Origin of the sequence: Pseudonocardia petroleophila (assembly GCF_014235185.1) — a bacterium.
Taxonomy (GTDB): domain Bacteria; phylum Actinomycetota; class Actinomycetes; order Mycobacteriales; family Pseudonocardiaceae; genus Pseudonocardia; species Pseudonocardia petroleophila.
Genome location: NZ_CP060131.1, coordinates 1,748,394 through 1,803,655 on the forward strand (window position 1 = coordinate 1,748,394; position 55,262 = coordinate 1,803,655).

Annotated in this window: 56 protein-coding genes, 1 tRNA gene and 3 pseudogenes (2 of these 60 cut by a window edge); 16 read left to right on the forward strand and 44 right to left on the reverse strand. The window is 75.1% G+C overall.

What is annotated here, in order from left to right:
* A protein-coding gene (leuS, locus tag H6H00_RS08795) for a leucine--tRNA ligase (protein ID WP_185720813.1) crosses the window boundary here: on the forward strand, positions 1–724 show its 3' end. Its footprint begins 2,105 nt before the window's first position; the window shows 724 of its 2,829 coding nt (coding positions 2,106–2,829); the start codon falls outside the window, past its left edge; the stop codon is at positions 722–724.
* A gap of 6 nt (positions 725–730) precedes the next feature.
* Here leuS and H6H00_RS08800 read toward each other — a convergent pair whose 3' ends face one another.
* From H6H00_RS08800 to ftsH, 12 genes and pseudogenes are all read right to left on the reverse strand, one after another.
* Positions 731–1,177 carry a hypothetical protein gene (locus H6H00_RS08800; protein ID WP_185720814.1) on the reverse strand — a complete coding sequence of 149 codons (447 nt, stop codon included), beginning with the start codon at positions 1,175–1,177 and terminating at the stop codon, positions 731–733.
* Positions 1,174–1,923 carry a UPF0158 family protein gene (locus H6H00_RS08805; protein WP_185720815.1) on the reverse strand — a complete coding sequence of 250 codons (750 nt, stop codon included), beginning with the start codon at positions 1,921–1,923 and terminating at the stop codon, positions 1,174–1,176. Before H6H00_RS08805 ends, H6H00_RS08800 begins: the two co-directional genes overlap by 4 nt.
* A gap of 24 nt (positions 1,924–1,947) precedes the next feature.
* Positions 1,948–2,367, reverse strand: coding sequence for a DUF1707 SHOCT-like domain-containing protein (locus H6H00_RS08810; protein WP_221775834.1), 420 nt, complete (start codon positions 2,365–2,367; stop codon positions 1,948–1,950).
* Positions 2,368–2,439: 72 nt separating this feature from the next.
* On the reverse strand, positions 2,440–3,126 hold the full coding sequence (locus H6H00_RS08815; protein WP_185720816.1) for an SDR family oxidoreductase: 687 nt from the start codon (positions 3,124–3,126) through the stop codon (positions 2,440–2,442).
* Between the two features lie 25 nt (positions 3,127–3,151).
* A pseudogene (locus tag H6H00_RS32210) lies at positions 3,152–3,505 on the reverse strand (NlpC/P60 family protein); the annotation flags it as partial.
* A gap of 742 nt (positions 3,506–4,247) precedes the next feature.
* Complete coding sequence (locus H6H00_RS08825; protein ID WP_185720817.1) at positions 4,248–5,582, reverse strand: PrsW family intramembrane metalloprotease; 1,335 nt, start codon at positions 5,580–5,582, stop codon at positions 4,248–4,250.
* Positions 5,583–5,604: 22 nt separating this feature from the next.
* Positions 5,605–6,063: a DUF3180 domain-containing protein gene (locus H6H00_RS08830; RefSeq protein WP_185720818.1), complete on the reverse strand. Its 459-nt coding sequence runs from the start codon at positions 6,061–6,063 to the stop codon at positions 5,605–5,607.
* A gap of 40 nt (positions 6,064–6,103) precedes the next feature.
* On the reverse strand, positions 6,104–6,601 hold the full coding sequence (gene folK / locus H6H00_RS08835; protein ID WP_185720819.1) for a 2-amino-4-hydroxy-6-hydroxymethyldihydropteridine diphosphokinase: 498 nt from the start codon (positions 6,599–6,601) through the stop codon (positions 6,104–6,106).
* Complete coding sequence (gene folB, locus H6H00_RS08840) at positions 6,598–6,972, reverse strand: dihydroneopterin aldolase (protein ID WP_185720820.1); 375 nt, start codon at positions 6,970–6,972, stop codon at positions 6,598–6,600. The genes folK and folB overlap by 4 nt, the downstream gene beginning before the upstream one ends.
* A complete protein-coding gene (gene folP, locus H6H00_RS08845; protein WP_185720821.1) occupies positions 6,969–7,841 on the reverse strand; it encodes a dihydropteroate synthase in 873 nt (290 codons plus the stop codon). The genes folB and folP overlap by 4 nt, the downstream gene beginning before the upstream one ends.
* Before the next feature lie 5 nt (positions 7,842–7,846).
* Positions 7,847–8,464: a GTP cyclohydrolase I FolE gene (folE, locus tag H6H00_RS08850; protein ID WP_185720822.1), complete on the reverse strand. Its 618-nt coding sequence runs from the start codon at positions 8,462–8,464 to the stop codon at positions 7,847–7,849.
* A gap of 23 nt (positions 8,465–8,487) precedes the next feature.
* The gene (ftsH, locus tag H6H00_RS08855) at positions 8,488–10,920 is read right to left on the reverse strand and encodes an ATP-dependent zinc metalloprotease FtsH (RefSeq protein ID WP_185720823.1); all 2,433 of its coding nucleotides are present in this window, start codon (positions 10,918–10,920) and stop codon (positions 8,488–8,490) included.
* Between the two features lie 299 nt (positions 10,921–11,219).
* Between ftsH and H6H00_RS08860 the strand changes: the two genes are divergently transcribed.
* A complete protein-coding gene (locus H6H00_RS08860; protein ID WP_255425651.1) occupies positions 11,220–12,155 on the forward strand; it encodes a serine protease in 936 nt (311 codons plus the stop codon).
* A gap of 25 nt (positions 12,156–12,180) precedes the next feature.
* On the opposite strand, the gene hpt is transcribed toward H6H00_RS08860, so the two are convergent.
* The 4 genes from hpt to dacB all read right to left on the reverse strand — a co-directional run bounded on the left by hpt (position 12,181) and on the right by dacB (position 16,362).
* Positions 12,181–12,744, reverse strand: coding sequence for a hypoxanthine phosphoribosyltransferase (gene hpt, locus H6H00_RS08865; protein ID WP_185720824.1), 564 nt, complete (start codon positions 12,742–12,744; stop codon positions 12,181–12,183).
* A gap of 24 nt (positions 12,745–12,768) precedes the next feature.
* Positions 12,769–13,725, reverse strand: coding sequence for a tRNA lysidine(34) synthetase TilS (tilS, locus tag H6H00_RS08870; protein ID WP_185720825.1), 957 nt, complete (start codon positions 13,723–13,725; stop codon positions 12,769–12,771).
* A gap of 139 nt (positions 13,726–13,864) precedes the next feature.
* Positions 13,865–14,923 (reverse strand): zinc-dependent metalloprotease, encoded by a 1,059-nt coding sequence (locus tag H6H00_RS08875; RefSeq protein WP_255425652.1) that lies wholly within the window; start codon positions 14,921–14,923, stop codon positions 13,865–13,867.
* 20 nt (positions 14,924–14,943) lie between these two features.
* The gene (dacB, locus tag H6H00_RS08880; protein ID WP_221775836.1) at positions 14,944–16,362 is read right to left on the reverse strand and encodes a D-alanyl-D-alanine carboxypeptidase/D-alanyl-D-alanine endopeptidase; all 1,419 of its coding nucleotides are present in this window, start codon (positions 16,360–16,362) and stop codon (positions 14,944–14,946) included.
* 137 nt (positions 16,363–16,499) lie between these two features.
* Between dacB and H6H00_RS08885 the strand changes: the two genes are divergently transcribed.
* On the forward strand, positions 16,500–17,018 hold the full coding sequence (locus tag H6H00_RS08885) for an inorganic diphosphatase (RefSeq protein WP_185720826.1): 519 nt from the start codon (positions 16,500–16,502) through the stop codon (positions 17,016–17,018).
* A gap of 96 nt (positions 17,019–17,114) precedes the next feature.
* Here the strand turns inward: H6H00_RS08885 and H6H00_RS08890 are convergent, their stop codons facing one another.
* The 5 genes from H6H00_RS08890 to H6H00_RS08910 form a co-directional block, all read right to left on the reverse strand.
* Entirely contained in the window at positions 17,115–19,292 is a 2,178-nt protein-coding gene (locus tag H6H00_RS08890; RefSeq protein ID WP_221775837.1) for an MDR family MFS transporter, read from the reverse strand.
* Between the two features lie 11 nt (positions 19,293–19,303).
* The gene (locus H6H00_RS08895) at positions 19,304–19,792 is read right to left on the reverse strand and encodes a MarR family winged helix-turn-helix transcriptional regulator (RefSeq protein ID WP_255425653.1); all 489 of its coding nucleotides are present in this window, start codon (positions 19,790–19,792) and stop codon (positions 19,304–19,306) included.
* A 96-nt stretch (positions 19,793–19,888) separates the two neighbouring features.
* Complete coding sequence (locus H6H00_RS08900) at positions 19,889–20,140, reverse strand: hypothetical protein (protein WP_185720828.1); 252 nt, start codon at positions 20,138–20,140, stop codon at positions 19,889–19,891.
* Between the two features lie 81 nt (positions 20,141–20,221).
* The gene (locus tag H6H00_RS08905) at positions 20,222–21,433 is read right to left on the reverse strand and encodes an acetyl-CoA C-acetyltransferase (protein ID WP_185720829.1); all 1,212 of its coding nucleotides are present in this window, start codon (positions 21,431–21,433) and stop codon (positions 20,222–20,224) included.
* Entirely contained in the window at positions 21,433–21,885 is a 453-nt protein-coding gene (locus H6H00_RS08910) for a MaoC family dehydratase (protein WP_185720830.1), read from the reverse strand. The genes H6H00_RS08905 and H6H00_RS08910 overlap by 1 nt, the downstream gene beginning before the upstream one ends.
* A gap of 113 nt (positions 21,886–21,998) precedes the next feature.
* Between H6H00_RS08910 and H6H00_RS08915 the strand changes: the two genes are divergently transcribed.
* Complete coding sequence (locus H6H00_RS08915) at positions 21,999–22,907, forward strand: ATP-binding protein (RefSeq protein WP_185720831.1); 909 nt, start codon at positions 21,999–22,001, stop codon at positions 22,905–22,907.
* Between the two features lie 2 nt (positions 22,908–22,909).
* On the opposite strand, the gene H6H00_RS08920 is transcribed toward H6H00_RS08915, so the two are convergent.
* Positions 22,910–23,917 carry an NADP-dependent oxidoreductase gene (locus tag H6H00_RS08920; RefSeq protein ID WP_185720832.1) on the reverse strand — a complete coding sequence of 336 codons (1,008 nt, stop codon included), beginning with the start codon at positions 23,915–23,917 and terminating at the stop codon, positions 22,910–22,912.
* A gap of 56 nt (positions 23,918–23,973) precedes the next feature.
* Here H6H00_RS08920 and H6H00_RS08925 point away from each other — a divergent pair, with 56 nt between their 5' ends.
* Positions 23,974–24,750: a transglutaminase family protein gene (locus H6H00_RS08925; protein WP_185720833.1), complete on the forward strand. Its 777-nt coding sequence runs from the start codon at positions 23,974–23,976 to the stop codon at positions 24,748–24,750.
* 27 nt (positions 24,751–24,777) lie between these two features.
* On the opposite strand, the gene H6H00_RS08930 is transcribed toward H6H00_RS08925, so the two are convergent.
* Together H6H00_RS08930 and H6H00_RS08935 are read right to left on the reverse strand one after the other, a co-directional pair.
* Entirely contained in the window at positions 24,778–25,353 is a 576-nt protein-coding gene (locus tag H6H00_RS08930; protein WP_185720834.1) for a DUF1353 domain-containing protein, read from the reverse strand.
* Positions 25,350–26,231: an aldose 1-epimerase family protein gene (locus H6H00_RS08935; RefSeq protein WP_185722273.1), complete on the reverse strand. Its 882-nt coding sequence runs from the start codon at positions 26,229–26,231 to the stop codon at positions 25,350–25,352. Before H6H00_RS08935 ends, H6H00_RS08930 begins: the two co-directional genes overlap by 4 nt.
* Before the next feature lie 99 nt (positions 26,232–26,330).
* Here H6H00_RS08935 and surE point away from each other — a divergent pair, with 99 nt between their 5' ends.
* On the forward strand, positions 26,331–27,131 hold the full coding sequence (gene surE, locus H6H00_RS08940; RefSeq protein ID WP_185720835.1) for a 5'/3'-nucleotidase SurE: 801 nt from the start codon (positions 26,331–26,333) through the stop codon (positions 27,129–27,131).
* A 47-nt stretch (positions 27,132–27,178) separates the two neighbouring features.
* Complete coding sequence (locus tag H6H00_RS08945) at positions 27,179–27,355, forward strand: hypothetical protein (RefSeq protein WP_185720836.1); 177 nt, start codon at positions 27,179–27,181, stop codon at positions 27,353–27,355.
* Between the two features lie 33 nt (positions 27,356–27,388).
* Here H6H00_RS08945 and H6H00_RS08950 read toward each other — a convergent pair whose 3' ends face one another.
* The 6 genes and pseudogenes from H6H00_RS08950 to H6H00_RS08975 form a co-directional block, all read right to left on the reverse strand.
* Positions 27,389–27,778, reverse strand: a complete 390-nt coding sequence (locus tag H6H00_RS08950) for a hypothetical protein (protein WP_185720837.1) — start codon at positions 27,776–27,778, stop codon at positions 27,389–27,391.
* Between the two features lie 19 nt (positions 27,779–27,797).
* Complete coding sequence (locus H6H00_RS08955; RefSeq protein ID WP_185720838.1) at positions 27,798–29,246, reverse strand: fused MFS/spermidine synthase; 1,449 nt, start codon at positions 29,244–29,246, stop codon at positions 27,798–27,800.
* 54 nt (positions 29,247–29,300) lie between these two features.
* The gene (locus H6H00_RS08960; RefSeq protein ID WP_185722274.1) at positions 29,301–30,449 is read right to left on the reverse strand and encodes an acyl-CoA dehydrogenase family protein; all 1,149 of its coding nucleotides are present in this window, start codon (positions 30,447–30,449) and stop codon (positions 29,301–29,303) included.
* A gap of 2 nt (positions 30,450–30,451) precedes the next feature.
* Positions 30,452–32,332: pseudogene (locus H6H00_RS08965) on the reverse strand (acetyl/propionyl/methylcrotonyl-CoA carboxylase subunit alpha); the annotation flags it as partial.
* Between the two features lie 379 nt (positions 32,333–32,711).
* Positions 32,712–33,014, reverse strand: a pseudogene (locus H6H00_RS32800) (alcohol dehydrogenase catalytic domain-containing protein); the annotation flags it as partial.
* Positions 33,011–34,177, reverse strand: coding sequence for a pyridoxal phosphate-dependent aminotransferase (locus H6H00_RS08975; RefSeq protein ID WP_185720839.1), 1,167 nt, complete (start codon positions 34,175–34,177; stop codon positions 33,011–33,013). The gene H6H00_RS08975 and the pseudogene H6H00_RS32800, both read right to left, overlap by 4 nt.
* 91 nt (positions 34,178–34,268) lie before the next feature.
* Here H6H00_RS08975 and H6H00_RS08980 point away from each other — a divergent pair, with 91 nt between their 5' ends.
* Positions 34,269–35,525 carry a multidrug effflux MFS transporter gene (locus H6H00_RS08980; RefSeq protein WP_185720840.1) on the forward strand — a complete coding sequence of 419 codons (1,257 nt, stop codon included), beginning with the start codon at positions 34,269–34,271 and terminating at the stop codon, positions 35,523–35,525.
* Here the strand turns inward: H6H00_RS08980 and yczE are convergent.
* A complete protein-coding gene (gene yczE / locus H6H00_RS08985) occupies positions 35,519–36,145 on the reverse strand; it encodes a membrane protein YczE (RefSeq protein WP_185720841.1) in 627 nt (208 codons plus the stop codon). The genes H6H00_RS08980 and yczE overlap by 7 nt on opposite strands.
* A 133-nt stretch (positions 36,146–36,278) precedes the next feature.
* Between yczE and H6H00_RS08990 the strand changes: the two genes are divergently transcribed.
* Positions 36,279–38,201 (forward strand): TPM domain-containing protein, encoded by a 1,923-nt coding sequence (locus tag H6H00_RS08990; RefSeq protein ID WP_221775838.1) that lies wholly within the window; start codon positions 36,279–36,281, stop codon positions 38,199–38,201.
* Positions 38,202–38,222: 21 nt separating this feature from the next.
* Here H6H00_RS08990 and H6H00_RS08995 read toward each other — a convergent pair whose 3' ends face one another.
* The 3 genes from H6H00_RS08995 to H6H00_RS09005 form a co-directional block, all read right to left on the reverse strand.
* Positions 38,223–38,711 (reverse strand): bifunctional nuclease family protein, encoded by a 489-nt coding sequence (locus H6H00_RS08995; protein WP_255425654.1) that lies wholly within the window; start codon positions 38,709–38,711, stop codon positions 38,223–38,225.
* A gap of 16 nt (positions 38,712–38,727) precedes the next feature.
* The gene (locus H6H00_RS09000; RefSeq protein WP_185720843.1) at positions 38,728–39,702 is read right to left on the reverse strand and encodes a helix-turn-helix transcriptional regulator; all 975 of its coding nucleotides are present in this window, start codon (positions 39,700–39,702) and stop codon (positions 38,728–38,730) included.
* Positions 39,703–39,954: 252 nt separating this feature from the next.
* Positions 39,955–40,944, reverse strand: a complete 990-nt coding sequence (locus H6H00_RS09005; RefSeq protein WP_185720844.1) for a Gfo/Idh/MocA family protein — start codon at positions 40,942–40,944, stop codon at positions 39,955–39,957.
* 49 nt (positions 40,945–40,993) lie between these two features.
* Here H6H00_RS09005 and H6H00_RS09010 point away from each other — a divergent pair, with 49 nt between their 5' ends.
* The gene (locus H6H00_RS09010) at positions 40,994–41,572 is read left to right on the forward strand and encodes a TerD family protein (protein WP_185720845.1); all 579 of its coding nucleotides are present in this window, start codon (positions 40,994–40,996) and stop codon (positions 41,570–41,572) included.
* On the opposite strand, the gene H6H00_RS09015 is transcribed toward H6H00_RS09010, so the two are convergent.
* Positions 41,569–41,952: a DUF1761 family protein gene (locus H6H00_RS09015; RefSeq protein ID WP_185720846.1), complete on the reverse strand. Its 384-nt coding sequence runs from the start codon at positions 41,950–41,952 to the stop codon at positions 41,569–41,571. The two genes, H6H00_RS09010 and H6H00_RS09015, sit on opposite strands and share 4 nt — an antisense overlap.
* Entirely contained in the window at positions 41,949–42,224 is a 276-nt protein-coding gene (locus H6H00_RS09020; RefSeq protein ID WP_185720847.1) for a DUF1905 domain-containing protein, read from the reverse strand. The genes H6H00_RS09015 and H6H00_RS09020 overlap by 4 nt, the downstream gene beginning before the upstream one ends.
* A 92-nt stretch (positions 42,225–42,316) precedes the next feature.
* Here H6H00_RS09020 and H6H00_RS09025 point away from each other — a divergent pair, with 92 nt between their 5' ends.
* Positions 42,317–42,685, forward strand: a complete 369-nt coding sequence (locus H6H00_RS09025; protein ID WP_185720848.1) for a YciI family protein — start codon at positions 42,317–42,319, stop codon at positions 42,683–42,685.
* A complete protein-coding gene (locus H6H00_RS09030; RefSeq protein ID WP_185720849.1) occupies positions 42,682–43,890 on the forward strand; it encodes an RNA polymerase sigma factor in 1,209 nt (402 codons plus the stop codon). Before H6H00_RS09025 ends, H6H00_RS09030 begins: the two co-directional genes overlap by 4 nt.
* A 19-nt stretch (positions 43,891–43,909) precedes the next feature.
* On the opposite strand, the gene H6H00_RS09035 is transcribed toward H6H00_RS09030, so the two are convergent.
* On the reverse strand, positions 43,910–44,452 hold the full coding sequence (locus H6H00_RS09035) for a TroA family protein (protein WP_185720850.1): 543 nt from the start codon (positions 44,450–44,452) through the stop codon (positions 43,910–43,912).
* Positions 44,453–44,580: 128 nt separating this feature from the next.
* Between H6H00_RS09035 and H6H00_RS09040 the strand changes: the two genes are divergently transcribed.
* Entirely contained in the window at positions 44,581–45,678 is a 1,098-nt protein-coding gene (locus H6H00_RS09040) for a winged helix DNA-binding domain-containing protein (protein ID WP_185720851.1), read from the forward strand.
* Here the strand turns inward: H6H00_RS09040 and H6H00_RS09045 are convergent.
* Positions 45,664–46,029, reverse strand: coding sequence for a hypothetical protein (locus tag H6H00_RS09045; protein WP_185720852.1), 366 nt, complete (start codon positions 46,027–46,029; stop codon positions 45,664–45,666). The two genes, H6H00_RS09040 and H6H00_RS09045, sit on opposite strands and share 15 nt — an antisense overlap.
* 75 nt (positions 46,030–46,104) lie before the next feature.
* Here H6H00_RS09045 and H6H00_RS09050 point away from each other — a divergent pair, with 75 nt between their 5' ends.
* Genes H6H00_RS09050 through H6H00_RS09060 form a run of 3 tightly spaced genes read left to right on the forward strand, consistent with a single transcriptional unit; the run spans position 46,105 to position 48,917 of the window.
* Positions 46,105–46,734 carry a dihydrofolate reductase family protein gene (locus H6H00_RS09050; RefSeq protein WP_185720853.1) on the forward strand — a complete coding sequence of 210 codons (630 nt, stop codon included), beginning with the start codon at positions 46,105–46,107 and terminating at the stop codon, positions 46,732–46,734.
* Positions 46,731–47,978 carry an FAD-dependent monooxygenase gene (locus H6H00_RS09055; RefSeq protein WP_185720854.1) on the forward strand — a complete coding sequence of 416 codons (1,248 nt, stop codon included), beginning with the start codon at positions 46,731–46,733 and terminating at the stop codon, positions 47,976–47,978. The genes H6H00_RS09050 and H6H00_RS09055 overlap by 4 nt, the downstream gene beginning before the upstream one ends.
* A 3-nt stretch (positions 47,979–47,981) precedes the next feature.
* Positions 47,982–48,917, forward strand: a complete 936-nt coding sequence (locus H6H00_RS09060) for a methylenetetrahydrofolate reductase (RefSeq protein WP_185720855.1) — start codon at positions 47,982–47,984, stop codon at positions 48,915–48,917.
* Between the two features lie 118 nt (positions 48,918–49,035).
* On the opposite strand, the gene H6H00_RS09065 is transcribed toward H6H00_RS09060, so the two are convergent.
* The 6 genes from H6H00_RS09065 to H6H00_RS09090 form a co-directional block, all read right to left on the reverse strand.
* Positions 49,036–49,109: transfer RNA gene (locus H6H00_RS09065), tRNA-Thr, on the reverse strand.
* Positions 49,110–49,154: 45 nt separating this feature from the next.
* Positions 49,155–49,553 carry a nuclear transport factor 2 family protein gene (locus H6H00_RS09070; protein WP_185720856.1) on the reverse strand — a complete coding sequence of 133 codons (399 nt, stop codon included), beginning with the start codon at positions 49,551–49,553 and terminating at the stop codon, positions 49,155–49,157.
* 29 nt (positions 49,554–49,582) lie between these two features.
* A complete protein-coding gene (locus H6H00_RS09075) occupies positions 49,583–50,734 on the reverse strand; it encodes a DNA polymerase III subunit delta' (RefSeq protein ID WP_185720857.1) in 1,152 nt (383 codons plus the stop codon).
* Positions 50,731–52,707, reverse strand: a complete 1,977-nt coding sequence (locus H6H00_RS09080) for a bifunctional MFS transporter/dTMP kinase (protein WP_185720858.1) — start codon at positions 52,705–52,707, stop codon at positions 50,731–50,733. Before H6H00_RS09080 ends, H6H00_RS09075 begins: the two co-directional genes overlap by 4 nt.
* A gap of 65 nt (positions 52,708–52,772) precedes the next feature.
* Complete coding sequence (locus H6H00_RS09085; protein WP_185720859.1) at positions 52,773–53,216, reverse strand: hypothetical protein; 444 nt, start codon at positions 53,214–53,216, stop codon at positions 52,773–52,775.
* Between the two features lie 72 nt (positions 53,217–53,288).
* Positions 53,289–55,262, reverse strand: partial view of a penicillin-binding protein gene (locus H6H00_RS09090; RefSeq protein WP_255425655.1) — the 3' portion only. The gene runs 444 nt beyond the window's last position; 1,974 of the gene's 2,418 nt are visible here — the last part of the coding sequence; the start codon falls outside the window, past its right edge; the stop codon is at positions 53,289–53,291.

Here is a 55,262-nt window from a genome sequence, read left to right on the forward strand (position 1 = left end):
GTGGAACGGCGAGCCCGTGCGGCGCGAGTACGGGAAGATGGGCAAGTCGCTGAAGAACGTGGTGACGCCCGACGAGATGTGCGAGCGCTACGGCGCCGACACGTTCCGGCTGTACGAGATGTCGACCGGCCCGATGGACGTCTCCCGGCCGTGGTCCACGCGCGACGTCGTCGGCTCGCAGCGCTTCCTGCAGCGGGTGTGGCGCAACCTGATCGACGAGCACACCGGCGAGGTGCGCGTCACCGACGCCGAGCCCGACGCCGGCACCCTGCGCGCCCTGCACAAGGCGATCGCGGGCGTGCACGCCGACTACCAGGCGCTGCACTACAACACCGCCGCGGCGAAGCTGATCGAGCTGAACAACCACCTGACGAAGGCCGGCACCGGCGTGCCGCGGTCGGTGGCGGAGCCGCTGGTGCTGATGATGGCCCCGCTGACGCCGCACATCGCCGAGGAGCTGTGGTCGCGGCTGGGGCACACCGAGACGCTGGCCTACGCCCCGTTCCCGGTGGCCGACGAGCGCTACCTGGTGGCCGACACCGTCGAGTACCCGATCCAGGTCAACGGCAAGGTCCGCTCCCGGGTCACGGTCGCCGCCGACGCCACCCCGGCCGAGGTCGAGGCCGTGGCGCTGGCCGACGAGAAGGTGGCGGCCGCGCTGGGCGGCAAGGACCCGCGCAAGCTGATCGTGGTGCCCGGCCGCCTGGTCAACGTGGTGCTCTGACCGTTCTCAGCGGCGTCGGCGGGGCGGGGGCTTCGGCTTCGGTCCCGCCGGCGCCTTCGGGGCACCGCGGGCGATGGCGACGAAGTCGGCGTGCGTCAGCCAGGCCTCGACGGCGTCGACGACCTCGGTGGCGTCCTTGATCGCGATCGGGCCCTCCGCGGTGGGCACGGTGCCGTCGGCGTGGGCGAGCTCGGCCCGGTTGTGCAGGGACCGCAGCAGCCGGCCGACCTGCGGGTCGAGGCCGCGCTCGCGGACGACGTGCCGGACGAACGCGGCCACCACCGCGGCCGCCTCGGGCTCGGGCGGGCGCTGGAGCTCCAGCAGGGCGGCCTCGGCGGCGGCCAGCGCGGCGCGGAAGGCGAGCGCGACGGTCTGCGCGGCGAATCCGGTGGTGCCCAGCAGGTGCGCGGCGAACAGCTCCTCGCGCGCGCGCACCACCCCGACGCCGCTCACGCGACCACCCGCGCCTCGGCCACGGCCCGCACCAGCAGCGACGTGTGCGGCGCGGCCAGCTCCGCGGCGCTCACCGGCACCGCGGTCACGGTGAACCCGGACCGCTCGGTGTGCTGCCACAGCACGTCGTCCATGCGGTGCAGCTCCTCCCAGTGCGAGCGCAGGTCGGCCAGCACGACGAGCAGCTGCAGGTCGAACTCCCCCGGCCCCTCGCCGCGGACCCAGGACCCGAACACCAGCACCTGCTCGAGCCGGTCGCCGTAGAGCATCCCGAGGTCGACGGCGACGGCGGCGGGCAGGTCCTCGTCGCCCGCGGTGGGGTCGGGGAAGCCCGCGGCGAGCCGCTCGGCCTCGGCGCGGGTGATCAGCTCGACGTCGGCGAGCCAGTGGACCGCGCGCCGCCGCCCCCGGGCACCGCGGTACCGGAACCACTGGTCGCGCAGCTCGGGGAACTCGAAGAGGGTGTCCTTGAACCGGCGGAACGCGCCCGGCCCGCTGATCGCGCGGTCGAGCAGGTCGGCCGCGCGGCGGTGGTGCACGGCGGCCACGAACTGCGCCATGTCCTGGTAGCTCTCGCGCGACTCGGTGCGCCGGATCCGCACCCCGGACGGCTTGGGGCCGCCGACGTCGGCCAGGTGCGAGGTGATCGCCCCCGTGTCGGGGTCGATCCACCACGAGACGCCCGAGGTGCGGTCGTCCAGGGCCGCGCACAGCTCGTCGAGATCAACCGAATCCGGATCGAGCATCTGTCGACGGTACCGCTGCCGGGGTCAGTGCGACCCGTGGGAACGGCCGCCGAGCGCCGAAGCGAGCAGGATGGCGCCCCAGATGCCGAGCGGGAACATCGGCCAGAAGAACAGCAGGGAGCCGGAGGCCAGGCAGGTGATGCCCCAGATGGTGACGAGCACGACCGCCGTGCCGCCCCAGGAGCGCCACTCGTCGTGCCACTCGGCCTTCTCCACGGCCTTCCGGTCGGCGACCGCGGGCACCGCGGGGGCCGGGGCGGGGAGGTCGGCGGTGAGCTTCGCGAGCTCGCCGTAGGTGCGGGCGGCGTAGGCGTCGCGCAGGCGCTCGTCGAAGTCGGACAGGTCGAGCCTGCCCTCGTCGACGGCGAGCTGCAGCCGCTGGGCGACCGCCGACCGGTCGGCGTCGGAGGCCCGGAGTTCCGCGCGTTCGATGTCCCCGCTCACGTCCTCCACAGTAAGGGCGGCGGGGCCGCCCGCGCATCGGTCGTGCGGAGGATGGTGACAACTGTCAGGAGGTCAGGCCGATCCGGACGGCCGCAGCACGAGCTCGGTGAGCACGGCGTCGGGCGGGGCCGTGACGGCGAGCAGCACCGCCCCGGCCACCGACTCCGGCCGCAGGTAGGCGGACGGCTCGTAGGTGCCGCCCTCGTGGGCGACGACGGCCCGCTGCATGTCGGTGTCGACCCGGCCCGGGTGCACCGACGTGACGCGCACGCCGGCGGCGGCCTCCTCGGCGCGCAGCGCGTCGGCGAAGGCCCGCAGCGCGAACTTGCTGGCCGCGTACGAGCCCCACCCGGCCCGGGCGGTGAGGCCCGAGCCGGAGTTGACGAGCACGACCCGGCCGCGGGCGGCCCGCAGCGCGGGCAGCAGCAGCCGGGTGAGCTCGGCGACGGCTACGACGTTGACCTCGAACTGCCGGCGCCAGGTGGCCGCCGGGGTGTCGGCGACGGTGCCGAGCAGGCCGACGCCCGCCGAGTGCACGAGCACGTCGAGCCGCTCGATGCCCGCGGTGGCCTCGGCCAGCGCGGCGGGGTCGGTCAGCTCGACGGGCCACGGCCGCGATCCGGGCAGTTCCGCCGCGAGCGCGGCGAGCGCGGCGTGGTCGCGCCCGCCGAGCAGCAGGTCGTGGCCGGGGGCCAGGGCCCGGGCCACGGCGGCACCGATGCCCCGGGACGCCCCGGTGACGAGTGCGACGGGCTTCATGCGGCCGCACACTAGCCGGTGTGGATCAGAGGCGGCGGGCCGAGTTGTACTGGCGCCCGTCGATCGGGGCGATCGCCACCGGCTTGCCGGACGTGCTGGCGTGCACCATCTGCCCGTTGCCGATGTAGATGCCCACGTGGCTCACCGGCGAGTAGAAGAACACCAGGTCGCCGGGCTGGAGCTGGTCGCGGGAGACCGGGGTGCCGGTCTGCGACAGTGCGCGCGAGGTGCGCGGCACGTCGATGCCCGCCTGCGCGAACGCCCAGTTGACGAGGCCGGAGCAGTCGAACGCCGACGGGCCGGTCGCGCCCCAGCGGTACGGGGAGCCGACCTTGGACAGCGCGAGGTCGACCGCGGACAGCCGCGCCGCGGAGGCCGCGGTGGGTGCGGCGACCAGGTCGACCCGCGTGGTCAGGACCGGCGCGGGGGCGGCAGCCGGGAGGACGGTCGTGACCGACGGCGCCGGGGCCGCCGCGGGGGCGGCGTCCTGGGCGGAGCCGGGGAAGACGACCAGCGCCGCGGCGGCGGCGGAGGTGGTGGCCACGACGGCGGCACGGGTCGCGTACCGGCGGAGGTGGCGACGCGCGGGGCGGGCGGGCGACGGGGTGGTCGCGGTCCGGTCCGGCGCGGAGTCGATCTGAACGGGGTGGATCGGCACGGATGGGGGTCCTCAGTGTGCGCACCGTCCGACGGCGATCGCGGGCTGGGGAGCACGCGGCGGTCGTACGGGGAACGCCCACGAGGTTGCCGGGCGCGTGCCGCCGTCGTCGGCGGGCACGCCGTTCGTTCCCCGCCCGTCGGGACGGTGACCCTGCGCCCTCCGCTCCGGGTGAGCGGGGGTGTCGCACGGCCGGGCGCCACATTACGAACGCATTTCCCGGAAAAGCATGACCAAGGTCTCTTTACCTGTGGTCCGTTCTTGTGATCGTCCTCACCGGTTTCCGACCCCGAAAAGACGAATCACACGGACGTGATCCCGGTGATCACGGGCCGGACCGCGTCCCGCGGGTGAGCTGCGCCGCCGTCCGCACCGAAATCGAGCCGTGATCCGGCTGAACGAGTGAAAAATGTTCCGGTCCGGTACCGCCGAGGCATTCTGAAAAGGTTGCAGGAGCGAAGGACTATCGGGGCCCTGGCGGCCACGGTCCGGGCTGGGGCGGGCCCTGCTGGGGCGGTCCCGGCCGGTACGGCGGGGGCGGCGGCCAGGACTGCGGCCCGGCCGCGGGCGGCGGGGGCGGCCCGGGCGGCGGCGGGGTCCAGTTCTGCGGGCCGCGGTGCTGCATCGCCACCGTCAGCGCCTCCGGGTGTCCGACGGCCGCGGCCCGCGCGCGGCGCAGCGTGCCCAGGGCCTGCTCGTGCCAGATCGGCGCCGACGACCCGACCGTGCCGCGGGCGATCCGGGCCCGCAGGAACGCGAGCTCGGTGACCGCCGCCTGGTACTCGACGACGGCCTTCGCGGTGGCCCGGCCGGACCGGCGCCGCACCGCGGCCTGCCAGCCCCGCCGTCCCGCGAGGCTCGACAGCAGGGTGACCTCGCTCGGCGCGATCCAGCCGTTCTGCGCGAACAGCGGCAGCTGCTCGGCCACGGTGCGCTGCTCCCGGCGCCGCTGCCAGAGGACGACGCCGATCATGGCGAGGAACAGCGGCAGCATCACGAACGCGTACACGCCGAGGAACGCGCCGCCGCCCCCGACGGTGGCCGAGCCGTTCCACAGGCCGTGCAGCAGCACGGCGGCGAGGTAGCCGACGGCGACCGCGACGACCCGGACCAGCGGGCTGCGGTGCCGCGCCGCGATCCCCGCGCCGATGCCGATCATCGCGGTGAACAGCGGGTGCGCGAACGGCGAGAGCACCCCGCGGACCAGCAGCACGCCGAGCACCGCCCCGCTCTGCCCGGCCATCGAGTCCTCGGCGAACGCGCGGCCGATGTAGAGGATGTTCTCGGTGAACGCGAACCCCGCCGCGACCAGCCCGGCGTAGACGATGCCGTCGACGACGCCGTCGAACTCGCGGTTGCGGAACAGCAGCAGCCCGACCAGGAACGCGCCCTTGAACGCCTCCTCGACGATCGGTGCGACGATCACGGCCCCGTAGACGTCACCGGCCCCGGTCAGCTGGTCGATCAGCAGCGCCGCACCCGAGTTGATCAGCAGCGCGGACAGCGTGGCGAAGCAGGCGCCCCAGAGGAAGGCGAACAGCAGCAGGATCGGCGGCTCGGGTTCCCAGCGGTCGATCCACAGGAACGCCGCGACGACCGGCCCGACCGGGAGCAGGGCGCACAGCGCCCCGACGACCACCCCGCCCGGCCCGACGCTGCCCGCGACGAGCCCGATCACCAGCAGGCCGCAGATGGCCAGCACCACCAGGCCGACGATCGGCCCGAGCACGATCCGGCGCTGCCGTCCGGGCGTCGGCAGTTGCGGCGGCGCCCCCCACCCCTGAGTCAGCTGCGTCATGCCCCGGGAGCCTACGGGCCGATCATCGTCCGGGTCCGGGACGACGGTCCTCCGGGGTGCGGCAGCACCGCTCCAGCCACAGCGCCCCGCCCACCAGGACGAGCGCGCACACCAGCCCGATCACCGCACCCGCCGAGTCCGCGGCGGCCGCGACGACGTCCGCGGCCCGGGGCAGCACGTGCAGCGCCAGCCCGGCCCAGGCCCCGGCCACGATCGCGCCGCCGAGCGCGGACGCCTTCGCCACGACCACCGCCCGCGCCGCGACCAGCGGCGGCACCGGCGTCGTGCCCGGCCGCCGCTCGATCCGGGCCCGGATCGCCCGGCCCGCGATCGCCTCGGCGACCCCGAGCACGCCCAGGGTGACCCCGGCGAACGGGGGGATGGCCGGGAGCGACCCGTAGGTGAGCCGGACCAGCAGGTTCACGACGACGGTCGCGACGAGTGCGGCGACGAGCAGGTCGCGCGAGCGGGTCGCGGTCACCGGCGCCGCCCCGAGCGCTGGCGCACGCGCCGCCACGCGCTCACAGGACCGGTCCCGGTCGCATCCCGTCCTCGGCGTCCGGCCCGAGGGCGGCGAGGACGGCGGCCACCGGCCCGTGCCCGGGCAGCACGGCGTCGGGGTCGACGTCGAGCCAGGGCCGCAGGACGGTGGCCCGCTCCGGCGTGCCGGGGTGCGGGAGGAGGAGGTCCGGGTCGTCGCTGAGCACGGGACCGTCGGGCCCGGTCACCGTCACCACGTCGACGTCGAGCGTCCGCGGGCCCCAGCGCACCTCGCGGACCCGGCCCGAGGCGTCCTCCAGGGCCTGCCCGCGGCGCAGCCACTCGCGCGCGTCGGCGCCCGGGTCGTCGACGACGATCACCGCGTTGAGGAAGTCGGCCTGCTCGACGCCGCCCCACGGCGCCGTCTCGTACACCGGGGACACCCCGACCAGCACGTCGGCGAACCCGGCGACCGCGGCCCGCAGGTGGGCGACGCGGTCGCCCAGGTTGGAGCCCAGGGACAGCACGGCGCGCGTCACGGGGCCGGCCGGGTCCGTCGGGCCACCACCGCCACGTCGGCGAACTCCAGCGGGATCGGGGCCTGCGGCTTGTGCAGCACGACCTCGACCTCCTGCACGCGGGCGTCGGTGAGCACGTCGGCCGCGATCCGCCCGGCGACGGTCTCGATGAGGTCGCACGGCTCGCCGCCGACGATCTCCGCGGCCCGCTGCGCCAGCTCGCCGTAGTGCAGCGTGTCGGCGAGGTCGTCGGACGCGGCGGCGGGGGCGAGGTCCATCCACACGGTGACGTCGACGACGAAGTCCTGGCCGTCGCGGCGCTCGTGGTCGAACACGCCGTGGTGGCCGCGGACCCGCAGGCCGCGCAGCTCGATCCGGTCCCCGTGGCTCACGAGTACGGGTTGGCCGGGGGGCCGGTCCGCGCCCGCGACGCCCCGAGCTGCCAGGCCGCCGCCACCGCGACGGCGTCCATGCTCCCGTCGACGTCGTGCACCCGGACGCCCCACGCCCCGGCGTGGGCCGCCAGCGCGGTGATCGCCGCGGTGGCCCCCTCGCGGCCGGGGGTCGGGCGGGGGGTGCCGTCGGCGTCGGCCAGCAGCTCGCCGAGGAACCGCTTGCGCGACGCCCCGACCAGCACCGGGAACCCGAGCGCGACGAGCACGTCGAGCCGGCGCAGCAGCGCCCAGTTGTGCGCGGCGGTCTTGGCGAACCCGAGACCGGGGTCGAGCACGAGCAGCCCGGGGTCGACGCCGGCGAGCACGGCGGCGTCGGCGCGGGCCACCAGCTCCGCCCGGACCTCGCCGATGACGTCCTCGTAGGAGGCCAGCTCGCCCATCCGGTCGCTGTGCCCCCGCCAGTGCATGAGGATCCAGGGCACCCGGGCCGCCGCGACGACGGCGGCCATCCGCGGATCGGCGAGGCCGCCCGAGACGTCGTTGACGACGGTGGCCCCCGCCTCGATCGCGGCCTCGGCGACCGCGGCGCGCGTCGTGTCGACGCTGACCCGGACGCCCTCCGCGACGAGGTCGCGGATCACCGGCACGACCCGGTCGCGCTCGGTGGCCGCGTCGACGCGGGCGGCTCCCGGCCGGGTCGACTCGCCACCGACGTCGACGAGGTCGGCCCCGGAGTCGCGCATGGCGACCCCGTGCGCGACGGCGTGCTCCCGGTCGATGTAGCGGCCGCCGTCGGAGAAGGAGTCGGGCGTGACGTTCAGGACGCCGAGTACGGCGCAACGGCCGGGGTGCGGCAGGTGCAGCATGACCGTCAGGTACCCCGGATCAGGGAGTACGCCTCGGCGCGTGACGAGGGCGACGTCTGGAACAGCCCGCGCACCGCCGAGGTCATCGTCCGCGACCCGGGCTTGCGGATGCCGCGCATCCCCATGCACAGGTGCTCGGCCTCCATCACGACGATGACGCCGCGGGGGGCGAGCTTGCGCACCAGCGCGTCGGCGACCTGCCCGGTGAGCCGCTCCTGGACCTGCGGGCGCCGCGCGTAGAGGTCGACGACGCGCGCGATCTTGGACAGGCCGGTGACCCGCCCGTTCTCCCCCGGGATGTAGCCGACGTGCGCCATCCCGTGGAACGGCACGAGGTGGTGCTCGCAGGTGGAGAACATCGGGATGTCCTTGACGAGGATGAGCTCGCGGTGCGACTCGTCGAACGTCTTCTCCAGGACGGTGTCGGGGTCGGTGTAGAGCCCCGCGAAGATCTCCTCGTAGGCGCGCGCGACCCGGGCGGGCGTCTCGCGCAGGCCCTCGCGGTCGGGATCCTCGCCGACCGCGATCAGCAGTTCCCGGACGGCCGCCTCGGCGCGCGCCCGGTCGACCACCGGCCGGCCGGGGGCGGTGCCGTCCGTGGTCGAGCCCGCAGGCGTGGTCATCGTGCCTCCGGGGACCCCCGCGCTCAGCGCGACCCGCCCGGGTCGGCGTCGCCGTTCGGCTCGCCCGTGCGGTCGTCGGTCCGGCCGTTGCCGGCAGGACCGCCGCCGGTGGGGCCGGGCTCGACGGGGTGGGTCCCGTTGCCGTTCCCGTTGCCGGGGACACCGTTGCCGGGAGCAGCGTGGCCGGGGGCACCGCCGTTGCCGTTGGCCCCGGTGGGGCGCTCCCACGGCGGGGCCGGGGGCTGGCGCGGCGGCTCCCACTGACCCGCGGGCGGCCAGGCCTGGCCGGACGGCGTGGTGGCCGGGCGCCAGTCCGGCGGGGCGCCGTAGTTGTGCGGGACCGAGCTGGGCCGGGCGTCGGGCTGCGGGGCCGGGGTGCCCCACGTCTGCTGCGGCCCGGTCGGCTGGTGCGTCGGGAACCCGCCCGGGTAGCCGCCCTGCGGCCCGGGGGCGGGCACGTCGTGCGCGCCACCGCCGGGGAACGACCCGACGGGCGTCGGCTCGCGGGTGGGCTCGGCGTTCGGCGGCCACGGCTCGCCGCGCTCCTTGGCCCGCTCGGCGGGCGTCAGGATCGGGGGCTTGTCGGACGGGGTGCGCCCGCCGAAGTCGTTGAACGCGGTGATCCGCGGCCGCTTCTCTACCCGGTCGAAGATCCGCTCGAGGTCCTTGCGGGTGAGCGTCTCCTTCTCCAGGAGCTCGAAGACCAGCGCGTCGAGGACGTCGCGGTAGGTGTTGAGGATCTCCCACGCCTCGGTGTGCGCGGCCTCGATGAGCTTGCGCACCTCCTCGTCGATCTCGTGGGCGACCTCGAGCGAGTAGTCGGCCTTGTTGCCCATCGAGCGGCCCAGGAACGGGTCGCCCTGCTCCTGGCCGTAGCGGACGGCGCCGAGGCGGGCGCTCATCCCGTACTCGGTGACCATCGCGCGGGCGATCTTGGTGGCCTGGTCGATGTCGGAGGACGCACCCGTGGTGGGCTCGTGGAACACGAGCTCCTCGGCCGAGCGGCCGCCCATCGCGAACACCAGGCGGGCGATCATCTCCGAGCGGGTCATCAGGCCCTTGTCGTCCTCGGGGACGACGAGCGCGTGGCCGCCGGTGCGCCCGCGGGGCAGGATCGTGAGCTTGTAGACCGGCTCCAGGTCGGGCATGGCCCACGCGGCGAGCGCGTGCCCGCCCTCGTGGTAGGCCGTGATCTTCCGCTCCTGCTCCGAGATGATCTTGCCCTTGCGTCGCGGTCCGCCGACGACGCGGTCGACCGACTCCTCGAGCGCCGCCCCGTTGATCAGCGTGGCGTTCTCGCGGGCGGTGAGCAGCGCGGCCTCGTTGATGACGTTGGCGAGGTCGGCGCCCGACATGCCGACGGTGCGCTTGGCGAGCGAGTCGAAGTCGACGTCCGGGGCGAACGGCTTGCCGGTGGAGTGCACCTGGAGGATCGCGCGGCGGCCCGCCATGTCGGGGGCCCCGACGGGGATCTGCCGGTCGAAGCGGCCGGGGCGCAGCAGCGCCGGGTCGAGGATGTCGGGGCGGTTCGTGGCGGCGATGAGGATGATGCCGCCGCGGGCGTCGAACCCGTCCATCTCGACGAGTAGCTGGTTGAGCGTCTGCTCGCGCTCGTCGTGGCCACCGCCGAGGCCGGCGCCGCGCTGGCGGCCGACCGCGTCGATCTCGTCGACGAAGATGATGCAGGGGCTGTTCTGCTTGGCCTGCTCGAACAGGTCGCGCACCCGGGAGGCGCCGACGCCGACGAACATCTCGACGAAGTCGGAGCCGGAGATCGTGTAGAACGGCACGCCCGCCTCACCGGCGACGGCGCGCGCGAGCAGCGTCTTGCCCGTCCCGGGAGGGCCGTAGAGCAGCACGCCCTTGGGGATCTTCGCGCCCAGCGCCTGGTAGCGCTGCGGGTTCTGCAGGAAGTCCTTGATCTCGTAGAGCTCCTCGACGGCCTCGTCGGCCCCCGCGACGTCGCCGAAGGTGGTCTTCGGCATGTCCTTGTTGAGCTGCTTGGCCTTCGACTTGCCGAAGGACATGACCCGGTTGCCGCCGCCCTGGGCGTTGTTCATCATCCAGAACAGGACGAGCAGCACCAGGCCGAGCGGGATCAGGTAGATCAGCATCGTGGTCAGGAACGAGTCCTGGCGCACCGCGACGTCGAACGACGGGGCGTTCGGCGCGGTCTGCAGGGCCTGCACGATCCGGTCGCTGGTCTGCGCCGGGTACTGGGTGAGGATCTCGTTGCTGCCGTCGACCGGCTGGGCGAGCGTGAGCCGCAGGCGCTGCTCGCGGTCCTCCACGAGCGCCTCGGTGACGTTGCCGGACTCGATCTGCGCGAGCGCCACCGACGTGTCGACGCGGCTGTAGCCGCGCGTGTCGTCGAAGAGCAGGCTGAAGGTGAAGTAGACCAGGACCGCGACGAGGATCCAGATCAACGGGTTGCGGAGCAGACGCTTGCGGTCCATGCAGCTTCGGCCTGAGTCGGCCTTCACCCTCCCTGGTACGGAAATGCCCTGCCGAGGGAGCCACGTCCGCGACCATCCGCGGCGCGACCGGCCCTGATCCGACCAGGGTAGCGGTCGGGAGGGCGCGTTGCGCCGTGGCTGTCGACGGGGGACGCCGGGCGGGATTGCTGCACGGACAACGAACGCCGCAGGGGCGATGTTCCCGCTCACCCCAACGGGTGGGTAACGCACGCCACTGCGCCGTCGTTAACCTGCCGCGGGGATGTGACGGGCAGCCCGGCGAAGACGGGGGTTCGTGGATGAGGGTCAGCAATCGTTCTCTGGCGTCGTTCGGCGCGGTGACCGGTGTCCTGGCGGTCGCGGTGTTCGTCGCACCGACGGCCACGGCCGCACCTCCCGCCCTCGCGGCCCCGGCGCAGGCCCCCGCCGCAGCCGACTGGGCGCCCGCCGACACCGCGGCGATCCGGCCCGGCGTGGTCACCGAGTCCGCCGGCGGCGGCGCGTGCACCAGCAACTTCATCTTCACCAGCGGCGACCGCACCTTCATCGGGCAGGCCGCCCACTGCGCGGGCACCGGCGAGGCCACCGAGACCAACGGCTGCGACTCCGGCACGGGCCCGGTCGGCACCGCGGTGACGATCCTGGCCGCCGACGGCACGCAGCGCGCGGGCACGCTGGCCTACAGCTCCTGGGTGACGATGCAGGCCAACGGCGAGGCCGACCCCGACACCTGCCAGTTCAACGACTTCGCGCTCGTCGAGATCGCGCCGGAGGACGTCGCCGACGTCAACCCGAGCATCCCGTTCTTCGGCGGCCCGGTCGGGCTCGACACCGACGGCCTCCCCGCGGGCGAGCAGGTCTTCAGCTACGGCAACTCGCCGCTGCGGATGGGCGTCGAGCAGCTCAGCCCGAAGGTCGGCGTGAGCGCGGGCGACACCGGCGGCGGCTTCTCCCACGAGGTCTACACCGTCACCCCCGGCGTCCCCGGTGACTCGGGCAGCGCGTTCCTCGACGGCGACGGCGACGCGGTCGGCATCCTGTCCACGCTCAACCTGGCCCCGCTGCCGGTGAGCAACGGCGTGGCCGACCTCGCGCTCGCGCTGGCCTACGCGAACGAGTTCGGCGACGTCGGCGACATCGCGCTGGTGCCCGGCACCGAGGCGTTCACCGCCCTGCCCGCCGGGGTGCCGCTGACGGCGGTCTCCCCGCCGGCCGGGCCGCCCGTCACCGGCTGACCCCAGAGGGGGTCCCCGTCCGTCCTCAGGCGTAGACGGACGGGTCGAGCGTGCCGATGTAGGGCAGGTCGCGGTAGCGCTCCGCGTAGTCCAGGCCGTAGCCGACGACGAACTCGTTGGGGATGTCGAAGCCCACGTACTTCACGGGCACCTCGACCTTCACCGCGTCGGGCTTGCGCAGCAGCGTGCAGACCTCCAGCGACGCCGGCCCACGCGACTCGAGGTTCTTGAGCAGCCAGCTCAGCGTGAGCCCCGAGTCGATGATGTCCTCGACGATGAGCACGTGGCGGCCCGCGATGTCGCGGTCGAGGTCCTTGAGGATCCGGACGACGCCGGACGACGACGTCGACGACCCGTACGAGCTCACGGCCATGAACTCCAGCTGCACCGGCAGCGGCAGGGCGCGCGCGAGGTCGGTCATGAACATCACGGCGCCCTTGAGGACGCCGACGAGCAGCAGGTCGGAGTCGCGGCCGAGACCGGAGCAGCTCTCCGCGTAGTCCTTGCCGACCTGCGCCGCCAGCTCCGCGGTCTTCTCGCGGATGGCCTGCTCGGTGACCAGCGTGGTTGCGATGTCACCGTCGTACACGGCGGGGAGCCTCCTGGTTCGTGGTCAGCGGGTCCCGGGCCAGTTCCCCGGTCGCAGCACGAGCCTGCCACGCGCGCGGACCAGGTCCAACCCGCCCGGCAGCGCCGTACCCGTTCGATCGGGCCCGCGGACGGCGAGCGCGTCGGCCCCGTGCAGGTGCTCCGCGGTCAGCCCGGTGACGCCCGACGCCTGCAGCCAGGCCCGCAGCACCCGCCTGCGGACGGCGACCGGTCGCCCGGACAGCGCGTCGTGGGCGAGGCCGTCCCCGTCGACCGCGGAGGCCAGCACGGAGTCGGCGATCGCCGTCAGGGCCTCGTCGTCCTCGCGGAGCTGCGCGGCCGTGCGGGCCAGCGCCCCGGCCACCCCGCCGGCGAGCACGTCCTCCAGCAGCGGCAGCACCTCGTGGCGCAGGCGCGCGCGGGTGAACCGGGGGTCGGTGTTGTGCGGGTCGTCCCAGACGGGCAGGTCCTGGGCGGCGCAGGCCGCCCGCGTCGTCGCGCGGCGGACGCCGAGCAGCGGGCGCAGCCAGGGGTCGTCCCACGCCCGCATGCCCGACAGCGAGCGGGCCCCTGACCCGCGGCCGAGTCCGAGCAGCACCGTCTCGGCCTGGTCGTCGAGCGTGTGGCCGAGCAGCACCGGCGCGTCCGCGTGCGGGCGGGCGGAGCGCAGCGCGCCGTAGCGGGCGCGGCGGGCGGCGGCCTCGGTGCCCCCGCGCCCGTCGACGTCGACGCGGTGCACCCGCGCGGGCACACCCCGCGCGGCCAGCAGCGCGGCGGTCGCGCGCGCCCGGTCGGCCGACCCCTCCTGCAGCCCGTGGTCGACGACCGCGGCGTGCACGTCGTCGTGGACGGCACGCGCGGCGGCGGCGAGCGCGAGGGAGTCGGCCCCCCCGGAGCAGGCGACGAGCACCGGGACGTCGCGGAACGGTGCGACCGCGGCCCGCACGGCCCGCCGCACCTCGGCGACGGCAGGATCGGACACGCGTCCACGGTCCCACGTCGGTCCGCTCACGCCCCCGCCGCGCGGGTCCGGCGTGTGCGGCGGGCGCGGTGCGGCCGTCCAGCCGCAGGAGGGCGTGCGGGTGCACCTCGATCCGCCCGGGCGCCCGGCGGAGCCGTGGTCAGGGACGCACGCGGCGCAGCCAGGCGGCGGGGTCCTCCAGCTCGGAGCGCAGGGGCAGGGTCTCCGGGCCCGTCCAGACGGTGTTGAAGCCGTCCATGCCCGCCGCGAGCACGACGTGCCGGGTGAACGCCGCACCCACGGCGTACTGCTTGACCTTCGCCTCGACGCCGAGCAGCGCCCGCAGCACGCGGTCGACCACGCCGCCGCCGCGCCGGCGCGCGGTGAACCGGCGGCGGATCGTGGCGACGCTGGGCACGACCTCCGGGCCCGCCGCGTCCATGACGTGGTCGGCGTGGCCCTCCAGCAGGGTGGTCAGGGCGAGGAGGCGGTCGAGCACCAGCCGCTGCTCCGGCCCCTGCAGCAGCTCGACGATCGCGAGCGCGTCGCCCTTGGAGTCGCGCAGGGCGCGCACGGCCTCGGGCAGCCGCTCGGCCAGCCCGGCCGTCCCGGCCTGCGAGATCGACAGCAGCGAGCCGACCTCGTCGGCGAAGTAGCCGCGCAGCCACGGCACCGCGGTGAACTGCAGCCGGTGGGTGGCCTCGTGCAGGCAGACCCACATCCCGAAGTCGGTGGACGGCACGTCGAGCGCCTGCTGGGCGGCGTGCACGTTGGGGGCGACGAGCAGCAGGCGGCCGCCGCGGTCGGGCCCGCCGAACGGGTCGTACTGGCCGAGCACCCGCCCGCCGAGGTAGGCGAGGACGCCGCCGATCTGCAGGCCCGCGGTGCGGGCGGTGACGGCCCGGGCCAGCCGCGGGGTGGCGGGCAGCCGGGCGCCGTCGGTGAGCGAGCGCATGCCGTCGACGGCCGCGGTGGCCCACGCCGGCCGGTCGACGACGTCGGCGGGCAGCAGCGGCAGGCCCGCACCGAGCCCGGTGACGTCCCGGACGTGCCCCTCGGCGACGGCGGCGTCGGCACGCAGGCGGGCCACCAGCTCGGCGGCCTCGGTGACGGTGGCCGGCGGGCCGGAGGACGTCAGGCGGGCCGCCGTGCGCGCGGCCAGCCGCCAGTCGACGGGTAGGCCCTGCTCGGTCGGGATGTCCTCGATCGTCTGCGGCACCCGACCCACGCTACGCACCGTCAGGGGCAGCCGCAGCCGCCCAGCTCGGCGGCCAGCGCGTCGAGCCGGGGCCGCACCGTGGCGGGCGAGGCGCCGTTCGACATGAACGCGAAGACGAGCAGCCGCCCGTCGGCGTCGGTGACCAGCCCGGCGAGGCTGCTCACGTTCGTCAGCGTCCCCGTCTTGGCCCGCACGGTCCCCCGCCCCGACGCCGACGGGGCGTCGACGCCGAACCGGTCGTCGAGCGTGCCGTCGCCACCGGCGACCGGGAGGCCGGTGATGAGCGGGCGCAGGAAGTCGGTGTCGCGGTCGCTCTCGGCGGGGGTGGCCGCGGCCGCGAGCAGCGCGCCGAGCACCTGCGCGGGCACCTCGTCGTCGGTGGAGAGCCCGCTGCCGTCGACCAGCACCGCGCCCGACGGGTCGAACCCGGCCTGGGTGAGCGCGGCGAGGGTCTGCTCGGCGGCGCCGGCGAACGACGGCTGCCCGCCCCGCACGACCGCGACCTCGCGGGCCAGCGCCTCGGCGAGCACGTTGTCGGAGGTGCGCATGGTGTGCTCGACCAGCTCGCTGAACGGCGCCGACGTCACCGAGCCGAGGCGCTCGCCCTGGCCGGGGGCCGTCCCGGTCTCGACCTCGTCGGCCCCGACCAGCTCGGCGAACGCCCGGCCCGCGACCAGCGCGGGCTCGTCGGTGCGGGGGGTGTCCTGCAGGGTGGGGTCCAGGCGGCCGCCGTCGAGCATCAGCGGCTCGATCGGCGTGACGAAGCCCGCGCCGACGTCGGCGGGGTCCCAGCCGGGGGCGGACGTCGGGCCGGAGTACCGGTTGGTGTCGACGACGACCGTGTCGATCGGGCCGGGCATCCGCTCCTGCACCTCCTGCGCGAGCTCGGTGAGCCGGGCGGGCCCCGGGTAGACGCCGTCCTCGCCCTCCGGCAGCGCGGTGAGCGTGGGGTCGCCGCCGCCGACGAGCACGACGGTGCCCGGCTGCGTCCCCGCGACGACCCGGGTGACGAAGCCGTCGGTCGGGTTGAGCGTCAGCAGGGCCGCGGCGGCGGTGAGGATCTTCGCGGTGGACCCGGGGACGAGCGCGCGCTCGGCGTCGGAGGCCCAGAGGACGGCACCGGTGGCCGGGTCGAGGACGGTGCCGGTGAAGCGGCCCGGCATGTCGGCGACGGCCTCGCCGAGCGCCGCCTCCAGCCCCGCGGTGGTGGGCAGGGGCGCGGTGGCGGCCAGCGGGCCGAGCGCCGGGACGGGCGGGACCGGCTCCGGGGCGGCGGGCGACCCGGTGAGCCCGAGGTCGGAGACCAGCGTCGGCGCGGTCAGCGACACCGCGCTGCCGATCCCCGCCGCCAGCACCAGCACGGTGACCACCGCGACGGCCCGTCGCACTCCGCGACCGGGTACGCGCAGCGTGTCACCGATCCGTCCGCCGAAACCCACGCCGACCCTCCTCGTCCGCCTCGCCCGGAGGGGGGTGCGCAACAGCACTGTCGGCCGGTCACGTCCACGGGGAGGCGGTCCCCCACACTAGAGGGGTCCGACGCACGCACGTTCCCGAACCTCAGGAGAGCACCCTCGTGGACTTCGACGTCACCATCGAGATTCCGAAAGGTGGCCGCAACAAGTACGAGGTGGACCACAAGACCGGGCGGATCCGACTGGACCGGACGCTGTTCACGGCCACCCAGTACCCGGCCGACTACGGGTTCATCGACGACAGCCTCGGTGAGGACGGCGACCCGCTCGACGCGCTCGTCCTGGTCCGGGAGCCGACGTTCCCGGGCTGCATCATCCTGTGCCGGGCCATCGGCATGTTCCGGATGAAGGACGAGATGGGCGGTGACGACAAGGTCCTCTGCGTCCCGTCGGCCGACCCGCGCCAGGAGCACCTGCGCGACATCCACCACCTCGCGGAGTTCGACCGCCAGGAGATCCAGCACTTCTTCGAGATCTACAAGGAGCTCGAGCCGGGCAAGAGCGTCGAGGGCGCCACCTGGGTCGGCCGGGCCGACGCCGAGCGCGAGATCCAGGCCTCGTGGAAGCGCGCCCAGGACCTCGAGGCCGAGGCGGCCGACGGCGAGTCCGCCGAGCACTGAGCCTCCCGGCGGACGACCCTCCCCCGAAATGCAGGAAGGCCACCTTGCCGCCGTCTGGTGGCGGCGAGGTGGCTTTCCTGCAACGGGGTCGGGCTACTACTCCGCCGCGTGCTGCCCGTGCCGCGCGGCCAGCGGGCCCTCGTCCTCGGAGAGGCCGAGCAGGTCCTGCACCTGACGCGGGCTCAGGCCCTGCGCGACGAGCTCCTCGGCGGCCCCGTCGAGCTCGGCGGTGCGCACCTCCAGCTCGGCGCGCGCGAGCCGGACCGCGTCCCGGGCCCGCTCGGCGGTCGTGACGACGGTCAGCGCGCGGTCCGGGTCGGGCAGCAGCATCGCGAGCAGCCGGTCGCGGGCGTCGGCGCCGGTGGGGGCCGCGATCCGCTCCGTGCGCGGCTCGGCCAGCACCCCGAGGCCCGTCGAGCCGTTGGTGTGCGCGGCTCCGTTCCCGTTCCCGTTCCCGTTCCCGTTCGCCGAGCCGTTGCCGGCCGGGGCGACGGCGCCGAACGTCCCGGATGCGGCCACCGCACCCGCGGTGACCTCCCCGCCGCGGTCGGGTGCCGAGCCGTTGCGGCCCACCGGGGCCGGGACCGCGTCGGGCCCGCCCTCGGCCGCGGCCGCCGCGGCGGCGGTGGTGTCCTCGGCGTTGCGGGCGTCGACACCGGACTGGGTGCGCAGCGGCACCTCCTTCATCATGATCACCGCGAAGAGCCCGATGAACAGCACGGCGGCGGCACCGAGGAACACGATGCTCATCGAGCCGGCGAAGCCCTCCAGGATCGGACGGGCGAGCGTCGGGTCGGCGGAGGCCAGGAACGAGGAGTCGTCGAGCGAGAGTCCGCCGCCGCCCTGCAGCCCCTGCAGGATCGGCGCGTTCGCCGGGTTGGCCAGCACCGCCGGGTCGGTGAGCGCGGCCTGGAACGCCGGGGTGCCCGCCGCGGCGCGGAAGTTGTCGGCCACCTGCCCGCCCAGGACGCTGAACAGCACCGAGATGAACACCGCGGTGCCCAGCGTGCCGCCCATCTGCCGGAAGAACGTGGCCGACGCGGTGGCGACGCCCATGTCGCGGGGCGCGGCGGCGTTCTGCACGGCGAGCGTCAGCGGCTGCATGTTGCCGCCGAGTCCCCAGCCGATCACGACCATGATCAGCGCGACCTGCCAGTACGGGGTGTCGACGCCGACGAGCGACAGCGCGCCGATCCCGACGATCATCAGCGAGAGGCCGATGATCGGCCAGATCTTGTAGCGGCCGGTGCGGGAGATCATCTGCCCGGAGAACACCGACATGCTCATGATGCCGAGCACCAGCGGCAGGGTCTGCAGGCCGGCCTCGGTGGGCGTCGACCCCTTGACGATCTGCAGGTACAGCGGCAGGAGCGCGAGCGCGCCGAACATGCCGACGCCGGCGACGAACCCGGCGATCGAGCCCCAGCTGAAGACGCCGCTGCGGAACATCCGCAGCGGCAGCAGCGCGTCGTCGCCGATGCGCCGCTCCAGCAGGACGAACGTGAGGATGCCGAGCACGCCGAGCGCGTAGCAGGTGATCGCGCGCCCGGAGTCCCAGCCCCAGGTCCGCCCCTGTTCGGCGACGATGAGCAGCGGCACCAGTCCGACGACGAGCGCGAGCGCGCCGGGCCAGTCGATGCGGTGCGAGCGCTTGGTGTGCGGGACGTTGAGGACCTTGGTGACGACGATCAGCGCGAGGATGCCCAGCGGCACGTTGATCAGGAAGACCCAGCGCCACCCGGTGATGCCGAGGATCTCGGCCTGGCCGGCGAAGAAGCCGCCCGCGACCGGGCCGAGCACGCTCGAGGTGCCGAACACGGCGACGAAGTAGCCCTGGTACTTGGCGCGCTCCCGGGGGGCGACGATGTCACCGATGATCGTCAGGGCCAGGGAGAACAGGCCGCCCGCGCCGAGTCCCTGGATCGCCCGGAACGCGGCGAGCTGGTACATCGACGTGGCGAACGTGCAGGCGATCGAGCCGAGCACGAAGATGCCGATGGCCGTGAGGAACAGCGGCTTGCGGCCGAAGATGTCCGAGAGCTTGCCGTAGAGCGGCGTGGTGATGGTGGCCGTGATCAGGTAGGCCGTGGTGGCCCAGGCCTGCAGGCTCAGGCCGTCCAGGTCGTCGGCGATGGTGCGGATCGAGGTGGCCACGATCGTCTGGTCGAGCGCGGCGAGGAACATGCCGATCATCAGCCCGGCGAAGATGGTGAGGATCTGCCGGTGGGTCAGCAGTCCGGCGGGGGGCGAGGCCTCCGCTGAGGGGGCGGACATGGGGGTTCTCCTCACGACCGGGTCGCCGCGGCGGCGACCCAGGTGTCGTTCTTGTGGTTCTCGAAGGCGGTGGTGAAGCGGACGAGGAGGTCGGCGAACCGCGTGCGGTCGTCGGGGTCCCATCCGGTGGTCAGCGCGGCGATGCGCTCGTTGCGGGAGCGGCGGTTCTCCTCGAACACGCGCACGCCCTCCACCGTGGCGGCGAGCAGCGTGGCCCGGCCGTCCTCGGGATCGGCGGTGCGCTCGACGAGGCCGAGGCGCACGAGCTGGGCGATCTGCCGGCTGATCGTCGACGGGTCGGAGTGCACGGACTCGGCGAGCGTCCCCGCGCGCTGGGGCCCGTCCTTCACGAGGTGGACGAGCAGGATGTAGGTGGCGCGCTCGACGGCGTCGGGGTGCTCGGCCTGGTACTGGGCGTGCGTGCGCTCCAGCAGCCGGACGAGCCGCATGAGCTGGGTGCCGACCACGTCGGCGGTCTCCAGCTCGGCATCGGATGGCACGGGCTTTACCTCGGGTTTGCATGTGGCATACAACAAGTTGTCGGATGCAAGCATGTACCCGGGGCCGGGTGTTCGGCAACCCGGTTGCGGTGTGACCTACCCCGTCGTGAGCAGCGCCGACCCGGCCTCGGTGAGCCGGGCGGGCGCCAGGGGCACGCGGGGGTCGGGGGTCTCGACGAGACCGCTCTCGACCAGGCGCCGCGCCACCGACCAGTCGGCGCACGCCAGACCGTCGACGAGCAGCACCGGCTCGCAGCCGCCGCGGAACTGGCAGCGGCCCGCCGCCACCGCCCGCAGCAGCGCCCGTTCTCGTCCGCTGACCGTGATCCGGACCGGCGTGTCCGTCATCCCCGACTCCCCTGCGCTCGACGTGCTACAGGATGAATCGGTTACCGCCGTCCGGGTGTTTCAGATGCGGACATCCGCCGTTCACACGCGGGCGAAGACCGCCGCCAGTCCCTGGCCCCCGCCGATGCACATCGTCTCCAGGCCGTAGCGCGCGTCGCGCCGGACCATCTCGCGCGTGAGCGTGGCCAGGATGCGGCCGCCGGTGGCCCCGACGGGGTGGCCGAGCGAGATGCCCGACCCGTTGACGTTGACCCGGTCGAAGTCGGCGTCGGTGAGCTTCCACTCGCGCGCGCAGGCCAGCACCTGCGCCGCGAACGCCTCGTTGAGCTCGATCAGGTCGATGTCGGCCAGCGTCAGCGACGCGGTGTCCAGCGCCTTCGCGACGGCCGGGACGGGCCCGATGCCCATCGTCGCGGGCGCCACGCCGCCGACGCCCCACGACACGAGGCGCGCGAGCGGGCGCAGGCCCAGCTCCGCGGCCTTCTCCGGCGTGGTGACGACGCAGATCGACGCACCGTCGTTCTGCCCGCTGGCGTTGCCTGCGGTGACGGTGGCGTCGGGGTCGCCCTTGCCGAGGATCGGGCGCAGCCCGGCGAGCTTCTCGACCGAGGAGTCGGCGCGGATGTGCTCGTCGGCGTCGACGACCACGTCCCCCTTCCGGCCCGTCACGGTGACGGGCACGATCTCGTCGGCGAACCGGCCGGCGTCGCGCGCCGCGGCCGCCCGGTGGTGGCTGCGGACCGCGAACTCGTCCTGCTCCTCGCGGGGTATGGAGTACTCCCGGCGCAGGTTCTCCGCGGTCTCCAGCATGCCGCCGGGCACCGGGAAGTTCACCCCGCCCGCCGTGACGCGGCCGCGCGCGAGCGAGTCGTGCAGCATCACGCCGGGGCCCGCCTTCGCCCCCCAGCGCATCGACGTCGAGTAGAACGACGCGTTCGACATCGACTCCGCGCCGCCGGCCAGCACGACGTCCGACGCGCCCGCCTGCACCTGCATCGCCGCGTAGAGCACGGCCTGCAGGCCCGAGCCGCAGCGGCGGTCGAGCTGCAGGCCGGTGACGGTGACCGGGAGCCCGGCGTCGAGCGCGGCCACGCGCCCGATGGCCGGGGCGTCCATCGTCGGGTAGCAGTGCCCGAGCACCACGTCGTCGACGGCGTCCGGGGCGAGCCCGGTGCGGTCGAGCAGGCCGCGGATGACGGTGGCGGCCAGCTCGTGGGCCGGGACGTCCCGCAGGGAGCCGCCGAAGCCGCCGACCGGCGTCCGCAGCGGCTCGCAGATCACCGCGTCGCGCATCAGACGTACCGGCGGGTGAGCCACTCGGCGACGAGCGCCGGGCGCTCCGATCCCTCGATCTCCACGGTCACCTTCGTGGTGACCTGCACGCCGCCGTCGACGTCGGAGACGTCGGTCAGCTCGACGTTGGCGCGCACCCTGCTGCCGACCGGGACGGGCGAGGTGAACCGCACCTTGTTGAGGCCGTAGTTGACGCCCATCCTCGTGTTCTCGACCGCGAAGACCTTCGCGACGAGCGAGGACAGCAGCGACAGGGTGAGGAAGCCGTGCGCGATCGTCGTGCCGAACGGGCCGTCCGCGGCCTTCTCGGCGTCGATGTGGATCCACTGGTGGTCGTCGGTGGCGTCGGCGAAGGTGTCGATCTGCCCCTGGTCGATGGTCACCCACTCGCCCACGCCGAGCTGCGTGCCCTTCGCCGCCCGCAGGTCGTCCACTCCGTCGAAGACGCGCATCACCGCTCCTGATCTTCTCGCCGTCCGTTTCCGCGCTCACCCTGCCACGCTCCGCACTGCTGTGCGGGGTGGCGGCGGTTACTGTCCGCCGGGGCGAGTCGGCGGGGGGTGCGATGGACAGCGGGGCCACCGGTGTCGTCGACCACCTGGCCGTGCCCTACTCCGGGGTCGAGGAGCTGGCCGCCCGGCTCGAGCCCGCGCTGAGCGGCGCCCTCGCGGCGGGCGACCCGGTGCTCGCGGTGCTGGCAGACGCGGAGCGCGACGCGGTCAGCGCGCTGCTCGGGTCCGACGCCGCACGCGTCGACTTCGCCGATCCGGCGCGGGTGCACGCCGTCCCGGCGTTCACCGTCGCCGTGCGCTGGGCGCGGCTCGCGCGCCAGGCCGTCGCCGGCCGGGTGCTGGTGATCGGGCAGCACCTGACGCTGCCCGACGTGGGGGCCGAGCACTGGGCGCGGCTCGACCTCGCCATCGACGTGGCCATCGAGGGCCTGCCGATCACGGTGCTGTGCGCCTGCCCCGACACCGACCCGGCGATCGGGCGGACCCACCCCCAGCTGCTCACCGCCGACGGCCCGCGCCCGGGGCCCGGCTACCGGCCCCCGCCCGAGGCGCTCGTCGAGTACCCGCCGCCCCCGCCGCCGGACCTGGGCCCGGCCGACGCCGAGCTGGCGTTCCGGATGGCCGACCTGCCGACGGTCCGCCGCCGTGTCGCCGCGGCCGGCGCCTCCGCCGGTCTCCACGACGACCGCGTCGACGACCTGGTGCTCGCCGTCAACGAGCTGGCCACCAACAGCGTCGAGCACGGCCCGGGGTCGGCCCGGCTCCGCCTGTGGGCGACCCCCGGGTCGGTCGTCGCGGAGGTGACCGACCGGGGCCGGATGAACGTGCCGTTCCCCGGGCTCGTGCGCCCGCCGTCGACGGGTGCGCGCGGGCGGGGCCTGTGGCTGGCGTCCGAGCTGACCGACGTGCTGCAGGTGTGGAGCGACGACGACGGCACCGTCATCCGCGTGCACACCGAGTAGGGCTACTCGCCGATCTGCAGGATCAGCTTGCCGGTGTTCTCGCCGCGGAACAGCCGCAGCAGCGTGTCCGGGAAGTCGGCCACGCCCCCGCGCACCACGTCCTCGCGGCTGCGCAGCTTCCCCTCGCGCAGCCAGCCGCCCAGCTCGACGGCGGCCTCGGCGTAGCGGTCGGCGTAGTCGAAGACGACGAAGCCCTCCATCCGCGCACGGTTGACCAGCAGGGACATGTAGTTCGCCGGTCCGGCCGGGCGGTCGGTGGCGTTGTAGGTGCTGATCGCGCCGCAGACCACCACGCGGGCACCGAGCCGCAGCCGGGCCAGCGCGGCGTCGAGGATCTCCCCGCCCACGTTGTCGAAGTACACGTCGATGCCGTTGGGGGCGTGCGTGCGCAGGGCCTTCCCCACGTCCTCGGTGCGGTAGTCGATCGCCGCGTCGAAGCCCAGCTCGTCGACGATCCAGGCGCACTTCTCCGCCCCGCCCGCGATCCCGATCACGCGGGCGCCCTTCAGCTTCGCGAGCTGCCCGACGACGCTGCCGACCGCGCCGGCCGCGCCCGACACCACGACGGTCTCGCCGTCGCGCAGCGCGCCCACGTCGAACAGGCCGAAGTAGGCGGTCATCCCCGTCATGCCGAGCACGGCGAGGTAGGTGGGCAGCGGCACCACCGACGGGTCGACGACGGTCACGCCGCCGCCGTCGGACTCCGCGTACTCCTGCACCCCGAAGATGCCGGTGACCCACGCGCCCTCCGGGAAGTCGGGGTGCCGCGAGGCCACGACCTGCCCCGCGCCGAGCGCCCGCATGACCTCCCCGACGCCCACCGGCGGCACGTAGGAGCGGCCGGCGTTCATCCAGCCGCGCATGGCCGGGTCGAGGCTCAGGTGCGTGACCCGGACGACGAACCGGCCGTCGGCGGGCTCCGGCACGGGCTCGGTGGTGTGCTCCCACACCTCGGGCGTCGGGAGGCCCTCGGGACGGGCGGCGAGGCGGACCTGGTGGTTGTCGGTCATGGACCCTGTCTACCCGGCCGCTCGACTCCCGGCGGTCCGGGGCGCACGATGGACCCGTGGACGCCGTGCAGCGGTTCGGTCGGGTCGTCGCGGCCCCCGATCCCCCGTTGGACCGGGCCGCGCTGGCGCTCGCGGCCGGGGCCCAGCCCGACCTCGACGTCACGCGCTGGCTCCGCGAGCTCGACCGCCTCGCCGCGGGCGTCACCTCCGTCGACGGCCTGCTCCACCGGCTGTTCGTCGAGGAGGGGTTCGGCGGCAACGTCGGCGACTACACCGATCCGCGCAACTCGCTGCTGCACCACGTGCTGGGCCGCCGCCTCGGCATCCCGATCACGCTCGCCGTCGTGACGATGGAGGTGGGGCGCCGGGCCGGGGTGCCGATGGAGGGCGTCGGCATGCCCGGGCACTTCCTCGTCCGCCCGACCGGGACCAGCCGCTACCTCGACGTGTTCGCGGGCGGCGTCGAGATCAGCGGGGCGCGGTGCGAGGAGCTGTTCCGCGGGGCGACGGGGGCGGGGCCCGAGATCCCGTTCGGCCCGCACCTGCTCACCGCCACCCCGACCCGGGCGATCCTGGTGCGGATGCTGGAGAACCTGCGCGCGGTCTACGGGGCCCGGCGCCGGCCCGGCGACCTGGAGTGGGTGCTGCGGATGCGGCTGCTGCTGCCGGGCGTCCGGCTCGCCGACGTGCTGGAGCTCGGCGAGGCCCTGGGCGACCAGGGCCGCTGGCTGGAGGGCGCGAAGCTGCTGGAGGACCGGGTGCCCGCGGCGTCGGCGGCGCACGCGGAGCGCCTGCGGACCGCGGCGAAGAGCCTGCGGGCGCACCTCAACTGAGACGCGCGGTGACCGCGACGGGGCCCGTCAGGTGCGGAAGCCCGGGTCGGGCCGGTTGACGGCGCGGTCGCTGTCGGGGCGCAGCAGGCGGCCCACCAGCAGCACCGGCCAGACCAGGAACTCCAGCGCCCCGAACAGCACCAGCCCGACCACGATCGCGACGGCGGGCAGCGCCACCACCGGCAGCGCGACGAGCGTGACGGCCAGCACCGCGGGCAGGTCGCGCAGCCAGCCGGCGCGGCCGTCGCGGTCGGTGAGCGAGCCCAACCGCACCGCGGCCCACATGAACCAGCGCAGCAGGAACGGCACGCCGAGCTCGCGCATGGCCCGGCGGAACAGGCCGTCGGCGTCGACCGCGCTGATCCGCCCGGCCGGCCGCTCGACCCGCACGAGGTGGTCGTGCAGCACCGCGGCCGCGGTGTAGCGGCCGAACTTCGGGACCAGCCAGACGAACACGCGCGGCACCGAGGCGAAGTCGGTGAGCGTGCCCCGCGGCACCACGAACCGCTCCGTGCGGCCCTGGTAGACCAGCTCCTCCTCCAGGGTCCAGTCCTCGGCGGTGGCCTGCCGGACGAGGACCTCGGGCCCGGTCAGGAACGTCATCGCGGCGAGATCCCCCAGCGGCCCGTCCAGGTCTCCCCCGGCCCCACGACCAGCAGCCCGGTCCCGGAGTTCAGCGCGTCGGGCGGGCACGTCATCGGCTCGACGGCCACGGCGCGGCCGCGGCCGGGGTGGTCGTCGGGGGTGAAGACCTGGACCCAGCCGAAGTCGGGGTCGGCCCACAGCTCGACGTCGCCGTCGGGACCGGAGAGGCGGTGGCGCACGAGGTCGTCGCCGTCGGCGGGCACGCAGCCGCCGAAGGCGTGGTCGAGCTCGGCGCCGCGCAGCGCGATCTCCGGCGGCGGCACGGGCGCGGCGGGCGCGACCGGCAGGCCCCCGCCGAGCGGGAGCGCGGTGGTGGCGGCGAGGTGCAGCGTGCAGTCGTCGGTGTCGGCGGCCCCGGCGCGCAGGTAGGGGTGGGCGCCGACGCCGAAGGGCACCGCGGCCGTCCCGACGTTGGTGACGGCGTGGGTGACGGTCAGCCCGCCCGCGTCGACGGCGTAGCGCACCGACGTCGCCAGCGGCACCGGCCAGCCCGGCTGCGGGGCGACGACGGCGCAGAGGGTGACGGCGTCCGGCGACTGCTCCTCGGGCCGGTAGAGGGTGTGCCGGAGCAGCCCGTGGATCGCGTTGCCCGCGGCCGGCTCGGACAGGGCGAGCTGCTGCGGCCCGCCGTCCCACAGCCACTGGCCGCGCGCGGTGCGGTTGGGCCACGGCACCAGCACGCAGCCCGCGCCGCGGGGCGGGCGGGAGTCGACGTCGAAGGTCTCGACGTAGGGGCGGTCGTCGACGGAGAACGCCCGCAACCCCGCCCCCACCTCGGTGACGACGGCCCGCGCGGTCCCGGAGCGGATCTCGAACTGCTCGCCCGTCGGCGGCATCGGCTTGATCACGCCGGGAGGGTACGGGACGGGGCGGGTCCCGGGTGAGCGTCGTCGCGGCGCCACCCCCCGGCCACCTCCCTCGCCTACCGTGCAGGGGTGGCCTCCTCGCGACGACTCCCGGCATCCGGCCTCAGGGCCCTGATCACCAACGACGACGGGATCGACTCCCCGGGGCTGTGGGCACTCGCCGCGGGCGCCCGGGACGCGGGGTTCGAGGTGACCGTCGCCGCGCCGCACGTCGACGCGAGCGGGGTCGGCGGGTCGGTGCTGGCCGTGCGCGAGGACGGCCGGGTCCGGCTGCACCCCCGCGAGCTGCCCGGCCTCGACGGCGTGCCGGCCTACGCGGTGGAGGGCCACCCCGCGTTCATCGTGCACTCGGCGGCGCGCGGCTGGCTCGACCCGGCCCCGGACGTCGTGCTGTCCGGGATCAACCTCGGCTCCAACGTCGGGCGGGCGGTGCTGCACTCGGGCACGGTCGGCGCGGCGCTGACCGCCGGGATCCACGGCTGGCGCGCGCTGGCGGTCTCCCTCGACACCGGGTGGGACCCGCCGGAGCGCCCGCGCTGGGACGCCGTGCGGCACGTCCTGCCCTCGGTGCTCGACATCCTGCTCGCCGAGGACGAGGCCACCGTCCTGAACCTCAACGTGCCCGACCGCGCCCCCGAGGAGCTGGGCGAGCTGCGCGAGGCGACGCTGGCCCCGTTCGGGGCGGTGCAGGTGCGGGTCGACCACCGCTCCGGCGACGACGGGCACGCGCTGCACATGACCTTCGGCGGATCGACCCCGCCGGAGCCGGGCACCGACACCGCGCTGCTGGTCGAGGGCCACCCCACGCTGACGCGCCTGGAGTCGATCAGTGCCCGGCCCGGCGTGCGGGCTGGGGCTGCTGTGAACTGAGTGACCCCGGTGACGATGTGGTGTGCGTCACAGGGCATGATCTCACGATGCGTGACGGTGAGAGCAGCGCCGAGTGGTGCACCCACTTCGCCAGGACGGTGGCCGACGAGATCCGCACCGGGGTCCAGTGCGGGGCCCTGACCTTCGGTGAAGCGGATCAGCTGCTCGCCCGCATGCGGGTGCTGCTCGAGCAGGCGCTCGACCTGGCGCCCCAGCCGATCTGACGGCCCAGGAGATCTGACGGCCCGGCCTGACGCTCAGTGCTCGTCGGCCCCGGTCAGCGCGTGCTCCATGCGGTCGGCGACACCGACGACGAGGTGGAACGAGCGGTCGAAGCCGTCGAGCGCGGTGTCGCCGAGCGGGATCGAGTGCCGGAACAGCACCAGCCCGTTCTCGACGACCAGCCCGCCGGTGACGGGCTCGGCCGCCATCTCCAGCGCCTTCGTCAGGTCGATCTGGCCGGGCCGGCCCACCGGTGAGGTGATCTGGGCCCACGGGTGCGCGTCCTCGCCGGTGACGAGGCGGACGGCGACGATCTGCGTCCGCTCGCCGGTGGTGGGGAGGTTGAACCACAGCTCGCCCTCGCGCTGGCGCATGATCTCGTAGCGCACCCGCACGAAGGACCCCAGGTCGTCCCAGCTCGCCATGCCCGGGACCGTACCGCCACTACGTCTGCAGCTGGTCGACGGGAGCGCGGTCGTCGGTGAGCACCGGGGCGTCCTGCGCGAGCGCGCGGGTGGCGGCGTCGTCGAGCAGCGAGCCGGGTTCCCCGCGGGCGGCCGCGGCGGCGGCGAGCGCGCCCAGGTCGGGGGCCCGGTCCGAGGCGACGAGCACCGCGTTGCCCCCGCCGCCGGGCGTGAGCTGGTCGGGGCGCACGAGCAGGGCGACGGTGACGAACCGGCCGGCGACGGTGGCGGTCTCGGCGGCGAGCAGGGCGCGCGGGTCGCGGTCGATGATGTTGAGGACGTAGAGGCCGCCGGGGCGCAGGACGCGCCGCACCTCGTCGACGAACTCGGTGGTGGCCAGGTGCCAGGGCACCGAGCGGGCCCCGAACGCGTCGCCGACGACGAGGTCGGCGGAGCCGTCGGGCAGCGCGGCCAGCGTGGTGCGGGCGTCGCCGACGCGGATGTCGACGTCGGGGATCTCGTCGACGCCCAGCTCCCGGCGCCCGAGGTCGACCACCCCCTGGTCGACCTCCAGCACCGTGGACGTGGAGCCCGGGCGGGTCGCGGCGAGCCAGCGCGGCATCGTGAACCCGCCCCCGCCGACGTGCACCGCGCGCAGCGGCGCCCCGGCCGGGAACGCGGCGTCGATCGCGTCGCCGAAGCGCTGCGTGTAGGCGAACTCCAGGTGCGCGGGATCGGCGCGGTCGACGTAGGAGTGGCGCAGGTCGTCGAGGACGAGGACCTGCGCGCTCGCCCGCTCCGGGTCGGCGTCGACGCGGGCGCAGTAGTAGACGGTGTCGGCGTCGCAGCGGCCCGGCACGGCGACCAGCGCGACGGCCAGCAGCACGGCCGCCACGCCGCCGCGGGTGAGCGCCGAGCGCCGGGCGTCCTCGACGACGAGCAGGGCCAGCACCAGGCAGGCCGCGGCGGTGATCAGCAGGATCGCCGTGACCGGCAGGAACGTGACCAGCACGAACCCGGTGAGGAAGGTGCCGGCGAGCGACCCGATCGTGCCCGCCGCCGACAGCTCCCCGATCACGCTGCCCGAGCCGTCGACGGTCGTCAGGCGGGCCCGCGTGATCGCCGGTGTGACCATCGCCAGCGCCGTGACCGACACCAGGGTCGACGCCGCGACGAGCAGGATCGCGGCGACCGGTCCGGGGCCGAGCACCGGCCCGAGCAGCCGCACCAGCGGCCGGACCGCCAGCACGCCGAGCCCGCCGGCGGCGAGCGCCCCGGCGGCGACGCGCCGCGGCGGGAACACGTCGGCCCACCGCCCGCCGAGCGACGCCCCGGCCGCGATGCCGGCCAGCGCGACGCCGATGACCGCGGTCGTCGACTCCAGCGTCAGCCCGACGTAGGGCGCGACGAGCCGCGTCGCCAGCGTCTCGACGACGAGGATCGCTGCGCCGCTGACGAGGACGACGAACCGGGCGAACCGTGCATTCACCCGTTCATCCTCGCCGGTCGCCCCGACACCCGCGCAGCCGGGCGGGACTCCCGGTCAGAGGCCGAGCTGACGGGCGATCAGCATGCGCTGCACCTCCGAGGTGCCCTCGCCGATCTCCAGGATCTTCGCGTCGCGGTAGAAGCGCCCGACCGGGTACTCGTTCATGAAGCCGTACCCGCCGAAGACCTGGGTGGCCGCGCGCGCGTTGTCCATCGCCGCGTTGGAGGAGACGAGCTTGGCGATCGCCGCCTCCTTCTTGAACGGCTCGCCCTTGAGCATCTTCGCCGCGGCCGCGTAGTAGGCCAGGCGCGCGGTGTGGGCGCGCACCTCCATGTCGGCGATCATGAACGCGACGGCCTGGTAGTTCCCGATCTTCTGCCCGAACGCCTCGCGCTCGTGGGCGTAGCGCACCGACTCGTCGACGCAGCCCTGGGCCAGCCCCACGCTCAGGGCCGCGATCGCGACGCGGCCCTCGTCGAGGATGGAGAGGAACTGCGCGTAGCCGCGGCCGCGCTCGCCGACGAGGTTCGCCGCGGGCACGCGCACGTCGTCGAAGAACAGCTCGCGGGTGTCGGAGCTGCACCAGCCGACCTTCGAGTACGGCTTCGCGACCCGCAGCCCCGGCGTCCCGGCCGGGACCATGATCGCCGAGATCTCCTTCTTCCCGCCGTCGCGCTCGCCGGTGATCGCGGTGACGGTGATGACGCTGGTGATGTCGGTGCCGGAGTTCGTGATGAACGCCTTCGACCCGTTGATCACCCACTCGTCGCCGTCGAGCCGGGCGGTGGTGCGGGTGGCGCCGGCGTCGGAGCCGCCACCGGCCTCGGTGAGCCCGAACGCGCCCAGCTTCTCCCCCGCCGCGAGCGCCGGGAGCCACTCCCGCTTCTGCTCCTCGGTCCCGAAGCGGTAGATCGGCATCGCGCCCAGCGAGACGCCGGCCTCCAGCGTGATCGCCACCGACGAGTCGACGCGCGCGAGCTCCTCCAGCGCGAGGCACAGGGCGAAGTAGTCGCCGCCCATGCCGCCGTACTCCTCGGAGACGGGCAGCCCGAACAGGCCCATCGCCCCCATCTTCGCGACGATCTCGTACGGGAACTCCTCGCGCTCGTAGAGGTCACCGATGACGGGGGCGACCTCCTTGCGCGCGAAGTCCTCGACGGTGGCGCGCAGCGCCTCGTGCTCCTCGCTGAGTGTGAGGTCCATGGTCATTCCTCTCCGAGCGGTTCGACGATCAGGAGCGCGGCGTCCCGCGCGACGGTGGCGCCCGCCGTGGCGCGGAGCTGCCGCACCGTGCCGTCGACGGCGGCGGTGAGGACGTGCTCCATCTTCATGGCCTCCACGACGACGAGCCGGTCGCCCGCGGCGACCCGCTGGCCCTCGGTGACCTCGACGACCGTGACCGTGCCGGGCATCGGCGACAGCACCGGCCCGCCCGCCCCGGCGTCGGCCTCGGCGGCCGCGTCGAGCGGGGCCTGCTCGCGCACGGCCCAGGTGCGCCCGTCGCGGCCGATCCACAGGGTGTCGCCGGCGCGGGCGACCGCGTAGGTGCGGGTGACGCCGTCGACGGCCACCACCACCCCCCGCGGGTCGCCGGTCCTCCGCCCCCGGGTCGCGACCGGTGCGGCGTCGCCCACGGCCACCTCGGCCGCGGTCGCCCGGCCGCGCACCCGCACGTCGACGGGGTCGTGACCGGCGACGGCCATCCGCCACGTCGTCCACGCGGGCTCGCCGACGCGCCAGCCGCCCGGCACGTCGAACGGGTCGACGACCGCGCCGGTGGGCTCCAGCTCCAGCAGGGTGTGGACGGTAGCGGCGGCGAGCACGTCGTCGGGCAGCTCCGCCCGGGTCCAGTCCTCGACGCGGCGCCCGACCAGACCGGTGTCGAGCCGGGCGGCGCGCACGTCGTCGTCGGCGAGCAGGGCCCGCAGGAAGCCGATGTTGGTGCCCAGCCCGAGCAGGACGGTGTCGCGCAGCGCCGCGTCGAGCCGGCGGACCGCCTCCGCGCGGTCGGCCCCGTGGGCGATGACCTTGGCCAGCATCGGGTCGTAGTCGGACCCGACGACGCCGCCCTCGGCGATCCCCGCGTCGACGCGCACGCCGGCCGGGGGGACCCAGCGCAGGACGTCGCCGCCGGTGGGCAGGAAGCCCGCGGCGGGGTCCTCGGCGTAGACCCGGACCTCGATCGCGTGCCCGTCGAGCCGCACGTCGTCCTGGGTGAGCGGGAGCGGCTCGCCCGCGGCCACCCGCAGCTGCAGCTCGACCAGGTCGAGCCCGGTGACCAGCTCGGTGACGGGGTGCTCCACCTGCAGGCGGGTGTTCATCTCCATGAAGAAGAACTCGTCGGGCGCGTCGGCCCCCACGATGAACTCCACGGTCCCCGCGCCCCGGTAGCCGCACGCCCGTGCGGCCTCGCAGGCCGCCTCGCCCATCGCGGCGCGCTGCGCCTCGGTGAGCAGGGCGGAGGGGGCCTCCTCGACGATCTTCTGGTGCCGCCGCTGCAGCGAGCACTCGCGCTCGCCGAGGTGGATCACGGTGCCGTGGTCGTCGGCGAGGACCTGGATCTCGATGTGCCGCGGGGTGGTGACGAGCCGCTCGACGAGCAGCGTGTCGTCGCCGAAGGAGCCGCGGGCCTCGCGGCGGGCCGCGGCGATGGCGTGGTCGAGGTCCTCGGCCCGGTGCACCTCGTGCATGCCCTTGCCGCCGCCGCCCGCCGACGGCTTGAGCAGCACCGGGTAACCGACCTGCTCCACGGCCAGCGCGAGCGCGGCGTCGTCGAGGCCCGACCCGTCCGAACCCGGGACGACCGGGACGCCGGCCTTCGCGACCGTCTGCTTGGCGCGGATCTTGTCGCCCATCGCCTCGATCGCCGGGGCGGGCGGGCCGACGAACACGATCCCCGCCTCCTCGCACGCCGCGGCGAACGCGGTGTTCTCGGACAGGAAGCCGTAGCCGGGGTGGACGGCCTGCGCGCCGGTCGCCCGGGCGGCCGCGATCACCTTCTCGATCGACAGGTAGCTCTCGGCGGCCGCGGCGGGCCCGATCCGGACGGCGACGTCGGCCGCGGTGACGTGCGGGGACCCGGCGTCGCAACCGGGAGCGGTCGTCGAGCAGTGCGGCGACGGTGCGCAGCGCGGCGCCGCCCACGAGGTCGAACACCGCGTCGACGGGCCCGACGGCGCGCACCCGGTCGAGCACGCCGTCGCCGTAGACCACCGGGACCGCCCCGAAGCGGCGCAGCAGCGACTGCTTGGCCGCGCTCGCGATGCCGACGACCGCCAGGCCGCGGGCCACCGCGAGCTGCACCACGGCCACCCCGACGCCGCCGCCCGCGCCGTTGACCACCAGCGTCGCCCCGGCCGGGAGGTCGAGGCCGGTGAGCGCGTCGTAGGCGGTGCCTGCGGCGACCGGGAGCACGGCGGCGTCGGCCGGCGAAACGCCCTCCGGGCGGTGCGCGGCGAACGACGCCGTGACCCGCGCCAGCGGCGCCCAGCCGCCGACCATGCCGGGGCAGCCGCCGAACACCTCGTCCCCGACGGCGAACCCGGTGACGTCCGGGCCCAGGCCGACGACCGTGCCCGCCACCTCCCGCCCCAGCACGGCGGGCGGCTCGACGCCGTAGGCGCCCTCGCGCAGCCGCCAGTCGCCCGGGTTCACCCCGGCCGCCCGGACCCGCACGAGCAGCTCGCCCGGCCCCGGCTCGGGCTCGGCGACGTCGAGGAACGCCTCGTGCTCCGGCCCGCCCGCGGCGGTGAACCCGTAGGCCCTCACGCGGTCGCCCCCAGCGCGGCGGGCAGCCCGGCGAGCCGGGAGACCGCCTCGATCAGCACCTCGTCGCGCTTGCAGAAGGCGAACCGCACCAGCGTGCGGCCCAGCTCCGGGTCGGCGCAGAACACCGACACCGGCACCGCGGCCACCCCGACCAGCTCGGGCAGCCGCCAGCACAGGTCCGCGCCGTCGGTGACGCCCAGCGGTGCGACGTCGGTGACGACGAAGTACGTGCCCGCCGAGGGGTACACGGTGAGGCCCGCCGCGCGCAGCCCCTCGGACAGCAGGTCGCGCTTGCGCTGCAGCCCGGAGGCCAGGTCGGAGTAGAAGGAGTCGGGCAGGGCGAGCGCGGCGGCGATGGCGGGCTGGAACGGCGCCCCGCTGACGTAGGTGAGGAACTGCTTCGCCGCGCGCACCGCCGCCACCAGCTCCGACGGGCCGTGCACCCAGCCGACCTTCCATCCCGTGACCGAGAACGTCTTGCCCGCCGAGGAGATCGTGAGCGTCCGCTCGGCCATCCCGGGCAGCGTCGCCATCGGCACGTGCGCGTGGCCGGCGAAGACCATGTGCTCGTACACCTCGTCGGCGACGACGACCGCGCCGAACTCGGTCGCCAGCGCCCCGATCTCCGCGAGCTGCGCGGCGGTGAGCACCGTGCCGGTCGGGTTGTGCGGGGTGTTGACCAGGACGACCCGCGTGCGCTCGGAGAACGCCGCGCGCAGCTCGTCGGGGTCGAACCCGAACGACGGCGGCCGCAGCGGCACCGCCCTCAGCACGGCGCCGGCCAGCGCGACCGTCGCGGCGTAGGAGTCGTAGTAGGGCTGGAACGTGACCACCTCGTCGCCCGGGTCGCACAGCGCGAGCACCGCCGCGGCGATCGCCTCGGTCGCCCCGGTGGTGACCAGCACGTCGTCCGGGTCGACCGACAGGCCGTGGAAGCGGCTCTGGTGCTCCGCGACCGCCGACCGCAGCGCCGGGATCCCCGGGCCGGGCGGGTACTGGTTGAGCCCGCCGGTGATGTTGGCCGCGGCGTCGGCGAGCAGCGACGGCGGTCCGTCGGTGTCGGGGAAGCCCTGGCCGAGGTTGATCGCCCCCGTCCGCAGGGCCAGCGCCGACATCTCGGCGAAGATCGTGGACGTGAACGGTCGCATCCGCTCGACCAGCATGGTCGCACGGTAACCCGCCGCACCCTGTGCGCGCCGTCACACCCGTCGACGAACGGGAACAACGCGCCCGCCGTCGTTCCTTGACCGCTCAGTGACGACTACCCCCGATCGTGTCGAGCTGAGCACGGCCCCCGACCGGGGCCAGCGGCTGCGGCTGATCGTCATCCTGGGCGCGCTGATCGCGCTCGGCCCGCTGACGATCGACATGTACCTGCCGGCCCTGCCGACCATCACCGCCGAGTTCCTGACGACGAGCGCCACGGTCCAGCTCACGCTGACCGGAACGCTGATCGGGCTCGCGCTGGGCCAGCTCATGATCGGCCCGCTGTCCGACGCGTTCGGCCGCAAGCGCCCGCTGCTGTTCGGCACCGGGCTGCACGTCCTCGCGTCCGTGCTGTGCGTGATCGCGCCCAACGTCGCGGTGCTCGGGGGCCTGCGCGTGCTGCAGGGCGTCGGCGCGGCGGCGGGGGCCGTCATCGCGCTGGCGATCGTGCGCGACCTCTACACCGGCCGCCCGGCCGCCACGATGCTCTCCCGGCTGATCCTGGTGATGGGCGTGGCGCCGGTCGTCGCCCCGACGCTGGGCGGGGCCCTGCTGTCGGTCACGTCGTGGCGCGGGGTGTTCGCCGCGCTGGCCGTGTACGGCCTGGTCCTCGTCCCGATCGCGTACCGGCTGCTGCCCGAGACCCTGCCGCCGGCCCGGCGCCGCACCGCGGGCGTCGCGGGCACGTTCCGTGACTACGGCGCCCTGTTCGGCGACCGCGCGTTCGTGGGGCTCGTGATCGTCGCCGGCCTCGCGATGTCGGCGCTGCTCGGCTACGTCTCCGGGTCGTCGTTCGTGTTCCAGCAGCAGTACGGGCTCGACCAGCAGCAGTTCGGGCTGGTCTTCGGGTCCGGCGCGATCTGGCTGATCGCGGCCACCCAGGCCAACCCGGTGCTGCTGCGCTGGTTCGACCCCCGCCAGATCCTCACCGCCGCCGTGGCCGCCGGGGCCGTCGCGGGCGCGGTGCTGGTGACCGTCGCCGCCACCGGGGCGGGCGGGCTGGTCGGGCTCCTCGTCGCCATGTGGGTCGTGCTGTTCACCGTCGGGTTCGCCCTGCCCAACGCCCCCGCCGTCGCGCTGTCGCGGCACGGCGAGGCCGCCGGCACCGCCGCCGCCCTGCTCGGCGCGGTCCAGTTCGGCATCGGCGCGGTCATCTCGCCGGTGGTCGGGGTGCTCGGCAACGACGCGCTCGCGATGGGCACCGTCGTCGCGGGCGGTCTCGTGCTCGCGCTCGTCGTGCTGCTCACGGTCGTGCGGCCGTGGACGCTGGCCGACGTGGAGTCCGACGCCGTCGCGGCTCACTGACGCCGGGCCCCCACCACCAGGTGGGGCAGGAAGGCCTGCGTGAGCGGGCCGATGGCCAGCGCGTAGAGCACCGTGCCGACGCCGACGGTCCCGCCGAGCAGCCAGCCCGCGGCCAGCACCGTGACCTCGATGCCCGTCCGCACCAGCCGCAGCGAGCGCCCGGTGCGGGCGGCGAGGCCGGTCATCAGGCCGTCGCGCGGGCCGGGGCCGAGTCGCGCCCCGACGTAGGCCGCCGACGCCAGCCCGTTGAGGACGATCCCGGCGGTCATCAGCGCGATGCGGGCGGCCAGGCCGTCCGGCGCGGGGACCAGGGCGAGCGCGACGTCCACGGTGACGGCGATGACCAGCACGTTCGCCACGGTCCCGACGCCCGGTCGCTGGCGCAGCGGGATCCACAGCAGCAGCACCACGACGCCCGTGATCGCGGTGATCAGCCCGAACCCCAGCCCGGTCTGCTCGGTCAGCCCCTCGTGCAGCACGTCCCACGGGTTGAGCCCGAGCGTCGCGCGGATCTGCATCGCCATCGAGGTGCCGTACAGCGCGAGGCCGGCGATCAGCTGGGCGAGCCGCCGGACCGGGTCCTGGGTGACGGGCAGGGGGCGGAGCTCGATCGCGGCCATGCGTCCATCGTCGCCGGTGCGGACCGATCGACCATGGCCAATCCGGCCCGGGTGGCCCCGCGGGCGGTCCGTGGCGCCGGGGGCCGGCCGGGAGGACATGATGTGCGGATCATCCCCGGGTGCGGAGGTCGTCGTGCGCAGGTTGCTGGTGCTGGGGGCGCTGCTGGTCGGCGTCGGGCTGCTCGGGGGCGGGATCGCCGCGGCCGAGCCGCCGACGCGCGTCGGACCGGCGGTCACCGACGCCGTCGGCGTGCTCGCCGCCGGTGACGAGGCCCGGATCACCGAGGCGTTCGCCCGGCTGCGCGAGGCCAACGGCACGCAGCTGTTCGTCGTCTACGTCGACTCCTTCGACGGCGCCGGCGGGCAGGACTGGGCCGACGAGGCCGCGTCGCTGTCGCAGTTCGGTCGTGACGACGTGTTGCTCGCCGTCGCCACCGGGGACCGCGCCTACGGCGTCTCGGTCGCCGACGACTACGGGCAGTCGGACTCCACGGTGGCCTCCGCGATCACCGACGCCGAGGACCGGCTCGCCGCCGACGACTGGGCGGGCGCGGCGATCGCGCTGTCCGACGGCCTCGGCGGCGGGGCGGGCGGGTTCCCCGTCGCCGCGGCCGTGCTCGGCGGGGTCGTCGTCGTGGGCGGGGGCGTCTACCTGGTGGGGCGCCGCCGCCGCACCCGCACCGCGCAGGCCGAGGTCCCGACCGACGGGCCCGCCGCACCGCGCGACGAGTTCACCGACGTCCCCACCGACGACCTCGCCTACCGGGCCAGCGCCGGCCTGATCGAGGTCGACGAGGCCGTGCGCACGTCGGAGGTCGAGCTGTCGGCCGCCCGCGGCCACTTCGGCGACCAGGCCGTCGCCGGGTTCGCCGCGGCGCTGGAGGCGTCGAAGGCCGACATGCTGCGCGCGTTCGGCGTCCGCCAGCAGCTCGACGACGACGTGCCCGAGGACGAGCCGACGCAGCGCCGGATGCACGCCGACATCATCCGCGCGTGCCGGGCCGCCGACGAGCGACTCGACGCCCAGGTCGCCGCGTTCGACGCCCTGCGCAACCTCGAGGCCACCGCCCCGGAGTACGTCGCGGGCCTCGCCGCCCGCCGGGAGACGGTGCTCGCCCGGATCCCGCAGTCGGAGTCGACGTGGGCCGCGCTGTCGGCCCGCTACGCCCCGAGCGCGCTGGAGCCGGTGGCCGGGTCGCTGGACCGGGCCCGGAACCTGCTCGAGGTCGCGGGTACCGAGGTCGCCGCCGCCCGCTCGGGGCTCGACGCGGGCGCCCGCCCCGCCGCCGTGGTGTCCGGCCGGGCCGCGGAGGACGCGATCACGCAGGCCGAGACGCTGCTCGACGGCATCCCGCGCCGCGGCACCGAGCTGGTCGAGGCGGCGGCGGCCCTCCCGGCCGCGCGCGCGGAGACCGAGCAGGACCTGGCCGAGGCCCGCGCACTGGACCCGTCGCTCGCGCCGGTCGTCGCCCGCGCCGAGGCCGCGGTCACCGCGGCGGACCAGGCCGAGGCGTCCGACCCGATCGCCGCCCTGCGCCTGCTCGACGAGGCCGGGGCGGCCCTCGACGACGCCATCGCCGCCGCCCGCGCCGAGCAGGACCGGCGCCGGCGCACCGCCGCGGTGCTGGAGCAGACCGTCCTCACCGCCCGCTCGGCCGTCGCGGCGGCGGCCGACTTCGTCACGACCCGGCGCGGCGCCGTCGGGCAGCAGGCCCGCACGCGGCTGGCCGAGGCCCAGCGCCACCTCGCCCTCGCGACGTCCGGCGGCGACCCGGCGGTCGCGCTGCGGGAGGCGCAGCAGGCCGACTCACTGGCCCAGGAGGCGCTGCGGCTCGCGCAGTCCGACGTGTCGAACTGGTCGGGGCCGTCGTCGGGCGGCAGCGCCGGCGTCGACCTGGGCAGCCTCATCCTGGGCGGCATCATCTCCGGGGCGACCCGGGGCGGGGGCGGTTTCGGCGGCGGTGGCGGGGGCTTCGGTGGTGGCGGCGGCCGCTCGCCCGGCAGCTTCGGCGGCTCGTCGTCGCGGGGACGCCGGGGCGGCGGCGGCCGGTTCTGAGGCCACCGCCCGCCGCGAGCGTCAGGCGAAGTCCTCCGGCGAGACCTCGTCGATGAACTTCTTGAAGTCCTCGAGCTGCTTCTCCGGCGGTGCGTCGGTGCCGTCGGGGAACAGGTCGGCGATGGGCTGGCCCACGTCGTCGAGGATCGCGGACTCCACCCCGATCGACAGGCCCTCCCGCACCGCGACGGCGAGCGCGTCGCTGGGGCGCAGCTCGACCCGCGCCCCGTCGGCGAACACCAGGTCGGCCTGGAACTTGCTGTCGACGAGCGCGACGATCTCCGCCCCGACGATCTCGTGGCCCAGCCCCTGCAGCAGCGGGACGATGACGTCCTGGGGCAGCTGCGGGTCGTCCTCCCCGCGCGCGCCCAGCGCGATCGCGTCGGCCTGGGGCCTGCGGAGGAAGACCGGCAGGCAGCGCTCGCCGTCCACCTCACCGAGCAGCAGCACCGGCTCGCGGGTCCGCACGTGGACCACCAGCCGCAGAACGCGCATCGTCATCATCGACATGGGGGACAGTGTCCCGTCATCCCCGCAGGGTGTCACTGGGTGATCTCCGGAAGCGCGCGCGGTAGTCGGCGGCGAACCGCCCGGGATGGCCGAACCCCCAGCGCGACGCGATCGCGCCGACGGTGGCGCCGTCGCTCGGGTCGGCGGCGCGCAGGTCGTCGTGGGCGTGGTCGAGCCGCACCGAGCGCAGGTAGCCCAGCGGTGTCGTGTCCATCGCCCGGCGGAACGCCCGCTGCAGCGCCCGCGGGCCGACGTGCGCGGCCCGGGCGATCGCGGTGAGGTCGATGTCCTGCGCGGCGTGCTCCTCCATGAACACCATCGCGCGGCGCACGGCGTCGGGGGAGGCGGGCGTGTGGGACGAGCGGGGCGGGTCGGACGTGCCCGAGTTCGGGAACGTGTCCAGCAGCGAGGCGATCAGCAGGTGCTGGACCTGCCGCATCACCAGCGGGCTGCCGTGGGCCGCCGGGTTCTTCGCGACGTCGCCGGTGATGTACTGCAGGAGCCGCTTCCAGTGCACGGCCTTCGACGGGGAGAGCGGGCGTCCGAGGTCGAAGGACACCGGGTGCACGTGCCGGTCGTCACCGAGCAGCTCGGCGGCGACCCGCTCCACCAGCGACCGCTGGATGCGCACCTGCGCCATCCGGATGTCGTGCCACTCGACCGCCATCTGGACGTCGGGGTCGTAGGAGAACAGGTCGCCGGGTCCGGCCGCGACCTCGCTGGTCGGCGACCGGATCGTGAACCGGCCCTCCAGCAGGTGGCTGAACAGCAGGATGTCGTCGAGGGGGTCCCAGGTGCCGCGGAGCGTCATCGTGTGCCGGGCGACGCCGATCTTGGCGGCCCCGAGGTCGGCGACGCTGTGGGAGAACTCGAACGCGGTCGACGGTCCGGACAGCGACACCTTGTGGTCGGCGTAGGCGCCGCGCAGCCAGTCGTGGGCCTCGTCCGGATCCCTGGTGCGGATGTGCAGCCGCATCAACGACTCCGTCACGGAAGAACCTCGATCACGGAAGAACCCCCAACGGTCGAGGCAGGAGGGTAGTTCGAGATCGGGGTCCGGCGCACTCGACCATCCGGACTATGCCTGTTGTGCGCAGTCCGGTTCGCGACGGTCAGTTGTCCGCCATACGAGCAGCGCGCACGGTTCAGTTGTACACGGCCGGTCGGCGGACTACCTCTGTGTCCGGTGCGGGGGGCCCGTCCGCCGGAGGGGGCTGGACGGTCCCCCCGGGCCTCGGGACGGCTACAGCTCGGCCGGTCCCTCCTGGGGCTCCATCCCGAGCTGCCGCGCCACCGCGTCCATCACGTCCTGCACCACCACCGTGTCGGCCAGCGGCATGACGTCGCTCTGCAGCCGCCCGTCGGCGACGCACCCGGTCACCTCGCGCAGCTCGTGCGCGTACCCCGCACCCGCCGCCGGGGCGTCGATGCGCTCGGGCTCCGCCCCGTTGCGGCACAGCACGATCGAGGAGGGGTGGTGGAAGCGCGGCGGCACGTCGATCCAGCCCCCGGTGCCGACGACGCGGGCCGTGCCCGGCGTGGCGCAGCGCAGCGAGGCGAGCAGCGACGCCGTGCGGCCGCCGGGGTACGACAGCAGCACGGCCTCCTCGACGTCGACGCCGCTCGGGGCCAGCGCGCCGTGCGCGGCGACGGCGTCCGGGGTGCCGAGGACCATCTGCGCGAAGGAGATCGGGTACACCCCGACGTCGAACAGCGCCCCTCCCCCGACGGCGGGGTCGTAGAAGCGGTCGGACGGGTCGGTGGGGTGCTGGGCGCCCAGATCGGCCTGCACGGACTGGACCTCGCCGATCGCCCCGTCGGCGATGAGCTCCCGCATCCGCACGATCGCCGGCTGGAAGCGGGTCCACATCGCCTCCATCGCGAACACGCCCGCCGCCGCGGCGGCGTCGACGATCTCGCGGGTCGCGGCGGGCGTCACCGTGAACGCCTTCTCCACGAGCACGGCCTTGCCCGCCCGCAGCGCGGCCAGCGCGACCGCGCGGTGCTGCGGGTGCGGCGTGGCGATGTAGAGGACGTCGACCCCGTCGTCGTCGACGATCGCGCGGTAGGAGTCGTGGACGCGCCCGATGCCGAACCCGGCCGCGAACGCCGACGCGCGCTCCGCCGACCGCGACGCGACGGCCACCACCTCGGCGCCCGGCACGTGCGGGAAGTCCGCCACGACCTTCGACGCGATCCGACCCGGCCCGACGATCCCCCAGCGCACGCTCATACCCCTAGCATCGCAGTGCAGATCACCGACCGGACGGAGTGTGTGCGACGTGAGTGTCAGCCTGGCCAAGGGTGGGAACGTCAGCCTGAGCAAGGAGGCCCCCGGCCTCACGAACGTGATCGTCGGGGTGGGTTGGGACGTGCGCGCCACGACCGGCGCCGACTTCGACCTCGACGTCTCCGCGATCATGCTGGGCACCGACGGCCGCGTGCTCTCCGACGCGCACTTCGTCTTCTTCAACAACCTGACCAGCCCCGACGGCACGGTGGAGCACACCGGCGACAACCTCACCGGCGAGGGCGACGGCGACGACGAGCAGCTCAAGGTCGACCTGGCCGGGATGGCGCAGCAGGTCGACAAGATCGTCTTCCCGGTGAGCATCTACGACGCCGACAACCGCAGGCAGAGCTTCGGCCAGGTCGCCAACGCGTTCATCCGGGTCGTCAACGCGGCGGGCGAGTCCGAGATCACCCGCTTCGACCTCACCGAGGACGCGTCCACGGAGACCGCGATGCTCTTCGGCGAGCTCTACCGGCGGGGCAGCGAGTGGAAGTTCCGCGCGATCGGGCAGGGCTACGCGTCGGGGCTGGCGGGCATCGCGCGCGACTTCGGGGTCAACGTCGGCTAGCCCGGCAGCCCGACGACCAGGGTGACGACCAGGAGCTTGAGCAGCCAGTCACCCGCGTGGATCGCGGCCAGGGCCACCGGGACCCGCTCGTGGAAGACCGACCCGGCCAGCAGCACGGCCGGGAACGCCGCCCACAGCGCGAGCGCGAGCAGCAGGGCCGGGCCGGGGGCGGTGACGCCCAGCCCGTCGGCCAGCCCGGCGACCACCAGCGCCAGCACCGCGTTGCGGACCAGCTCGACCGCGGCCGTCGCGGCGGCGGAGCGCCGCTGCCCGGCGTAGGCGGGCGAGAGCCGGGCCAGGCGGGCGGCGAGCGCGCCGTAGTAGCCGCCGCTCAGCACGAACGCCGCCACCGCGGCCCCGGCGACCGCGAGCGCGTTCACCCCTCGATCCGCTCGGCCAGGTGCACGGTGACGCTCCCTCCGGCCTCCTTGCCGAGCAGGCGCAGCAGGTCGGCCTTCACGGGCAGCTTGTGGGTACCGTCGCCGAGCGCCATGAACGCGCTCCGGAACGGGTGGCCGTCGATCGTGCCGCGCACCTTGACCAGGCCGCGGGTGCCGAAGAACGCGGCGGATCCGGGCATGGTGACGTAGGTCCAGCCGCCGGGCTTCGGGCTCTTCAGCAGGACGGCGGTGAAGTCGTGGTCCAGGTCCATCGGGGGATCCTCTCGTCATCCGGTCGCACCCGGGTGTCGAGACCGCCGGCCCGGTCTCGACACCCCGACGACATCCGATCCGGAGGTGGTCCGTGAAGTACCTGATCCTCGTCCACAGCGACGCGCACTTCCTCGAGCGCTGGGCCGGGCTGACCGACGCCCAGCGCGCCGACTTCGGCCTCGGGCACCGGGCGCTGACCGACGAGCTCCTGGAGTCCGGGGAGCTGGTGGTGTCCGGCGGGCTGGCCGACCCCGCGCTCGGGCGGCGCGTCGCGGTGCGCGACGGCGCCACGACCGTCACCGACGGGCCGTTCGCCGAGGTCAAGGAGCACCTGGCCGGCTTCTACCTCGTCGAGTGCACGGCCGAGCGGTCGCTGGAGATCGCCGCGCGCGTCCCGGACGCGGTGTGGGGGCTGGTCGAGGTGCGGCCGGTGCTGGGCCGGGGGGACGTCGACCTGTGAGCGGCCGCGTCGAGGACCTGCTCCGCGAGCTCGCGCCGCAGGTCCTCGGCGTGCTCGTGCGCCGGCACGGCGGGTTCGACGCCTGCGAGGACGCCGTGCAGGAGGCGCTGATCGCGGCCGCGCTCGGCTGGCCCGTCGACGGGGTCCCGGCCAACCCGACGGGCTGGCTGGTCACCGCGGCGCAGCGCCGGCTGATCGACACCTGGCGCTCGGACTCGGCCCGGCGCCGTCGCGAGGACGCCGTCTCCGCGTCCGTCGGGGACGGCCCCGTCCCCGACGAGGACGACACGCTCGCCCTGCTGACGCTGTGCTGCCACCCGGCCCTGAACCCGCCGTCGCAGGTGGCGCTGACGCTGCGCGCCGTCGGCGGCCTGACCACCGCCGAGATCGCCCGCGGGCTGCTCGTGCCGGAGGCCACCGTCGCGCAGCGGATCAGCCGGGCGAAGGCGCGCATCCGGGCGGCGGGCGGGCGCTTCGGCGACGCCGACGACGAGACGCGCCTGCCCGCCGTCCTCCAGACGCTCTACCTGGTCTTCAACGAGGGCTACACGGCCAGCTCCGGCGACGCGCTGCAGCGCGTCGAGCTCACCCGGGAGGCGCTGCGGCTGACCCGGATCCTGCACGGGCTGCGCCCGGCCGACGGTGAGGTCACCGGCCTGCTCGCGCTCATGCTGCTCACCGACGCCCGCCGCGCCGCCCGGACCCGGCAGGACGGGGCGCTCGTCCCGCTCGACGAGCAGGACCGCGGGCTCTGGGACGCCGCCGCGATCGCGGAGGGGGTCGCGCTGGTCACCGGCTCCCTGGCCACGTCGGCGCCGGGCCCGTACCAGATCCAGGCCGCGATCGCCGCCGTCCACGACGAGGCCGCCCGGCCGCAGGACACCGACTGGCGGCAGATCCTCGGGCTCTACGAGGCGCTCGCCGTGCTCGCCCCCGGTCCGATGGTCACGCTGAACCGGATCGTCGCCGTCGCGATGGTGCGGGGCCCGGCCGAGGCGCTGGAGCAGCTCGACGCGGTGGCGACCGACCCCGCGCTGGTGGGGCACCACCGCGTCGACGCCGTCCGCGCGCACCTGCTCGACCGCGCCGGCGACGCCGACGGTGCCCGCGAGCACTACCGCCGCGCCGCCGCCCGCACGCTCAGCGCCCCCGAGCAGCGCTACCTGCTCGACCGCGCCGCCGGAACCTCCACGCGTCCGGGGTGACCCCCGCGCACCCGGAGTCCTAGAAGAGGTCGGGCGTCGTGGTCGGCGGCCCGGGAGAGCGGTTCGGCGCCGGCGGCCGGGGCCGCGGGGGCTTCGCCGTCGACGGTGCCGCCTTGCCGGGGCCGAGCAGCGCCCGCAGGTCGGCCCGCGCCGCGGCCGGACGCCCGGCGTCGACGGCCACGACGGGGGCCACCCGCCGCAGCGCCGCGACCAGCCGTGCGTCGGCCAGGTCGTGGGCGCGGTCGACGGCCCCGGCCACGATCACGTCGGGCTTGGCCGCGGCGACGGCCCGCAGGTCCGGCGCCCGCGGCTCCCCCACCGGCTCGACGCCGTCGAGGTTCCCGGCGCAGCCGACCAGCTCCGCACCCAGCTCCCGCAGCAGCCCGGCCACGAACTCGTCGGTGGCGACGAGCCGGCGGATCGACGACGGCAGCAGCACCGACGCCCCGGTGGCGTCGATGAACGCCCGTCGGCCGCCGCCCCCCGCGTCGCTGATGGCGCCGGTGAGCGCGGCCGTGCGCGCGGGCTGCTGGCGCGGGTCCTCCCCGCCGGTGGGTGGCATGCCCGGAGCCTAGGCGTGACGGGGGCGCGAACGCGTCCCGGAGCCCGGTGGGCCGACCACCTCCGGCCCCGGGACGAGCAGTCGGGATGAGGACGGATCCTGACCGCTACTCCCGTCAGGATGGTTCCATGACCGTCCTCGGCCCCCGTGCCCTCAACCGCGCCGCGCTCGCCCGCCAGCTGCTGCTCGCGCGGGTGGACGCGCCGGTCCTCGACGCGGTCACGCACCTCGGCGGCCTGCAGGCCCAGGAGCCGCAGGAGCCGTTCGTCGGGCTGTGGTCGCGGCTGCGCGCCTTCGACCCCGGGGTCCTCTCCGGCCTGCTGACCGACCGGCGGGTGGTGCGGACCCACCTGATGCGCCGCACGGTCCACCTCGTCACCGCCGACGACGCACTGGCCTGGCGCTCCCGCCACAACGCGATGCTGTGCCAGCGGATGCTCGGGGTGTACCGGCGCGACCTGTCCGGGGTCGATCTCGGCGTGCTCGCCGCGGCGACCCGGGAGGTGCTGGCCGACGGGGAGCCGCGCACGACGGGCGAGCTCGGGCGGGCCATGGCCGACCGCTTCCCCGGGCCCGCCGCGCGGGTGCTCGGCGAGGCGGCGATCACCGTCGTGCCCGCGGTGCAGGTCCCTCCGCGCGGGGTGTGGCGGGCCACGGCGGGGGCGCGCCACGTGCCGTTCGCGGCCTGGCTGGGCCGCGACCCCGACCGCCCCGACCCCGATCCCGACCTCGTCGGGCAGGCGCTGGTGCGCCGCTACCTGGCCGCGTTCGGCCCGGCCGCCTCGGCCGACCTGCGCGCCTGGTGCGGCGTCGCCGGCCTGCCCGCGGCCGTGGCGGCGGTCCGGCCGGAGCTGGTCGCCTTCCGCGACGAGCGCGGCCGCGAGCTGCTCGACCTCCCCGACGCCCCCCGCCCCGACCCCGACACCCCGGCCCCGGTGCGGTTCCTCCCGGCGTTCGACAACGCGATCCTCGGCTACGACGACCGCACGCGGATCGTCGACGACGCCCACCGCGGCCTGTCGGTGGCCGGGGAGCGCGCCGTCCTCGTCGACGGGCGGGTGGCGGCGACCTGGACGGTGGACTCCGGGACCGTGACCGTCAGCCCGCTGCGCCGCTTCTCCCGCGCCGACCGCGCGGCCGTCGCGGAGGAGGGCCGGGCGCTGGCCGGCTTCCTGTCCGACGGCGCGAGCACCCGCGTGCGGGTGGCGGCGTCACCGCGCCAGTAGCTCCTCCAGCCGCCGCGCCGCCGGCTCCGGGATCCGGCGCCGTCCGCGGAGGTGCCGGAACACCGGCCCGAGCAGGTCGTCGGCGAGCAGCGCGGCGCGGGGCAGCGGGTCGTCGAGGAGGTGGACGGCGCACGGCGCGGACCGCCCGCCGTCGGGCCGCTCCTGCGCGTCCTCGGTGAAGTCGACGACCGCCGCGACACCCCCGCCGGGCCCCGTCCGGTACACGACGGCGCGGTCCCCGGCGCGCGTCGGGCGCAGGCAGCAGGGAGCAGCGGGTGGGTCGAGCAGCTCCTCGGCGTTCCAGAGCAGGATCGAGGTCGGCGGGGGGCCGGCGGGGACGGGCACGGACAACGGTCTCATCCCCCGCCGATGAGTTCGGCCGGCCCCGGGCGTCCTAGGTGGCACACCGACCCCCGGGAGGACGCGATGGGCCAGGTCTACTCGCACATGACGATGTCGCTCGACGGCTGCATCGCCGACCCCGACGACGGCATCGAGGAGCTCTTCGGCTGGTACGACGCGGGCGAGGTGACCGTCCCCACCGAGGGCGACCTCCCCCCGTTCCGGGTCGACGAGGCCAGCGCCGGGGTGCTGCGCGAGATCCTCGCCGGCACCGGTGCCCTCGTCTGCGGGCGCCGGCTCTTCGACATCACCGACGGCTGGGGCGATCGCCATCCCCTCGGCGCACCCGTCGTCGTCGTCACCCACACCCCTCCGGCCGACGCCGCCCGCCGGCCGCGGACCACCTTCGTCGACGGGGTCGCGGAGGCGATCGCCGCCGCCCGGGACATCGCCGGGGACGCCGACGTCGCCGTCGCCAGCGCGAGCGTCGCCGCGCAGGCGCTCGACCTGGGGCTCCTCGACGCCGTGTCGATCAGCCTCGTCCCGGTCCTGCTCGGCCGCGGGATCCCGCACTTCGCGGACCTCGCCGCCGGACCCCACCGATTCGACGACCCGGTCGTCGTCCCCGGCCGGCGCGCCACCCACCTGACCTACGCCGTGCGCCGGGGGGAGGATCCCTCCGGGAACGGCACGGGCGAGGAGGGGGCGCGATGAGCGGGCCGAGGGTCCTGGTGGCGGGGGCGAGCATCGCGGGGCCCGCGCTGGCCCACTGGCTGCGCAGGCGGGGGGCCGAGGTGACCGTGGTCGAGCGGGCCCCGGCGCTGCGGCCCGGAGGGCAGGCGGTGGACGCGCGCGGGGTGACCAAGGAGGTCATCCGGCGGATGGGCCTGGACGCGCAGGTGCGCGCGGCCTGCACCGACACCGCGGGCGCGCACGCGGTGGACGCGGACGGGACCGTGCTGGAGACCCACCGCGCCGACGACGACGGCGGCGACGGCTACATCGCCGACATCGAGATCCTGCGCGGGGACCTGTCCCGGGTGCTGCACGACGACACCCGCGACGGAGTCGAGTACGTCTTCGGCGACCGGATCGTCGAGCTCACCCAGGACGCCGACGGCGTCGACATCGTCCTCGCGGGCGGCGACCGGCGGCGGTTCGACCTGGTGATCGGGGCGGACGGCCTGCACTCGGCGCTGCGCGCGATGGTCTTCGGGCCGCGCGAGCGGTTCGTCCACCACCTCGGGCTCGTCCTGGCCTTCTACAGCGTGCCCAACGAGTTCGGCGTCGACAGCTGGCTGATCGACCACCAGGACCCGGGGACCGGGCGCTCGGCCGGCCTGCGCCCGACCGGGGACCCGGCGCAGGTGATGGCCGTGCTGTCCTTCCCCGCGGCCGACTTCGACGTCGACCACCGCGACGTCGCGGCCCAGAAGGACCTGCTGCGCGAGCGGATGGCGGGCCTGGGCTGGGAGACCCCGCGGATCCTCGCGCACCTCGACGACGCGCCGGACTTCTACCTGGACCAGGTCGCCCAGGTGGTGATGGACCGCTGGTCGGTCGGGCGGGTGGGGCTGCTGGGGGACGCGGCGTTCTGCCCCTCGCCGATGTCCGGGCAGGGCACCGGGCTGGCGCTGGTCGGGGCCTACCTGCTGGCCGGGGAGCTGGCCGCCGCCGGGTGGGACCCGGAGGCCGGGTTCGCCGGGTACGAGCGGCGGATGCGGGCGTTCGTCGAGGCCAACCAGGAGATCGGCCGGCTGCACGTGGAGAGCCTCGCGGCCACCGGGCCGGACGCGCCGCCGGCCCCGGAGCCCGACATGGAGGCGATGATGGAGCTGGCCGGGCGCGCGATCGACGGCATCGAGCTGCCGGACTACGCGGGGGTGCCGGACTCGGGTCCGGGCGGCTCCCGGAGCCCTGCCGGAAGCGGTCCGCGCCCGTCGACCCCCCATGATTGACGGATGGCTCCTCCCGAGACCAGCAGCGCCGCCGAGCTCCTGGACAGGACCCGTGACGGCGTCCTGCTCTACGGCCTGACCCCGCCGCGGGCGACCACCACCGCCGACCAGGCGGACGCCGTCGCCGAGGCGGCCCTGACCCGGCTCCGGTCGGTGCAGGTCGACGGGCTGATCCTCTACGACGTGGACGCCGAGGTGGACCGGGCATCGACCCCGCGGCCGTTCCCGTTCCTGCCGATGATGGACCCGGCCGACTTCCTCGACCGGCACCTGGCCGCCTGGGACGGGCCGGTGGTCGTCTACCGCGCCGTGAGCAAGTACACCGGCGACGAGCTGGGCCGGTGGCTGTCCGAGGTCCAGCGCGACCGGGTGCTGACCGTGCTGGTCGGGGCCGCGTCCCGGGACCAGGCGGTGCGGACGAGCCTGCCCGAGGCCTACCGCCGGCACGCCGGGCTCCCGCGCCCGCCGCGCATGGGCGGCGTCGTCATCGCCGAGCGGCACGCGGATGCGGGGGCGGAGCACCGGCGCATGCTGCGCAAGCAGGATGCGGGCTGCGAGTTCTTCGTCTCCCAGATCTGCTACGACCTGGACCGCACCCGGAACCTGCTGTCCGACTACGCCTACGGCTGCCGGGACCTCGGCCGGGCCCCGCGGCCCGTCGTGCTGACCCTCGCGCCGTGCGGCTCGACGAAGACCCTGGAGTTCATGTCCTGGCTCGGCATCTCCGTCCCCGACTGGCTGCGGACCGAGATCACCCGGTCCGCGGACCCGCTGGCGGTGTCGTACGAGCAGTGCGTCGTCAACGCCCGCATCCTCATCGCGTTCTGCCGCCGACTCGGCCTGCCGTTCGGGATCAACGTCGAGAGCCTCACCAACCGCAAGGTCGAGATCGACGCCTCGATCGACCTGGCCCGCGAGATCCGCAGCCGGTTGGGCTGAGCAACGAGGGGAAGCCCGGCCGCCATCCGGCGACGACCGACCGGTCGTGCCACGAAGGAGGCCACGGGGACCGTGGGAGTGGGTTCCGGGAGGGCCAGCACGTGCTTCTGACCTGCGGAGCCGCCTTGGGGAGTCGAACCCCAGACCTACGCATTACGAGTGCGTCGCTCTAACCGACTGAGCTAAGGCGGCGATGTGCGGGCGCCAGTGTACCGGCGGGGTCCGGCGCCCCCGACGTCAGGTGGTCTCCGCCGGGACCGGGACGAACGCGGCGGAGTCGTAGTAGGTGCTCAACCGGACGATCTTGTCGTCGGCCAGGTCGATCACCGTCACGCCGCGGTAGGAGATGGGGCGGTCGTTGCGCAGCGTGCCCGTGCTGGTCCACTCCAGGGCGACGCGGTCGGTGCCCTCGACGACGTCGGAGAACGTGGTCTCGATGTCGGTGAACTGGTCGCGGTACTCGGTCCAGAACTCGGCCACCTCGCCGTGGCGTTCGCCGCGCGCGTCGAAGCGCTGGGTGATCGCGTCCGCGGCGAACAGGTCGGCGAACGGGGTGACGTCGGAGTCCTGCTCGAAGGTGCGCAGACCGGCGGCGAATCGGCGCGCGCGGTCGTCGGTGATCTCGTTGTCCTGCATCGTCCCGGCTACCCCGCCGCGACGGGGGCTCAACCCGTGTGGATCGCGGTCATCATCGCCTCGGCCGCGATCTCGGGCTTGACGTTGAGGTCGAGCGCCTCGCGGCAGGCCAGGACGGCCTCGAGCCGGCGCAGCGTGGACTCCGGCGTCCACTCCTGGGCGGCGCGGCGGACGTCGGCGGTGCGGTCGGGGTTGGCCAGCGGGACGTCGGCGCCGGCGGAGGTGACCAGGACGTCGCGGAAGAACGACGTGAGGTCGACGAGCGCGCGGTCCAGGGCGTCGCGCTGGTTGCGGGTGTTGCGCAGCTTCTGACGCCTCTCCAGGTCGCGCTCGGCCGCCTTCGCGGAGCGCGCGGCCCCGGCGACGCCCTTGCCCACGCCGCCGCCGCCCATCGCGATCCCGAGCTCCTCGCGCTCCGCGCCGTCGCGGGCCTCGCTCAGGGCACCCGCCTCGGCCTTCGCGCCGCGGACGAGATCGGAGGCGAACGCGAAGGCGTCGCCGAGCGAGCGGGTGCGCAGGGGCAGGGCGAGGACGGCCTCGCGCTGGGCGCGGGAGTCCTCGTCGCGGGCCAGGTGCCGGGCCCGGCCGACGTGCCCGTCCGACACCGACGCCGCCCACCGGGCGCGGTCGGCGTCGATGCCGTCGCGCTGCACGAGCACGGCGGTGATGGCGTCGACCGACGGCGTGCGCAGCGGGACGACGCGGCAGCGCGAGCGGATCGTGACGCTGACGTCCTCCGGGTGGTCCGACGGCGCGCAGAGCAGGAACACCGTCTGCTCGGCGGGCTCCTCCACGGCCTTGAGCAGGGCGTTGGCGGCGCTCTCGGTGAGCCGGTCGGCGTCGGTGATGATCAGGATCTGGTACCGCCCCGTCGACGGGCGGCGGGCCGAGAGCGCGACCAGCCGCCGCATCGCCTCGACGCCGATGCTCAACCCCTCCGGCACGACCTCCCGGACGTCGGCGTGCGTGCCGCTCAGGACGGTGTGGCAGGCCGCGCAGTGCCCGCAGCCGTGCTCGGGGCACTGCAGCGCCGCCGCGAACGCCCGCGCCGCGACCGACCGGCCCGACCCGGGCGGCCCGGTGAACAGCCACGCGTGCGTCATCGCCGACGGCTCCTGCGCCGCGTGCCCCAGCTCCTCGACGGCGGCGGGCTGGCCGACGACCTCGTCCCAGACGCTCACGGCGCGCCGACGGCGGTGGGGCTGCCGGGGGCGGGCAGCATCGGGGCGAGCCCGGCGTAGACCCGCTCGGCGACCTCGTCGGCCGTGCCCCCGGCCTCGACGACGACGTAGTGGTGCGGCTCGGCCGCGGCCATGCGGGTGAGCAGCCGTTGCACCCGCAGGTGCTCCTCGCCGGGCAGCAGGCCGGTGGGGGCGGCGGGTGCGGCGCGGTCGAGCAGCACCGACACGTCGGGGCGCAGGCGGCCGGTGGCCCACAGCACCAGGCTGTCGAGCTCGCGCGGCTCCACCTCGGTGGCCGCGACGCCGTACTCCACGAGCCCGGCCAGGAACCGGTCGACCACGACGACCGCGCCCTGCGCCAGCGCGGGCCGGATCACGCGCTCCACGAGGTCGGCCCGGACCGCTGCGGCGGCGAGCGCCTGCGCCCGCGCCCCGCCGAGCGCGGCCTCGCGGACGGCGGCCTCCCAGCGCTCGCGGTCGCGCCCGGAGTCGTCGAGCTCCACCACGGTGTGCCCGGCCGACCGCAGCCGGGCCGCCAGCCGGGCGGCCTGCCCGGCCGTCTCCTCGGCCGGCGCGCCCTCCACGGCGACGAGCACCCCGGACCCGACGCGCGGCACGCCCCGGCGCAGCGCGGCGAGCAGGTCGGGCAGCATCGGCTCGGTGCGCCGGTCGTGCATCTGCCGGTAGGCGACCATCCCGACCACCGCGGCCACCAGCCCGCCCGCGAGCATGACGATCCGGGTGCCGTCGATGAGGAACGACCGCCCCAGCAGCTCGACGCGCTGCGTGCTGACCAGCCCCACCACCAGCGGGACCAGCGCCATCGAGCCGAGCAGCGTGAGCCGCACGATCGACTGTACGAACGCGACGATGCGGCCGCGGATGTCGTCGGCGACCTCGGTGCCGATGATCGTGAGCCCGGTGAGGAAGGCGATGCCGGCGAACCCGCCGACCAGCCCCACCGCCGCGATCGCGACGAACAGGTGCGGCGCCAGCGCCACCAGCACCAGCGCCAGCCCGGCCGCGACGATCGCCGCCCCGAACAGCCGGTTGTGCGGGATCCGTCGCGCCATGCCCGGCGCCACGGCCATGCCGAGCGCGAGCCCGACGAACACGGCGGCGAACAGGATGCCGTAGGCCGCGTTGCCGCCGCCGAGGCTCGCCGCGTAGAGCGTGGCCGAGCCGACGACGGTGCCGCCCGCCGCGAACGCCCCGACGATGCCGGCCACCAGCCCGCGGACCAGGGGCGTGCCGACGACGAACCTCGCCCCGTCGCGCAGCAGCGTGACGACGCCCGGAGCCTGCTCGCGCACCGCCGTGGCCCGCCCGGAGATCTCCGGGATGAAGAACCCCACGGTGATCGCCATGACGAGGTAGGCGCCCCCGGTGACGGCGAGCGCGACGTACAGCGTGGCCGTCTCCCCCGCGTCGCCGCCGAAGGTGGAACCGATGCTCGACAGCGCGGTGAACAGCCCGGACGCCAGCAGCACCGCCACCCCGTAGGTGACGACGAGTGCGAGCTGGTTGGCCGTCTCGACCTGGTCGGGGCGCTTGAGCAGGTTGGGGACGGCGGCGTCCTTCGCCGGGATCCAGAACATCGCGCAGATCTCGATGAGGAACACCGCGACGAACAGCCAGACCAGCGACCCGACGATCGGGATGGAGACGAACAGGCCGAAGCGCAGGACGTCGCAGACGACCATGACGCGCCTGCGGTCGAACTTGTCGGCCAGCGCGCCCGCGAGCGGCCCGAGCAGCAGCGCGGGCAGCAGCTTCGTGGCGACGACGCCCCCGAGCGCGAAGCTCTGCGCCTGGTAGCCGGAGGTGAGCTGGGTGGCGAGCGCGGAGAGCGCGAGCAGGCTCAGCCACTCACCGGTGGCCGACCCGGCCGTGACGAGCCAGAGGCGGCGGAAGGCGGGGATCGCCAGCACGCTGCGGACGCGGTGCGAGGTGGGCGCGGACGGGGTCGTCATCCCGGCTCACCTCCTCTGCGACCGGCGGGACTCGCCGACGGCCAGGGTAGTCGTGGGCCCGACGCTCAGCCGTAGAGGATCGCCAGCACCATCTGCACCGCGATCAGGGTGAACACGGCGACGAAGAACAGCGTGAACAGGCGCGACCCGAGCCGGCTGCGGGCCCGCCGCGACAGCCCGAGGATGCTCGGCTCCTCGACCACCGGCGGGCGCGCGGACAGCACGGGCGGCCGGTGCTCGACGGGCGTCGGCCGTCGGGTGGCGAGCTCGGTGACCGGCCGGACCGGGCGCGCGGGAGCGCCGGGCCGCGGTCCGGCGGGGGGCGCGTCGGGCGCCGCGGCCAGGCGCACGGCGGGGCGGGTCTGCGGCATCCGCTGCCACGGCGGCGCGAGGCCGGTGGCGGGGTCGTCGGCGTCGAGCAGGGCCACACCTCCGGACCGGGACGTGATCGGCACCGCCTCGGCGATCCGGGACACCTGCGGACCGTCCGGTGCGTCGCCGAGCCTCATGGACCGCGATGCTAGGCGGCCCGGGCGGTGATCACCGGCGGTGCGGCGACCGACCACCCGCACGGGCGAAGCTCATCCCCCGTCGGCGGGGGGCGCGCCTCCGTCACCCGGCGGCGCTCCCCCTCCGTCACCGCCCTCCGGCGGCGGTGCGTCGCCCTCGTCGGACGGGGCCTCGGTGGGTGCCTCGGGCGGCGGCGGGACCTCGCCGCTGCTGATCGTCAGCACGATCGTCTCGCCGGGCAGCGCGGTGCCGCGCGGGCTCTGCCCGATCACGGTGCCGCGCGCCGCCGCGTTGTCCTGCGTGCGCGTGGTGACGACCCAGCCCGCCGCCTCCAGCGTGGCCCGGGCGTCGTTCTGGCCGTTGCCGACGACGTCGGGCACCCGCGACTCGGCGCCGCCCTCGAGGTAGCGCTCGTCGACGGGGGGCAGCGGGTCGACCGGCTGGCCCTCCAGCAGCGGCGTCATCGTCCCGAACCACGTCTCGGCCGGGGTCTTGCCGCCGAAGATGTTGCCGCTGCGGCAGGCGAACGGGGCGCCCGCGCCGTCGCAGAGCTGGTCGGGGCGGTTGTCGTTGTCGTAGGTGATGACCGCGCCGGAGATGGTCGGCAGGTAGCCGAGGAACGCCGCGGACTTGTGGTCCTGGGTCGTGCCGGTCTTGCCCGCCATCGGGCGGTCCCAGCCGACCTGGCGGGCCGCCGCACCCGCGGTGCCGCCGGGGAGGTCGTCCTTGCTCATCGCCGTCATCATCGCGTTGGCCAGGCCCGGTTCGACGACCTGCTCGCAGGGCGCCTCGGTGACCGGCACCGGGTTGCCCAGGGAGTCGGTGATCGACGCGATCGGCGTCGGCGGGCACCACATGCCCCCGCTGGCCAGCGTCGCGCCGACGTTGGACAGCTCCAGCACGCTCGTCGGGCTCACGCCGAGGGTGAACGACGCCTGCCGCTGCGCCTTGGTGACCTCGGCGATCGAGCGGTCGGTGGGCAGGCCGGTGTTGGGGTCGACGAAGCGCTCCGTCGCCAGGGACCGCATGCCCAGGCGCACGGCCATGTCGACGACGTCGGGGACGCCGGTGAACTCCATCAGCTTGACGAACGCGGTGTTCGGCGACTGCGCCAGCGCGTCGGACAGGGAGAGCCGCTCGGCGTAGTTGCCGGAGTTCTGGACGGGCAGCGGGCGGCCGCCGCCGTCGACGTAGATCGGGGAGGCGTAGCCGCTCGGGGGCACCGAGAGCTGGTAGTTGATGCCGAGCCCCTTCTCCAGCGCCGTGGCCGCGGTGAAGGTCTTGTAGACCGAGCCCGCGCCGAGCGGGACCGGGATGTAGGGCAGCCCGTAGCTGGTCTCCAGGGCGTCGCCGTCGAGGCCGTAGACGCGGCTGGAGCCCATCGCGAGCACCTCGTGCCGGTCGGTGCCGGGGCGGACGGTGGCCATCACGTTGGCGACGTTCGGCTGGTCCGGGGGCACCTCGGCGGTCAGCGAGGCCTGCATGGCGTCGAGCACGGTGCGGTCGAGCGTGGTCTGGATGGTGTAGCCGCCGCGGCGGAGCTGCTCGGTGGAGAAGCCGGCCTCGGTGAGGTACTCCTGCACGTACTGGCAGAAGAACCCGGCCGGGCCCGCGCCGATGCAGCCGTTGGCCTGGGTGTTGAGCGGCGAGGAGATCCCCAGCGGCTGGGCCAGCGCGGCGTCGGCCTGCGTCTGGTCGATCATCTGCTGCTCCAGCATCTGCTGGATCACCAGGTTGCGCCGGTCGAGCGCGGCCTGCGGGTTCTGCACCGGGTCGGTCGCGGTGGTGCTGCGGACCATGCCCGCGAGCAGCGCGGCCTGCGGCACCGTCAGGTCGGCGGGGGTCACGCCGAAGTACGTGCGCGCGGCGGAGGCGATGCCGGCGGCGCCGTTGCCGAACGGGACGATGTTGAGGTAGCGGGTGAGGATCTCGTCCTTGCTCAGCGACTGCTCGAGCTGCAGCGCGATCTGGGCTTCCTTGAGCTTGCGCGCCGGGGTCTGCTCGGTGGCCTTGAGCCGCTCGGTCTCGGTCTGCGCGTCGACGTA

Excerpts from the sequence above, each read along its gene's own strand:
- H6H00_RS08930 (WP_185720834.1), bottom strand. The coding sequence starts at position 25,353 with ATGACGTTCCTGACCGGGCCCGAGGTCCTCGTCCGGCAGGCCACCGCC.
- yczE (WP_185720841.1), bottom strand. The coding sequence starts at position 36,145 with ATGGCCGCGATCGAGCTCCGCCCCCTGCCCGTCACCCAGGACCCGGTC.
- H6H00_RS08805 (WP_185720815.1), bottom strand. The coding sequence starts at position 1,923 with ATGCTCGATCCGGATTCGGTTGATCTCGACGAGCTGTGCGCGGCCCTG.
- H6H00_RS08910 (WP_185720830.1), bottom strand. The coding sequence starts at position 21,885 with ATGCGCGTCTTCGACGGAGTGGACGACCTGCGGGCGGCGAAGGGCACG.
- H6H00_RS08890 (WP_221775837.1), bottom strand. The coding sequence starts at position 19,292 with ATGTCCGCCCCCTCAGCGGAGGCCTCGCCCCCCGCCGGACTGCTGACC.
- folE (WP_185720822.1), bottom strand. The coding sequence starts at position 8,464 with ATGACCACGCCTGCGGGCTCGACCACGGACGGCACCGCCCCCGGCCGG.
- H6H00_RS08915 (WP_185720831.1), top strand. The coding sequence starts at position 21,999 with ATGGACAGCGGGGCCACCGGTGTCGTCGACCACCTGGCCGTGCCCTAC.
- H6H00_RS08950 (WP_185720837.1), bottom strand. The coding sequence starts at position 27,778 with ATGGCGAGCTGGGACGACCTGGGGTCCTTCGTGCGGGTGCGCTACGAG.
- H6H00_RS08900 (WP_185720828.1), bottom strand. The coding sequence starts at position 20,140 with ATGACGGACACGCCGGTCCGGATCACGGTCAGCGGACGAGAACGGGCG.
- H6H00_RS08815 (WP_185720816.1), bottom strand. The coding sequence starts at position 3,126 with ATGAAGCCCGTCGCACTCGTCACCGGGGCGTCCCGGGGCATCGGTGCC.
- H6H00_RS08905 (WP_185720829.1), bottom strand. The coding sequence starts at position 21,433 with ATGCGCGACGCGGTGATCTGCGAGCCGCTGCGGACGCCGGTCGGCGGC.
- H6H00_RS08995 (WP_255425654.1), bottom strand. The coding sequence starts at position 38,711 with ATGTCGATGATGACGATGCGCGTTCTGCGGCTGGTGGTCCACGTGCGG.
- H6H00_RS09085 (WP_185720859.1), bottom strand. The coding sequence starts at position 53,216 with ATGAGGCTCGGCGACGCACCGGACGGTCCGCAGGTGTCCCGGATCGCC.
- H6H00_RS09035 (WP_185720850.1), bottom strand. The coding sequence starts at position 44,452 with ATGCCACCCACCGGCGGGGAGGACCCGCGCCAGCAGCCCGCGCGCACG.
- H6H00_RS08975 (WP_185720839.1), bottom strand. The coding sequence starts at position 34,177 with ATGCTGGTCGAGCGGATGCGACCGTTCACGTCCACGATCTTCGCCGAG.
- H6H00_RS08920 (WP_185720832.1), bottom strand. The coding sequence starts at position 23,917 with ATGACCGACAACCACCAGGTCCGCCTCGCCGCCCGTCCCGAGGGCCTC.
- H6H00_RS08945 (WP_185720836.1), top strand. The coding sequence starts at position 27,179 with ATGCGTGACGGTGAGAGCAGCGCCGAGTGGTGCACCCACTTCGCCAGG.
- H6H00_RS09040 (WP_185720851.1), top strand. The coding sequence starts at position 44,581 with ATGACCGTCCTCGGCCCCCGTGCCCTCAACCGCGCCGCGCTCGCCCGC.
- folP (WP_185720821.1), bottom strand. The coding sequence starts at position 7,841 with ATGCTGCACCTGCCGCACCCCGGCCGTTGCGCCGTACTCGGCGTCCTG.
- H6H00_RS09020 (WP_185720847.1), bottom strand. The coding sequence starts at position 42,224 with ATGGACCTGGACCACGACTTCACCGCCGTCCTGCTGAAGAGCCCGAAG.
- H6H00_RS09070 (WP_185720856.1), bottom strand. The coding sequence starts at position 49,553 with ATGCAGGACAACGAGATCACCGACGACCGCGCGCGCCGATTCGCCGCC.
- H6H00_RS08860 (WP_255425651.1), top strand. The coding sequence starts at position 11,220 with ATGAGGGTCAGCAATCGTTCTCTGGCGTCGTTCGGCGCGGTGACCGGT.
- H6H00_RS08935 (WP_185722273.1), bottom strand. The coding sequence starts at position 26,231 with ATGCCGCCGACGGGCGAGCAGTTCGAGATCCGCTCCGGGACCGCGCGG.
- H6H00_RS09050 (WP_185720853.1), top strand. The coding sequence starts at position 46,105 with ATGGGCCAGGTCTACTCGCACATGACGATGTCGCTCGACGGCTGCATC.
- H6H00_RS09080 (WP_185720858.1), bottom strand. The coding sequence starts at position 52,707 with ATGACGACCCCGTCCGCGCCCACCTCGCACCGCGTCCGCAGCGTGCTG.
- H6H00_RS08960 (WP_185722274.1), bottom strand. The coding sequence starts at position 30,449 with ATGGACCTCACACTCAGCGAGGAGCACGAGGCGCTGCGCGCCACCGTC.
- ftsH (WP_185720823.1), bottom strand. The coding sequence starts at position 10,920 with ATGGACCGCAAGCGTCTGCTCCGCAACCCGTTGATCTGGATCCTCGTC.
- H6H00_RS09060 (WP_185720855.1), top strand. The coding sequence starts at position 47,982 with ATGGCTCCTCCCGAGACCAGCAGCGCCGCCGAGCTCCTGGACAGGACC.
- H6H00_RS09005 (WP_185720844.1), bottom strand. The coding sequence starts at position 40,944 with ATGAGCGTGCGCTGGGGGATCGTCGGGCCGGGTCGGATCGCGTCGAAG.
- H6H00_RS08825 (WP_185720817.1), bottom strand. The coding sequence starts at position 5,582 with ATGACGCAGCTGACTCAGGGGTGGGGGGCGCCGCCGCAACTGCCGACG.
- H6H00_RS09055 (WP_185720854.1), top strand. The coding sequence starts at position 46,731 with ATGAGCGGGCCGAGGGTCCTGGTGGCGGGGGCGAGCATCGCGGGGCCC.